General features: G+C 65.8%; 52 protein-coding genes. 25 read left to right on the top strand and 27 right to left on the bottom strand.

Annotation, left to right across the window (positions count from 1 at the left end; genetic code table 11):
- Positions 1-147: 147 nt before the first annotated feature.
- The 7 genes from EV641_RS17710 to EV641_RS17680 all read right to left on the bottom strand — a co-directional run bounded on the left by EV641_RS17710 (position 148) and on the right by EV641_RS17680 (position 9581).
- Positions 148-1326: a CoA transferase gene (locus EV641_RS17710; RefSeq protein ID WP_241997328.1), complete on the bottom strand. Its 1179-nt coding sequence runs from the start codon at positions 1324-1326 to the stop codon at positions 148-150.
- A gap of 105 nt (positions 1327-1431) precedes the next feature.
- Positions 1432-2916 (bottom strand): aldehyde dehydrogenase family protein, encoded by a 1485-nt coding sequence (locus EV641_RS17705; protein WP_132473408.1) that lies wholly within the window; start codon positions 2914-2916, stop codon positions 1432-1434.
- A gap of 9 nt (positions 2917-2925) precedes the next feature.
- Positions 2926-4227, bottom strand: a complete 1302-nt coding sequence (gene hmgA / locus EV641_RS17700; protein WP_132473406.1) for a homogentisate 1,2-dioxygenase — start codon at positions 4225-4227, stop codon at positions 2926-2928.
- The gene (locus EV641_RS17695) at positions 4224-5279 is read right to left on the bottom strand and encodes a lipocalin-like domain-containing protein (RefSeq protein ID WP_054719020.1); all 1056 of its coding nucleotides are present in this window, start codon (positions 5277-5279) and stop codon (positions 4224-4226) included. The genes hmgA and EV641_RS17695 overlap by 4 nt, the downstream gene beginning before the upstream one ends.
- A 44-nt stretch (positions 5280-5323) precedes the next feature.
- Entirely contained in the window at positions 5324-6598 is a 1275-nt protein-coding gene (locus tag EV641_RS17690; RefSeq protein ID WP_132473404.1) for an oxygenase MpaB family protein, read from the bottom strand.
- Entirely contained in the window at positions 6595-7770 is a 1176-nt protein-coding gene (locus tag EV641_RS17685; protein ID WP_132473403.1) for an alpha/beta hydrolase, read from the bottom strand. The genes EV641_RS17690 and EV641_RS17685 overlap by 4 nt, the downstream gene beginning before the upstream one ends.
- Positions 7767-9581: a multicopper oxidase domain-containing protein gene (locus EV641_RS17680; protein WP_132473401.1), complete on the bottom strand. Its 1815-nt coding sequence runs from the start codon at positions 9579-9581 to the stop codon at positions 7767-7769. Before EV641_RS17680 ends, EV641_RS17685 begins: the two co-directional genes overlap by 4 nt.
- Positions 9582-9688: 107 nt before the next feature.
- On the opposite strand from EV641_RS17680, the gene EV641_RS17675 reads away from it, so the two are divergent.
- Positions 9689-10522 (top strand): lipase, encoded by an 834-nt coding sequence (locus tag EV641_RS17675; RefSeq protein ID WP_132473399.1) that lies wholly within the window; start codon positions 9689-9691, stop codon positions 10520-10522.
- A gap of 33 nt (positions 10523-10555) precedes the next feature.
- Complete coding sequence (locus EV641_RS17670) at positions 10556-11137, top strand: TetR/AcrR family transcriptional regulator (RefSeq protein ID WP_132473397.1); 582 nt, start codon at positions 10556-10558, stop codon at positions 11135-11137.
- On the opposite strand, the gene EV641_RS17665 is transcribed toward EV641_RS17670, so the two are convergent.
- The gene (locus EV641_RS17665; RefSeq protein WP_054718391.1) at positions 11124-11909 is read right to left on the bottom strand and encodes a DUF2249 domain-containing protein; all 786 of its coding nucleotides are present in this window, start codon (positions 11907-11909) and stop codon (positions 11124-11126) included. The two genes, EV641_RS17670 and EV641_RS17665, sit on opposite strands and share 14 nt — an antisense overlap.
- Positions 11910-11988: 79 nt before the next feature.
- Between EV641_RS17665 and EV641_RS17660 the strand changes: the two genes are divergently transcribed.
- Together EV641_RS17660 and EV641_RS17655 are read left to right on the top strand one after the other, a co-directional pair.
- Entirely contained in the window at positions 11989-12711 is a 723-nt protein-coding gene (locus EV641_RS17660) for a helix-turn-helix domain-containing protein (protein ID WP_241997325.1), read from the top strand.
- A 32-nt stretch (positions 12712-12743) separates the two neighbouring features.
- Entirely contained in the window at positions 12744-15281 is a 2538-nt protein-coding gene (locus tag EV641_RS17655) for a multicopper oxidase domain-containing protein (protein WP_132473432.1), read from the top strand.
- A 13-nt stretch (positions 15282-15294) separates the two neighbouring features.
- Here EV641_RS17655 and EV641_RS17650 read toward each other — a convergent pair whose 3' ends face one another.
- Together EV641_RS17650 and EV641_RS17645 are read right to left on the bottom strand one after the other, a co-directional pair.
- The gene (locus EV641_RS17650) at positions 15295-16407 is read right to left on the bottom strand and encodes a nitronate monooxygenase family protein (RefSeq protein WP_132473393.1); all 1113 of its coding nucleotides are present in this window, start codon (positions 16405-16407) and stop codon (positions 15295-15297) included.
- Positions 16408-16418: 11 nt separating this feature from the next.
- The gene (locus tag EV641_RS17645) at positions 16419-18083 is read right to left on the bottom strand and encodes an acyl-CoA synthetase (protein WP_132473391.1); all 1665 of its coding nucleotides are present in this window, start codon (positions 18081-18083) and stop codon (positions 16419-16421) included.
- 78 nt (positions 18084-18161) lie between these two features.
- Between EV641_RS17645 and EV641_RS17640 the strand changes: the two genes are divergently transcribed.
- Positions 18162-18998 carry a crotonase/enoyl-CoA hydratase family protein gene (locus EV641_RS17640; protein ID WP_132473389.1) on the top strand — a complete coding sequence of 279 codons (837 nt, stop codon included), beginning with the start codon at positions 18162-18164 and terminating at the stop codon, positions 18996-18998.
- A gap of 140 nt (positions 18999-19138) precedes the next feature.
- Here the strand turns inward: EV641_RS17640 and EV641_RS17635 are convergent, their stop codons facing one another.
- Positions 19139-20095: a hypothetical protein gene (locus EV641_RS17635; RefSeq protein WP_132473387.1), complete on the bottom strand. Its 957-nt coding sequence runs from the start codon at positions 20093-20095 to the stop codon at positions 19139-19141.
- Between the two features lie 265 nt (positions 20096-20360).
- Here EV641_RS17635 and EV641_RS17630 point away from each other — a divergent pair, with 265 nt between their 5' ends.
- Positions 20361-20843, top strand: coding sequence for a GNAT family N-acetyltransferase (locus tag EV641_RS17630; RefSeq protein WP_054720494.1), 483 nt, complete (start codon positions 20361-20363; stop codon positions 20841-20843).
- Between the two features lie 14 nt (positions 20844-20857).
- On the opposite strand, the gene EV641_RS17625 is transcribed toward EV641_RS17630, so the two are convergent.
- Positions 20858-22051, bottom strand: a complete 1194-nt coding sequence (locus tag EV641_RS17625; RefSeq protein ID WP_132473385.1) for an IS110 family transposase — start codon at positions 22049-22051, stop codon at positions 20858-20860.
- Between the two features lie 263 nt (positions 22052-22314).
- Positions 22315-23352 carry an LLM class F420-dependent oxidoreductase gene (locus EV641_RS17620; RefSeq protein WP_054719293.1) on the bottom strand — a complete coding sequence of 346 codons (1038 nt, stop codon included), beginning with the start codon at positions 23350-23352 and terminating at the stop codon, positions 22315-22317.
- Positions 23353-23442: 90 nt separating this feature from the next.
- On the opposite strand from EV641_RS17620, the gene EV641_RS17615 reads away from it, so the two are divergent.
- From EV641_RS17615 to EV641_RS17580, 8 genes are all read left to right on the top strand, one after another.
- The gene (locus EV641_RS17615) at positions 23443-24417 is read left to right on the top strand and encodes an OB-fold nucleic acid binding domain-containing protein (RefSeq protein WP_132473383.1); all 975 of its coding nucleotides are present in this window, start codon (positions 23443-23445) and stop codon (positions 24415-24417) included.
- A 13-nt stretch (positions 24418-24430) separates the two neighbouring features.
- Positions 24431-25492 carry a thiolase domain-containing protein gene (locus EV641_RS17610; protein ID WP_132473381.1) on the top strand — a complete coding sequence of 354 codons (1062 nt, stop codon included), beginning with the start codon at positions 24431-24433 and terminating at the stop codon, positions 25490-25492.
- The gene (locus EV641_RS17605; RefSeq protein WP_132473379.1) at positions 25492-26667 is read left to right on the top strand and encodes a thiolase domain-containing protein; all 1176 of its coding nucleotides are present in this window, start codon (positions 25492-25494) and stop codon (positions 26665-26667) included. Before EV641_RS17610 ends, EV641_RS17605 begins: the two co-directional genes overlap by 1 nt.
- A gap of 13 nt (positions 26668-26680) precedes the next feature.
- Complete coding sequence (locus EV641_RS17600) at positions 26681-27559, top strand: TIGR03619 family F420-dependent LLM class oxidoreductase (RefSeq protein ID WP_054718103.1); 879 nt, start codon at positions 26681-26683, stop codon at positions 27557-27559.
- Positions 27556-27969, top strand: a complete 414-nt coding sequence (locus EV641_RS17595) for a nuclear transport factor 2 family protein (RefSeq protein ID WP_132473377.1) — start codon at positions 27556-27558, stop codon at positions 27967-27969. Before EV641_RS17600 ends, EV641_RS17595 begins: the two co-directional genes overlap by 4 nt.
- Before the next feature lie 9 nt (positions 27970-27978).
- Positions 27979-28551 (top strand): nucleotidyltransferase family protein, encoded by a 573-nt coding sequence (locus EV641_RS17590; protein WP_132473375.1) that lies wholly within the window; start codon positions 27979-27981, stop codon positions 28549-28551.
- Between the two features lie 72 nt (positions 28552-28623).
- Positions 28624-29235 (top strand): TetR/AcrR family transcriptional regulator, encoded by a 612-nt coding sequence (locus tag EV641_RS17585; RefSeq protein WP_054718097.1) that lies wholly within the window; start codon positions 28624-28626, stop codon positions 29233-29235.
- Positions 29219-29908: a hypothetical protein gene (locus EV641_RS17580; RefSeq protein WP_132473373.1), complete on the top strand. Its 690-nt coding sequence runs from the start codon at positions 29219-29221 to the stop codon at positions 29906-29908. Before EV641_RS17585 ends, EV641_RS17580 begins: the two co-directional genes overlap by 17 nt.
- A 15-nt stretch (positions 29909-29923) precedes the next feature.
- Here EV641_RS17580 and EV641_RS17575 read toward each other — a convergent pair whose 3' ends face one another.
- Entirely contained in the window at positions 29924-31177 is a 1254-nt protein-coding gene (locus tag EV641_RS17575; protein ID WP_132473371.1) for a cytochrome P450, read from the bottom strand.
- A 201-nt stretch (positions 31178-31378) separates the two neighbouring features.
- Here EV641_RS17575 and EV641_RS17570 point away from each other — a divergent pair, with 201 nt between their 5' ends.
- The 3 genes from EV641_RS17570 to EV641_RS17560 all read left to right on the top strand — a co-directional run bounded on the left by EV641_RS17570 (position 31379) and on the right by EV641_RS17560 (position 33756).
- On the top strand, positions 31379-32542 hold the full coding sequence (locus EV641_RS17570) for a steroid 3-ketoacyl-CoA thiolase (RefSeq protein WP_132473369.1): 1164 nt from the start codon (positions 31379-31381) through the stop codon (positions 32540-32542).
- Positions 32543-32544: 2 nt separating this feature from the next.
- A complete protein-coding gene (locus EV641_RS17565) occupies positions 32545-33018 on the top strand; it encodes a nitroreductase family deazaflavin-dependent oxidoreductase (RefSeq protein WP_054719679.1) in 474 nt (157 codons plus the stop codon).
- 78 nt (positions 33019-33096) lie between these two features.
- Complete coding sequence (locus EV641_RS17560) at positions 33097-33756, top strand: GNAT family N-acetyltransferase (RefSeq protein WP_132473367.1); 660 nt, start codon at positions 33097-33099, stop codon at positions 33754-33756.
- A 105-nt stretch (positions 33757-33861) separates the two neighbouring features.
- Here EV641_RS17560 and EV641_RS17555 read toward each other — a convergent pair whose 3' ends face one another.
- The 3 genes from EV641_RS17555 to EV641_RS17545 form a co-directional block, all read right to left on the bottom strand.
- Positions 33862-34776 (bottom strand): SDR family oxidoreductase, encoded by a 915-nt coding sequence (locus EV641_RS17555; RefSeq protein WP_054719676.1) that lies wholly within the window; start codon positions 34774-34776, stop codon positions 33862-33864.
- Positions 34773-35549, bottom strand: a complete 777-nt coding sequence (locus EV641_RS17550) for an SDR family oxidoreductase (RefSeq protein WP_132473365.1) — start codon at positions 35547-35549, stop codon at positions 34773-34775. The genes EV641_RS17555 and EV641_RS17550 overlap by 4 nt, the downstream gene beginning before the upstream one ends.
- Positions 35550-35636: 87 nt before the next feature.
- Entirely contained in the window at positions 35637-36323 is a 687-nt protein-coding gene (locus EV641_RS17545; protein WP_054719559.1) for a TetR/AcrR family transcriptional regulator, read from the bottom strand.
- Positions 36324-36415: 92 nt separating this feature from the next.
- Between EV641_RS17545 and EV641_RS17540 the strand changes: the two genes are divergently transcribed.
- Entirely contained in the window at positions 36416-37255 is an 840-nt protein-coding gene (locus tag EV641_RS17540; RefSeq protein ID WP_132473363.1) for a TauD/TfdA family dioxygenase, read from the top strand.
- 61 nt (positions 37256-37316) lie between these two features.
- On the opposite strand, the gene EV641_RS17535 is transcribed toward EV641_RS17540, so the two are convergent.
- Positions 37317-37931: a TetR family transcriptional regulator gene (locus EV641_RS17535; RefSeq protein ID WP_132473361.1), complete on the bottom strand. Its 615-nt coding sequence runs from the start codon at positions 37929-37931 to the stop codon at positions 37317-37319.
- A 256-nt stretch (positions 37932-38187) separates the two neighbouring features.
- Between EV641_RS17535 and EV641_RS17530 the strand changes: the two genes are divergently transcribed.
- Positions 38188-38703, top strand: a complete 516-nt coding sequence (locus EV641_RS17530; RefSeq protein ID WP_054719564.1) for a flavin reductase family protein — start codon at positions 38188-38190, stop codon at positions 38701-38703.
- A gap of 49 nt (positions 38704-38752) precedes the next feature.
- Here EV641_RS17530 and EV641_RS17525 read toward each other — a convergent pair whose 3' ends face one another.
- The 6 genes from EV641_RS17525 to EV641_RS17500 form a co-directional block, all read right to left on the bottom strand.
- Entirely contained in the window at positions 38753-40219 is a 1467-nt protein-coding gene (locus tag EV641_RS17525) for an FAD-dependent oxidoreductase (protein ID WP_132473359.1), read from the bottom strand.
- Between the two features lie 38 nt (positions 40220-40257).
- Positions 40258-41424 carry a 3-hydroxy-9,10-secoandrosta-1,3,5(10)-triene-9,17-dione monooxygenase oxygenase subunit gene (hsaA, locus tag EV641_RS17520; protein ID WP_132473357.1) on the bottom strand — a complete coding sequence of 389 codons (1167 nt, stop codon included), beginning with the start codon at positions 41422-41424 and terminating at the stop codon, positions 40258-40260.
- Between the two features lie 85 nt (positions 41425-41509).
- Positions 41510-42436, bottom strand: coding sequence for a biphenyl-2,3-diol 1,2-dioxygenase (bphC, locus tag EV641_RS17515; RefSeq protein WP_132473355.1), 927 nt, complete (start codon positions 42434-42436; stop codon positions 41510-41512).
- Between the two features lie 36 nt (positions 42437-42472).
- Positions 42473-43651 (bottom strand): acyl-CoA dehydrogenase family protein, encoded by a 1179-nt coding sequence (locus EV641_RS17510; RefSeq protein ID WP_132473353.1) that lies wholly within the window; start codon positions 43649-43651, stop codon positions 42473-42475.
- A gap of 194 nt (positions 43652-43845) precedes the next feature.
- Entirely contained in the window at positions 43846-44712 is an 867-nt protein-coding gene (locus tag EV641_RS17505) for an alpha/beta fold hydrolase (RefSeq protein WP_054713748.1), read from the bottom strand.
- Between the two features lie 67 nt (positions 44713-44779).
- Positions 44780-45679: an IclR family transcriptional regulator gene (locus EV641_RS17500; RefSeq protein WP_054713750.1), complete on the bottom strand. Its 900-nt coding sequence runs from the start codon at positions 45677-45679 to the stop codon at positions 44780-44782.
- 309 nt (positions 45680-45988) lie between these two features.
- On the opposite strand from EV641_RS17500, the gene EV641_RS17495 reads away from it, so the two are divergent.
- The 3 genes from EV641_RS17495 (at position 45989) to EV641_RS17485 (ending at position 49225) form a co-directional block, all read left to right on the top strand.
- Positions 45989-46900: an LLM class F420-dependent oxidoreductase gene (locus EV641_RS17495; protein ID WP_132473351.1), complete on the top strand. Its 912-nt coding sequence runs from the start codon at positions 45989-45991 to the stop codon at positions 46898-46900.
- Positions 46897-48042, top strand: coding sequence for an NADH:flavin oxidoreductase (locus tag EV641_RS17490; RefSeq protein ID WP_054713732.1), 1146 nt, complete (start codon positions 46897-46899; stop codon positions 48040-48042). The genes EV641_RS17495 and EV641_RS17490 overlap by 4 nt, the downstream gene beginning before the upstream one ends.
- A gap of 133 nt (positions 48043-48175) precedes the next feature.
- The gene (locus EV641_RS17485) at positions 48176-49225 is read left to right on the top strand and encodes a ferredoxin--NADP reductase (RefSeq protein ID WP_054713734.1); all 1050 of its coding nucleotides are present in this window, start codon (positions 48176-48178) and stop codon (positions 49223-49225) included.
- Between the two features lie 81 nt (positions 49226-49306).
- Here the strand turns inward: EV641_RS17485 and EV641_RS17480 are convergent, their stop codons facing one another.
- Complete coding sequence (locus EV641_RS17480; RefSeq protein WP_132473349.1) at positions 49307-50179, bottom strand: oxidoreductase; 873 nt, start codon at positions 50177-50179, stop codon at positions 49307-49309.
- A 378-nt stretch (positions 50180-50557) separates the two neighbouring features.
- Positions 50558-50698, bottom strand: coding sequence for a hypothetical protein (locus EV641_RS29515; RefSeq protein ID WP_199233291.1), 141 nt, complete (start codon positions 50696-50698; stop codon positions 50558-50560).
- 391 nt (positions 50699-51089) lie between these two features.
- On the opposite strand from EV641_RS29515, the gene EV641_RS29870 reads away from it, so the two are divergent.
- Together EV641_RS29870 and EV641_RS17470 are read left to right on the top strand one after the other, a co-directional pair.
- Positions 51090-51740 (top strand): site-specific integrase, encoded by a 651-nt coding sequence (locus EV641_RS29870; protein WP_347238240.1) that lies wholly within the window; start codon positions 51090-51092, stop codon positions 51738-51740.
- Positions 51631-52197 (top strand): site-specific integrase, encoded by a 567-nt coding sequence (locus tag EV641_RS17470; protein ID WP_241997322.1) that lies wholly within the window; start codon positions 51631-51633, stop codon positions 52195-52197. The genes EV641_RS29870 and EV641_RS17470 overlap by 110 nt, the downstream gene beginning before the upstream one ends.
- Before the next feature lie 3 nt (positions 52198-52200).
- Here EV641_RS17470 and EV641_RS29275 read toward each other — a convergent pair whose 3' ends face one another.
- Positions 52201-52371, bottom strand: a complete 171-nt coding sequence (locus tag EV641_RS29275) for a hypothetical protein (RefSeq protein WP_158289185.1) — start codon at positions 52369-52371, stop codon at positions 52201-52203.
- Between the two features lie 55 nt (positions 52372-52426).
- On the opposite strand from EV641_RS29275, the gene EV641_RS17465 reads away from it, so the two are divergent.
- Positions 52427-53686 carry an ISL3 family transposase gene (locus tag EV641_RS17465; protein ID WP_054713742.1) on the top strand — a complete coding sequence of 420 codons (1260 nt, stop codon included), beginning with the start codon at positions 52427-52429 and terminating at the stop codon, positions 53684-53686.
- Positions 53687-53960: the final 274 nt, after the last annotated feature.

The following is a 53960-nucleotide window of genomic DNA, read 5'->3' as shown; positions in this document are numbered from 1 at the left end:
CAATATCCGGCCGCGGAAGACACTCGGCTGGAGGAAGCCATGTAACGTGCTCGCGGAGTTGATCGCGGGTGTTGCGTTAGCGTCCTGAATCCGCCCGGCGTATCGCGACGAAAACTGCACACTCGAACTGGCCGACGACACCGCTGCTCAGATGATGCCCCGCTCCCGTAGCTCGGCCCGCTCGCCGTCGGTCACGCCCAACAGTTCGCCGTACACGGCGGCGTTGTCGTAACCGGCGATCGGCGGGCCGGCGCGACGCACCGATCCCGGGGTGCCCGTCAGGCGCGGCACGACACCAGGTCCGAGAACATCGTCGCCGGTGCGTTCGTCGCGGTGGGGCACCAGCATCTCCCGCGACTGGAACTGCTCGTCGGCAACCACCTCGGCGACGGTGTTGACGGGCCCCGCAACGACACCGGAAGCCGAGAGGTGTTCGAGCAACTCGGTGAGCGGCCACTTCGCCGCCCACGCGCCGATGAGATCGTCCAGCTCGTCCTGATTGACTCCCCGCGCGAGATGGTCGGCGAACCGTACGTCGTCGGCCAGTTCGGGACGGTCCATCGCCGTGCACAGGCGCCGGAAGACGGTGTCCTGGTTGGCGGCGATGACGATCCACATGTCGTCGGAGGTGCGATACAGATTCGAGGGCGCGATGCCTTCGAGGCGGGTGCCTGACGGGCCGCGCACCACACCGGCGGCATCGTAGTCGGGAATGACCGACTCCTGGACGGCCAGGCACGCTTCGGTCAACGCGACGTCGACGATCTGCCCACGCCCCGTCCGTTCGCGGCTCAGCAGCGCCGCGAGCACACCCTGGACGGCGAACATGCCGCCGAGGGTGTCGCCGAGAGACAACGCGAGGCGCGGCGGAGCCTGCCCCGGATAACCGTTCAGATGCCGCAGACCGCTTTCCGCCTCCGCGACCGAGGCGTATCCGGCGTGTGTTGCCTTGGGGCCGGTCTGTCCGTACCCGGAGACACGTGCGAGCACGATCCCCGGATTGACTTCGGAGAGCACGTCGTACCCGAGGCCCCACCTCTCGAGGGTGCCGGGACGGAAGTTCTCGACGATGACGTCGGATTCGGCGACCAGTCGACGGAACAGGTCCTGCCCGTCGGACGACCGCAGGTCGAGGGTGATGCACCGCTTGTTGCGGGCATGCACGGTCCAGAAGAACCGGTGACCGTCCCGCTCCCCCTGCCCCCACGTGCGCAGCGGGTCGGGGCGCTTCGGGTCCTCGATCTTGATGACGTCGGCGCCCATGTCGCCGAGCAGCCGCCCGGCGAAAGGCCCGGCGATCAGAGTGCCCAGTTCGAGCACCCTGATCTCCCCGAGCGCACCCCCGGAAGTCGTCTGCGCTGCGGTGGCCTGTGTTGGCGACTCGTTCCGTGTATCCGCGTCCGTCACTCGGTGTTGTCCATTTCTGTCCGGTCAGTAACCGAGGTGAACCGTCTTCTCCTCGGTGAATGCCTCGAGGCCGCTGCGCCCGAGCTCACGCCCGATACCGCTCGCGTCGCGACCACCCCAGGGTAGTGCCGGATCCGGCACACCCCAGCCATTGACCCACACCGTGCCGACACGCAGCTGAGGAATCACGCTGTGCACGGTCGAGAGATTCTGACTGAAGATGAAGGCATTGAGACCGTACTGCGTCGCATTCGCGAGCCGGACGGCTTCCTCCGTGGTCTTGAAGGTGATGACGGTGGCGACGGGTCCGAAGATCTCCTCGCGTGCGATCGTCAGATCGTTGGTGCCGCGGAAGACCGTGGGCTGGACGAAGAAGCCCTTCTCCCCTACGCGTGCGCCGCCGGTGAGCAGTTCGGCGCCCTCGTTGCGGCCCTTCTCGATGTACCCGAGGATGCGGTCGAGTTGCTTGCGGTTGACGATCGTGCCCTGGGTGGTGCCGGCGTCGAACGGGTCGCCGATCACCGCGGCCCGGGCGAATTCGACAAGCCCCTCGATGACCTGGTCGGCGATGGATTCGTGCACGATCACGCGCGTGCCCGCGGCGCACACCTGTCCCTGGTGGTAGAAGTTGCCCATCGCGATCCACGGCAGCGAGGCGTCGAGATCGGCGTCGGGGAAGATCAGCTGCGGGGCCTTGCCACCCAGCTCCAAGGTGACCTTGCGGAACTTCTCACCCGCGAGCGACGTGATGGTCTTGCCGACTGCGGGGCTGCCGGTGAAGGTGATCTTGTCGATGCCCTGATGTGAGGCAAGCGCGGCTCCGGCCTCCGGTCCCAGTCCCGGGACGACGTTGAACGCGCCGTCCGGCACGCCGGCCTCCTCGAGCAGATCGGCGAGTTTCAGCACCGCGAGCGACGCATCCTCGGCAGGCTTGACGACGACGGAACAACCCGCCGCGAGGGCCGGCGCGATCTTCCACGCCGCAACCACGGTCGGGTTGTTCCACGGCGTGATCGCACCGACCACACCGAGCGGCTGACGAAGAGTGAAGCCGAAACGATGCTGCGGCCCGACATCCGGGAGGATCATCGCTTCACCGGCGATCTTGTCGGCCCAGCCCGCGTAGTGCCGGAACGACGCGGCCGCGGCGGGAATGTCGCCCGCAACGGTGTCGGCGTACAGCTTTCCCATCTCCGCGGTCTCGAGTGCCGACAGTTCGGGGGCGTGCTGTTCGATGAGATCGGCAGCACGGGAGAGGATGCGTCCACGTTCGGCACCGGCCATCCGCGACCACACACCCGAGTCGAACGTGTCGCGGGCGGCGTCGACGGCGGCGTCGATGTCGTCGGCCCCGCCGCATGCGATCTCGGCGACGATCTCCTCGTTTGCCGGATTGATCGACGCGAACTTCTCGCCGGACCGCGCGGGAACCGCCCTGCCCCCGATGCGCAGAAGTGTGTCCGGCACAACGACCGGGGCGGGAGTAACGGGAGCTGCAGTGTCGGTCATGAAAGGCTCCTACTTCGAAGGTGGGGTGAAGCGACGTTCCAGTCCGGACCACGATGAGTCGTAGTCGCGTTGGCGATGGGATGCGTTGAAGGCGGTCTCGGTGACAGCGAGGGCAAGTCGGGTTTCGAACATGAAGGACATCGTGTTCTCGAGCTTCACCGGCGAAAGTTCAGCGGCGGACGCGAGGTCGAAGGTCTCCCGATCGGGTCCGTGTGCACCCCACTGGTTGTGCAGCGACGCCCCACCGGGCACGAACCCTTCGGCTTTCGAATCGTGTCGACCGCGGATCAGACCCATGAACTCGGTCATCACATTGCGATGGAAATGCGGTGGCCGGAATGTGTGTTCACCGACCACCCACCGATCGGGAAAAACACAGAAGTCGACGTTGGCCTGCCCCGCGACAGGAGTCGGCGAGGTGAGGACAGTGAAGATCGACGGGTCCGGATGATCCCAGCCCGCTGTCGTCATCGCGTTGAATCGGGCGAGATCGTACTTGTAGGCGCCGTGCGTTCCGTGCCATGCGACGACGTCGAGGGGCGAGTGGTCGAGTTCCGTCGTCCACAGGTGACCGCCGAACTTCTGCACCAACTCGACCGGTCCGACACGATCCTCGTACCACGCTGCGGGATAGAGGAAGTCGCGCGCATGGGCGAGTCCGTTGGCACCGATCGGTCCGAGTTCCGGGAGCCGGTAGGCAGCCCCGTAGTTCTCGCACACGTACCCGACTGCCGTGTCGTCGAGGAGTTCGATCCGGAACCGCACGCCACGTCCGACGACCGCAATCTCCCCCTGCGAGATCGCGAGCCTCCCGAACTCCGTGCACAGCAGGAGCGCGCCCTCTTGCGGGACGAACAACAGTTCTCCGTCCGCGTCGACGAAATACCGGTCGGCCATGGATTTCGACACCGCATACAGGTGTATGGCGATACCCGTCCGGGCATGCACGTCGCCGTTGACGGCGTAGGTCGTGATGCCGTCGACGAAATCCACCCCGGCCGCCGGCGCCGGTTGCGGATCCCACCGCAACCGGTTCGGTGTCAGCACCGTCGCGGCCGATGGCGCAGACACCCATCCGCGATCGTCGATCCGCTCGAACGGCCGGTGTGCGGCCGACGGCATGATCCGGTAGGTCCAACTCCTCGTGTTGATCTCGCGCGGCTCGGTGAACGCGGTCGCAGAATGCTGCTCGGCGTACAATCCGTGCGGGGCCCGCTGCGGCGAGTTCTGCCCCCACGGCAAGGCACCCTCGATCGCCTCACTGTGGTGTTCGTTGCCGAACCCGTGCAGGTACTCGAGGTCGACCGTCATGTCAGGGCGACCATCTCGTGCAGCGTCGACCCCGAACGATCGTATTGTTCACCGTCGATGGTGACGGTCATGGTGAAGTCGGAACGGAACCGGAAGTAGCCCGGTCGGCCGACGAGCCAGTTCACGATCGGCTTGACGAGCTTGCTCGACGCGATCGGAATGTCTTCGAGAAGATTGTGGGCGTGGACGATCTCGCGGACCGTCAGCGTCAGTTCGAGGGAATCGCCGACCTCGATCCGTAGCCACGACGGGTAGGTGCGGTCGGCGACCGGGTCGTAGACCGCGGGGCCCTCCGTCATCTCGACCTCGCCGTTGCTGAGCACCACCTCGCGGCCGCGGGCGATCATCACCGGCTGCGACCAGTGCTCCCCGTACTTCTTCTGCGTCTGCACCATCGCATAGACCAGTGAGAAATCGTCAGTGTAGAGCCGGCCCCAGTACCACTTGGAGATGATCCGCTTCATGTCGCCCACGCCCCAGTTGTGGTCGTGGTAGCCGCGGCCGGTCACGTCCGTGGTGACCCCGTCGACCGTCACCGTTCCAGCGACACGTGCGCGGGGTGCGCCGACGACCCACGCGAAGAACTCGCGATCGTTGTAGCTGGTCTGTCCGCGGCCCGGCATCCACGGCGGCACCTCGGCGGTGAAGGTGAGGTCGAAGGCGAGGTCGTCCTCGGCCACCGACACGTGGTAGACGGGCAGTCCGTCTTCCTCACCGGTCAGCTTCGCGAAGCTGCGGCCGACCTCGACGTCGCACCGCTCTGCCGACACAGTGAGGTCTGCGTCGGAATACTGCTTGATGGCTTCGCGGCGCTGACCGTCTGCGCTGTAGACGTGGATCTCGACGCCGGGCTTGCGGTGCACCAACTCCCTGGTCTGCAGCATTGCGACGACGATGCGGCCGTCGTCGAGATGCGCATCGAAGTACCAGTGTTCGAATGCGTGTCTGTCGGTCGACGGGTGAGCACCGTTGTCGCTCGGGGCGACCTCGGTGATCTCGCCGTCGCGTCGACCGGGACCGTTCCAGGCCTCGACGATCTGAAGTGCCGCCATAGTTCCTCCGATGTATGTGGGTATTCGGCGCCGTATGTGGGTAATCAGCGCCGCAGTGCGCCACTTGCGTCGAATTGCGCTTCTCGCCCGCTCATTTGGGCTCGGTACCAGTTCTCGCGATGAGCAACCATGATCTTCTCGTGCACTCCGGAGATCCCCGGAATGCGCCGCACGAGTTCCATCGCGGTGATGAGCGGGAACCGCACGATCGGGATGACGAGCCACGGAATGACCGTCGGCATCGAGTATTTGCGACGTGTACCCGGGCCCATGAACATCGCCGAGTAGACGGAGTTGATCCGGAAGTTGTATGCCGCCCGGAGCCGATCGAGCCCTCGCTGGCCGTCGCGGGGAGCGAACGCCTTCGGGTACGACTCGATCAGTTCCTTGCCGTGTTCGCCCGAGTCGTAGGACCGGGACACCACGGTGGTGAGCAGCGTGCGGATGCTGTCGCCGATCGACTCCGGATACCAGTCGATGCGCACACCGAGCAGGTACCCCATGTACTTCTGGAAGTGGATGAGCGCGCGTATCTCTCGCGGTGTGGTCTGGTAGCCCAGGGTCCACAAAGCGAGCCCCGGGGTGAGGCTGCCTGCGATGAGAGTGAGCAACATGTAGGTCTGGCTGATCGGCAGCCCCCACTTCTCCTCGTCCCACTCGGCGTGTTTCGCGACCCGCTCGCGTACCGACACGTGCATCACCCGAACCTTGAGCGCGGTCGCGCGCCCCACCGACCCTGGGGTGAGCAGCGCGCCGGGTTCGGAGACGTCGCACCAGAATCGGCAGGTTTCGAGATAGCGACGCAGCGCGTTGTCGCCCGCGTACCCACCGGCAAGCGACAACGGTGTCGCCACAGCGGATTCCGTGTAGATCTCGAGGGTCTCGGCGCCTGCGAAGCTGAACAGCATGGTGCCCCAGCGCCGCCAGATCTTCGCGCCTTCTTCGACGAGTTCGGGCCGCACCCAGTCGGGGACGGTCTCGAACTCGTCGAACAGTGCCTTCATCGCCTCGGGTGCATCCGGCACGGCGTCGATTCCGTCGGTCAGCGCGGTGTCGAGCAGCTCCCGGGTCTTCTTCGGACCGAGGTCCCCGTGGTAGACCTCGCTGACGAACCGTTCCGCGGTGGGATCGCCGCTGAAGAGATCGTTGCACAGGGCGCGCGCAGTCGCGTCGTCGTGCAGGATGTCGAAACCCGTGACCTTGCGGATGAGATTCCGGACACGGACCACCCCCGGCCTTTCGACGGCCTGCCAGTAGGGGAATCGGTTCGGGCATCGGTCCTGCGCAGGAGCAGTCTTCGTATCGAGTGCCTCGGTCATTGCTGTGCCTCCTCGAGGACGGTACGGCGGATCCAACCGGTGATGCGGCCGACGACGTCGTGGAGACCACCCGGCTGGTCCACCAGGTAATGATTGAGTCCGCGCATTTCGATCAGCTCGGTGTCGCCGCCCAATGCCTGGTGCATCAGTCTCGAATCCTCTGCGAACGCGGCCTGATCACCGAGCAGGCTCATCACCATCGCGGGCGCGTCGACGTGCTCGAGATCAGCGAGAGCGTCGGCGTTGGTGCGATCGGAACTCCACGTGCTGAGCCAACTGCGTACCGTCACGAACCGGGCGAGCCCACCCGCCGCGGTGTTCGCGGCAGCGGGGTCGCCGTACATGCTGCCCAGCTCGCGGTCGCTGGGGTCGAGGGTGGTGTCCACGAAGCGCGGATCAGCCACCGTGCGGTGCACGACGAAGCCCCGGTCGGATGCGCCGGTGCGATTCATCTCGTCGAGCTGGCCGAGCGCCCACGCATCGATGCGGCGCATCCGCGCGAGCTGAGCGTCGCGGTAGCGGGTGACCCAGTCGCGGTCGAGCGGCGCCGTGCGGCCCGGCACATACAGGTCGAGTTCGGGATCGACACTGTACGGGTCGGTTTCGTCGAGAACCGCGCCGTCGATCCAATGCCGCAGCACCCTCGCACGTCCGGGGTGTGCGCCGACGAGCATCACCGCATCTGCGGGGCGGAGCTTCGCGTCGGGGAACGATGCCGGGTCGCCGGCGGGGGTCTCGGTGACGGTGGGGTTCTCGGCCTGCGACTGATAGAAGGACGCGAGCGAACCGCCGCCGCTGAAACCCAGCAGCACCACCTTCTCGAAGCCGAGCTCCTCGGCCATCCACCGGACGCCGGCGCCGAGGTCGAATGCCGCGCGTTCCATGATCAGAGCCGGCTCGTTCGATGCATACCGGGTGTTGAGCCCCATTGCCGGGATGCCCGCCCTCGCGATCGCGCGGAGCAGGAAATGACTCAGGAAGTTCGACGCGGGGTGGCACATGATCACCCCTACCTTCCGTGAATATCCCGGCGCGGCGACGAGATTTCCGTGAAGCGTCGGATAGTGCCGACTCAGGCCCGAGTGCATCTCGACGCGGCCGTCCGATGCTGGTTCGTAGGGAATGCGCTGGAAGTGGTCGATCGGCTCATCTACTACTGCTTTGTAAGTCATTGCACCGTCCGATATTCGAGCATCATGTCGTGGTCTTCGTGGTCGAGGATGTGGCAATGCCACACGTAGCCTTGGAGTTCACCGCCCGGCAGGTCGTGGTCACCATGTTGCGACCTTCCGTGCGCATGATCGCCGGATGCATGCTCGTCGAATGTGTCGACGGCGGCCGGGAATGTCGCGTCGGGGTCGAAGCCGAGCTCGTCGGCAGTCGGAAAGTACACCACGATGCGCGTGACGGAGTTCGGGTCGCAGATCACCGTGTCCTTGAAGCCGGTCTCCCACGGCTCGGGTCCCCGGAGCGGTTCGACGACGAACGGATCGGCATCGGGGGTCCATTTCATTCCGAGCGGCCCCTGCGGCTGCCGCGCACACATCGCGAGAGTGTCGATCGCCTGACGCCCGAGAACTCGGAAGTGCACGAGGTGCAGGTGGACGGGGTGCGGGTCAGGGGTCGCGTTGACGATGTTCCACTGCTCGATCGTGCCCTGCCTGGGCATCTCGATGTCGTCGCTGTCGAACGTGAGATTGTTGAGCGACATGATCGACGGGGGCAGCCGAACTTCCGACGGCTGGCTCAGCGACACATTGCGCACCGTCTGCGGCACCGGGATCGGACCCACCACCGGGGGTTGTCCGGTTCCGCCTCGCAACGTCTCCGGAACGGGGCCGGTGAAGCCGCGTTCGTTCCCGACACGGAAGCGCATGAACACCGGCATCCGGACCGCGCCGATCTGCGCGGCCTGCGGCGCAGCGGGCTCGGTGTTGCGCAGTTCGACGGTCGAATCGGCTTCGAGGGCACTGAAGTCGACGAGGATGTCGACGCGCTCGCCCGGTGAAAGCCGCACGCGGTCGGTACGGACGGGAGCGTCCATCAGACCGCCTTCCATCCCGATCACCAAGAACTGCATGCCGTCGGAGAAGTGCAGGTCCCAGATACTGAACGAGGCCGCGTTGAGTAGCCTCATCCGGTAGAGGCCACGGTCGACGTGGGCTTCGGGCCAGATCTTGCCGTTGACGACGCCCACGTCGCCGACAGCTCCGCCTTCCCATCGCCCCTGCGGAACGATGGGAGTCGAGCGGATGCTCTGCGTGCCGTCGCTGTTCACGATCTTTTCCTGCAGGACGAGATCGAGTTCGTGTGCGCCCGTGGGCAGGCCGAGTGGGTTGCCGGGCTCACCGGTGTCGTATTCGTCGCGCAGCAGATACAGCCCCGCGAGACCCGCGTAGACGTTGAGCCGGGTGACGGCCATCGCGTGGTCGTGGTACCACATCGTCGTGGCTTCCTGCTGGTTCGGGAACCGATATGTGTAGCCCTCACCGGGACGTGAGATCTGTTGCGGATGGCCGTCGAACGCCGGTGGTGTGACACCACCATGGAGGTGCATCGACGTAGGAACCGCGGTGCGGTCGTGTTCACCGAGTCCGTGCAGTGAGGTGTCGAAGTCGGCCGCAAACGGATGGGTCGTGATCCGGTTACGGTATTCGATCGCGGTTTCGCGTCCGCGCTTGGCCACGATGACGGGACCGAGGTAGCTGCGGTCGCCGTACGCGAGGGCGGGGCCCGGGGCGAGATCGCGGTGGAAGCTGTGCATCGTGGACGTTGCGTCGATCGACACCGTTGCGCTGTCGACACGCGGAAGAATGGGCAGCTCGTCGACGAACGGTTCGAGCCGCGGAGAGTGGAACAGCAGCGGAGCCGAGAGGTCCGGCCCGTCGGCGGCGGCACGTCCGCCACCGAACAACAGCGTTGCTCCCCCGCCGGTCCCCAGCGCAATTCCCGCGAGAAGTGCTCTGCGACTGAGTATTTGCATCACGCACTTCCGTGTCGATCTCACCCCGATTGACAAGAGCACGACGAATCGTGATGGCACTCACAGTACCATACGGTATGGTTTGGTCAAGACCACGAGAGGTGCCCATGAGCTCGAGCAATCGTCCGCGCGCAGTTGCACTGGCTACCGGTGCAGTGCTGGCATTTTCGGCTGTAGCCGGCACGGCACTCGCGGTATCCGGCACGGCCGTCGCCGCTCCCATCGACGATCTCTGCGCCGACAGTGGCACGGTCCTGTTGGTCCACGACGTCGCATCCGGACCGGAATCCCTGTTCGGCCTCGCCGACGACCTACGGCAGCACGGTCGTTGTGTCGTCACCGTCACGTGGGGCGCGCCGGGGCGCGACGACGTTCAACTTCCCGTCGCCGGGGTCCGTGGCATCGACGCGGGCGCGCACGACCTCGCGGCTGCCATGGCCGACGTGGATGCACCCGGTCGGATCGACGTCGTCGCGCACGGCGTGGGATCCTTGGTGGTGCAACGTCATCTGCAGAACAACGGCGCCGGATCGATCCGCTCACTGACGACCCTGGGGCCGATCTGGAACGGCACCGAGGTCGCAGGGCTCGCCGCCATGGAGCAATTCAGCCGCGACCTCGGCACCTACGATCTGATCCTCGGACTCGAGAAGCCGCTGCTCGATCCCGTGTGCGCAGGCTGCCGGGAATTGATTCGTGGTTCCGATCTGTTGCGCGACCTGCATGACCGGGGACTCCCGACCCGCGGAGTCCACTACACCGACATCGTCTCCGCATGCGACGGTCTCGTCGTGCCTGCGGAGGCGAACAGCCTCCCCGGCGCGACCGTCCATCGCCTGCAGGACCACGGCACCCTCGACTGCACTCTGCACCACGAGCTTCCGAATTCACCCCTCGCCCGACAACTCGTTGCGTCGGCCACCTCGTCCCCCGACGTGTAATCTCGCAGCAGCGCACAACAAGGAGAAGTGGTCGTGACTCGGCAATCGGAGAAGAAGGAACCCGCCTCCACCCGCCGGCCGCGGCTCTCGCTCGACGACTGGACCGACGCAGGTCTGCAACTGCTTGTCACCGAGGGTCGGGGCGCGGTGAAGATCGCGCGGTTGTGCAACGAACTCGGCGTCACCAAGGGCAGCTTCTACTGGCATTTCGCCGATATCGACGAGTTGATGCATGCCATCGCCACCCGCTACTGCTCGCACGACAACGACACGCTGCGCGGACTGACCAGTATCGAAGAGATGCCCGTCCGCGACCGTCTCGCACACATGGGGGCGACGCTCGTCGAGGATCGGGCCTGGGCCACCGAGGCGGCGATACGAGATTGGGCGAGCACCGACCCGCAGGTCGCGGAATCCGTGCGCGCCCTCGACCAACGCATCATGTCGGTGGTCGAGAACGCCTTCCGTGAACTCGGTTTCGACGAGCGCGGAGCACGCATCCGCGCAGGCACTCTGGTGTATGCGGGCATCGGCTTCGTCTACGGGCGCGACAACATCGCCACACCGACGGTCGACGAGATCCAGGACCTCGTCGCGATCCTTACGCGGATGTAGCCACCGGAATTCGTGTCAGGCGCAATCGCCACGCATCAGGTCCGCGCTCTTCGTAGTCGACGCCGAGTTGCCCATCGGCCCGGTCGGTGAGTTGACGAAGCAGCGGGATCGGGTCGTGGGGCGCGACCAGCACGAGTGTTCCACCGTCGGGTACCGCATCGAAGGCGCCGAACACCGTGGCGTGGCGGATCGCATGCGGAATCTCCCGCACGTCGAGAACCGGATCGGGATGGTCGTGCTCCCCGCATGCGCACACGTGGCCGCCGTCATTCTCGGGCTCCGCGTGCCCGCCCAACAGCTCGTGCATGCCGTCCAGGATGCCGGCCAGCGAAACGCCGGGGTCGGCGGCGACGAGCGGAAGGATCCTGTCGTTCTCGTCGGCCAGGTGCGCCTCGAACACCACCGTCAACGCGTATGCCGATGCAGCTGCGCGCACCGGATCGGATTCCTTCGCGATCCGGTCGACGAGTTCACCGAGGATACGGTGCACGGCGATCATGGATTCCACGAGCAGCCTCGCCTCGCCGCGACCGGCTGCCGCGGGGTAGAGCGCGCGTTCCTCTGCGATCGCGTGCGGTAGCAGGGTGCCGGTGAGGTAATCGACGAGTGCACGCCGGTGTGCGTCGGCCTCCCTTCCTGCGGCAACGGCGTCGAGCAGGGCCTCACTGAGGATCGCGATCCGTCCCGAAAGCTCGCTGTGGTGGCTCTTGACGGCATCGACGGCTCGCGCATCCTCCGCGGTGGCGGCAACGACGACCTGGTCGGTACTCATGGACGACTCCTCTCGGTGGCGCCGCAGTGGGTGTGCGGCAGGGTGGCCTTTCACCGCTCAATTTACTACAGTTATTTCCGTGGAAAATAGGGAACTTCGACCCGGGCCCCGCGCGACACCGACACCGGCGTCGCACCTCGCGCTGTCACCCCAGCGGATCACCGTCCTCGACGATGTCCGCGCCCACGCCCCTGCGCGCATCAACGACATCGCCGAGCGGCTCGGCCTGCACGCCAACACCGTGCGCGAACACCTCGACGCACTCGTCGGCCACGGTCTCGTCGAATGCACCACCGAACCGGCCCGCGGACGCGGACGTCCTGCCAAGGCGTACAGGCCTATGCCCGCCGCCGACCCCGGCCTGGCAGGCCGCGACTACGCGGGACTCGCGACCGCGCTCGCCGGACACATCACCCGTACCAGCAGCGATCCGGCGGCCGACGCACGCGCGGCAGGACGGGAGTGGGGGCATGAGCTCGCCCGCGAATCCGTCTGTGACACCGCAGATCCGCATGCATTCGTTCTCGACCTGCTCATGCGTCTCGGGTTCGCTCCCCACGATCGCGGCCCCGCGCTCGGTGTCACACTGCCGATGTGCCCGTTACTCGACGCCGCGCGGCGCTACCCGACCGTCGTCTGCCAGGTCCATCTCGGCATCGTCGAAGGCGCGCTCGAAGAGGTCGGTGCACCGACCGGCCCCGGACTCGACCTCCTGCCCTTCACCGAACCCGGTGCGTGCAGGCTCTTCCTCCCCGATCCCACGATCCCCGCGGCGTGCTGCAGCCCGCGGAGCAGAACGTGAACGAGCGTGGCAGCTGGCATCTTCGCGCCGGCATGGTGGTCGCCGCCTGGTTCGCGGCGCTGGTCGTGGCGTCTGTCGCACACAGGTGGATTCCGCAATCCGGTTGGCTCCTCGTGCATCTACTCGGCCTCGGAGCCGCAAGCAACGCGATCCTGATCTGGAGCGGGCATTTCACCGATGCCCTGCTCCGGCGGCCCGCCGGCGGTGCCCGTCGCGCCGAGACCGCGCGACTGATCACGTTCAACACCGGCGCAGTCGCGGTGGTTGCCGGCATGGTGACCGGATGGTGGCCCGCGGTACTGGTCGGTGGGTGTGTCGTTGCCGGCGTAGCCGGATGGCACGGCACCACGTTGCTGCGGCGTCTGCGAACGGCGCTGCCCTCCCGGTTCGGGCATACCGTGCGCTACTACATCGCTGCGGCCGCCATGCTGCCGATAGGTGCGGGGATCGGTGTCGCCATGGCGAATTCCGGATTGCCCAGCGAACTACACGAACGGCTCGTGCTCGGTCATGCGGCCGTCAATCTCCTGGGCTGGGTGGGGTTGACGGTGCTGGGCACCCTCGTGACCCTGTGGCCGACGATGCTGCGGACCCGAATGGCGCAGCGCGTCGAACCCGCGGCCCGACGTGGGCTCCCGGCGTTACTGGTCGCTCTCGTGGTGGGGGTCGCCGGGGCGATCGGCGGCATGCCTCTCGTCACGGCAGCGGGAACCTTCGGGTATCTCGCAGCCGCGGTCTACGTCCTCGAACCACACCTCGACGAGATCCGCCGCAAGCATCCCGCCGATTTCGCGACGCTGTCGGTGCTCGCGGGCGTCGTGTGGCTGTTCGGCTCGCTTGCCTACCTCGCGGTGGGACTGGCAATGTCGTCGACCACTCTGGAGGCAGCCGAGGCAGCGGGGGCGGTGACCGCGGCGCTGCTGGCCGGGTTCCTCGTCCAGGTGTTGCTCGGCGCCCTCACCTATCTCGTTCCTGTCGTCATCGGCGGTCGCGCCGCGGTGCAGGGCGCGATGGCCGAACTCGAGCGCGGCGCACCGTGGCGTCTGTCGGTCGCCAATACGGGCCTACTGCTGTGTGTCCTGCCGGTGCCGAGCCTCGTGCGGGTGGCGAGTTCGGTGCTGGTCCTGGTCGCGTTCGCGTCCTTCCTCCCATTGGCTGTCCGCGCGGTCCTGGTCGCTCGGCGGATGCGTGGGATGCCGTCGAAACCGGGTCGTCCCGAACCCGTTGCGGTCCGCAGACGCCTCGGGGTCGCTGCGGCAGGCCTGGGCGTCGTCGTCCTCGCCGCAGCAGCCGGCGTCGTGGCCGATCCGGCCGCCGCGGGATTTTCCACCACCGATGCCGGAGACGTGACGGCGAGTGGGCACACCACAGAAATCGAAGTGCGCATCGAGGGCATGCGGTTCGTACCCGATGTACTCGACGTGCCTGTGGGAGATCGTCTGGTGGTCACCCTGGTGAACACCGGCACCGATCGCCACGACCTCGTCGTCGCCAACGGGGCCCGCACCGGTCGCATCGATCCGGGTGAGACCACAACGCTCGACGTCGGACTCGTCGGAGGACAACTCGACGGGTGGTGCTCCGTAGCCGGACACCGCCAGATGGGGATGACGCTCACCGTGCAGCCTGCGGGTGTCGTCGACGACCTGGCCCACGCCGAACACGAGTCCGGCGCGGAAACAATGTCTCTCACCTCATCCGACGTGTCGCGGAGCCTCAGCGCGCACCCCGGTGCCGGCTTCGTCGTGCACGATCCGGTCGCGCCGGAAGCATCGGCAGATCATCGGATCACTCTGACCGCAACAGACGAGCAACGTGAGGTCGCACCCGGAATCACGCAGCGTCTGTGGACCTTCGGTGGCACCGCTCCCGGTCCCACACTGCGCGGGAAGGTCGGTGACGTCTTCGAGGTCACCCTCGTCAACGACGGGACCATCGGTCACTCCATCGACTTCCACGCAGGTTCGCTGGCCCCGAACGAGCCGATGCGCACCATCGAGCCGGGTGAGTCGCTCGTCTACCGGTTCACCGCGACCCGCGCGGGAATCTGGATGTATCACTGCTCGACGATGCCGATGTCGCTGCACATTGCGAACGGGATGTTCGGTGCGGTCATCATCGACCCACCCGAACTGCCACCCGTCGACCGCGAGTACGTCTTGGTGCAGTCGGAGCTGTATCTGGGCCCCGAGGGTGGTGAGGCCGACGCCGACAAGGTCGTCGCAGACGAGCCGGATCTCGTGGTGTTCAACGGACATGCGAACCAATACGACCACGATCCATTGAGCGCGAGGGTCGGTGAACGCGTCCGTATCTGGTTGCTCGCCGCGGGACCGAACCACGGTTCGGCGTTCCACATCGTCGGCGGGCAGTTCGACACCGTCTGGTCGGAGGGCGACTACCGACTGCGCCCCGGCACCGGCGGAAGCCAGACGCTCGGATTGTTCCCGGCCCAGGGAGGGTTCGTCGAACTGGAATTCCCCGAGCCGGGACGCTATCCGTTCGTCTCGCACTCGATGATCGATGCCGAGCGCGGTGCACACGGTGTCGTCGAGGTACGAGAGGAATGACGGGCCGTTCGTCCTATCTCGCCCGATTCAGCTTCTCGACCGCCTTGTCGTAACCGTCGACGAGTTCGGCCATGATCTCCGCGACGGGGCGTATTTCGTTCATCCGCCCGACGATCTGCCCGACCGGCATCGCCACGACCTCCGGATCGTTCCCCGCAGAGATACGTTGGTGCGCTTCACTGACGAGGATGTTCTGCAACGGCATGGGCAATGGCGACGGCGCGTCGGGCTTCGACCACGCCTCGGTCCACTTCGTCTTGAGCAGCCGAGCCGGTTTGCCGGAGTAGATACGCGAGCGGACGGTGTCGGACGAGCTCGCACCGAGCAGAGCCCGCTGGATCGATGACGGCCCGCCCGCTGCAGAGCCGAGCTTGTACTCGGCGGTGGTGAGCCAGTACGACCCCATCCACACGCCGGAGGCACCGAGTGCGAGCGCTGCCGCGACCTGCCGACCCGACCCGACGCCGCCCGCAGCGAGAACCGCAGCGGAATCGCCTATGGCATCGACGATCTCCGGCCACAACACCATCGACGCAACCTCACCGGTGTGGCCACCTGCCTCGTAGCCCTGGGCGATGACGATGTCGACGCCGTTCTCCACGTGTCGTCTCGCATGCTCGACAGCGCCGGCCAGGGCGGCGACCGGCACACCTTTCTCGTGCGCCAGATCGATGACGTCCTTCGGCGGCGACCCGAGAGCATTGGCTATGAGCGCAGGGCGATGCGCGAGCGCCACGTCGACGTGGGAACGCGCGACCGAATGCAGCCAACCCAGCACGCCGGTGGCGTGTTCCGCGTCGTCACCGAGGGGCGGAACTCCCAGCTCCGTGAGGGTGCGGTCGACGAACGCGCGGTGCTCCGCCGGAATGAGGCTGTCCAGGTCGACGGCGGTGCCCTCGGTGGGCACCTTGGCGGGCATCACGATGTCGACGCCATACGGCTTGCCGTCGGTGTTCTCGTCCATCCATGTGAGGACCGCGTCGAGTTCTTCGGGATCGTTGAACCGGACACAGCCCAGCACTCCGAGGCCACCGGCCCTGCTGATCGCCGCCGCGACGTGCTCTGACGGTGTGAACCCGAAGATCGGGTATTCGATACCGAACTTCTTGCTGAGATCGGTCTGCATGTGGGTTCCTACTATCCTGTCGCGGCGGTGGCGGCAGTGCCGTTGCTGTAGATGTCGTCGGCCGGCCGAGATTCGGATTGTTCCTTGGCCCAGCGGTAGTCGGGCTTGCCCGCCGGTGAACGCTTGACCTCGTCGACGAACCAGATGCTCCGCGGCACCTTGTATCCGGCAATCGACGCGCGGGCGTTCTCGACGAGTTCGGCGAGGGCGGGACGACTGCCCGGTCGCGCGGCGACGACCGCCGCGACGCGCTGGCCGAATCGCTCGTCGGGGACGCCGACGACGAGAACGTCGAACACGTCGGGGTGCCCCTTGAGTGCGGCCTCGACCTCTTCGGGGTAGATCTTCTCGCCACCGCTGTTGATCGACGCCGAACCGCGGCCGAGCATCGTCACGGTGCCGTCGGCCTCGATCTGCGCATAGTCGCCGGGGATGGAGTACCGCACGCCGTTGTATTCGCGGAACGTCGCCTTCGTCTTGGCTTCGTCGTTGTAGTACCCGATCGGGATATGCCCCTTGCGGGCGAGCAACCCCACCTTGCCGTCACCCGGCTGCAGTGGGGTGCCGTCCTCGTCGATCACGTCGGTGGACGCGTCGATCTTGACGGTGGGGGCACCGACGTGCGCCTGCCCCTTTTCGACGACTCCGATTCCGGAGAAGCCGGTCTCCGACGAGCCGATGGAGTCGGTGATCATGCAGTTCGGAAGCAGCTCGAGGAACCGTTCCTTGAGCGCCGGGGAAAAGAGCGCGGCACTGGATCCCATGAAATACATCGACGAGAGGTCGTAAGGCTTGCCGGTTTTCGGGTTTCCCTGTTCGAGGGCATCGATCATGGGACGGCCCATCGCATCGCCGGTGATGAAGATGACGTTGACCTTGTGTTCCTCGATGACACGGAGCGTGTCGTGGCCGTCGAACTCGGGGTGCATGATCAGCTTGCCGCCGCCGAACAGCGCCTGCAACAGCGCCCACTGTGCGCCGCCGTGGATCATCGGCGGGATCGGGAAACGCACCATGACCGGATTCTCGGCGCCGGTCCGGGCGAGTTCCCATTCGTCGGCCACGTACTCACCGGTGAGGAAGTTGATGCCGCCGCCGAGGACGCGCCACACGTCTTCCTGCCGCCACATCACGCCCTTGGGCTTTCCGGTGGTGCCGCCCGTGTAGAGCATGTACAGGTCGTCCGGGCTGCGTTCTTCGAAGTCGCGCTCCGGTGAGCTCTGTGCGAGCGCCTGCTCGTAGTCGACCCCGCCGTAGCCGGAGTAGTCCAGCCCGCTCTCGTCATCGACGACGAGCGTCGTCTTCACGAGCGGTGTCGTCGGCAGCACGTTTGCGACCTTGTCGGCGTATCTGCGCTCGTGAACCAGCGCCACCATGTCCGAGTCCTCGAAGATGTGCTGCAACTCGTTCTCGACGTACCGGAAGTTGATGTTGACCACCACCGCCCGGATCTTGAACACCGCGATCATCGCCTCGACGGCCTCGATCGTGTTGCGCGAGTAGATGCCCACCTTGTCGCCGGGTTTGACTCCCTGTTTCTGCAGGTAGTGACCGAGACGGTTGGTTCGGTCCTCCAGCTGCGCATAGGTGAGTTCGCGACCGTCCGACGCGAGTGCGACGCGGTCGGGGACGAGGTCGATGGCGTGCTCTACGAGGTCTGCGATATTTAGGGCCACGCCATCAAAATAGAACGTGTTATCGTTTCTGACAAGACCCGGATTGAGATCCAGTTCACAACACTTCAGGAGTTTTCAGTGTCCACTACCGCCTCCACCGGCGCTACCGGAACCTCGGACATTTCGGAGCGCGCTCCGCACTGCCTCGTCGAGCAACGCGGGCACACCCTGATCGTCACGATGAATCGTCCGGAAGCACGAAACGCCCTGTCGGGCGAGATGATGGCGATCATGACCGAGGCGTGGGACCGCGTCGACAACGATCCCGATATCCGTGTCGCGATCCTCACCGGAGCGGGCGGAGCATTCTGCGCGGGTGCCGATCTCAAGGACATGAACAAGTCCGCACCCGGCGACAAGTTCGAAGGTGGGAGCTGGGACCTGTCGCGGCTGCCCGCGCTGCTCAAGGGGCGCCGACTGAAGAAGCCCCTCATCGCGGCAGTCGAGGGGCCCGCCATCGCAGGCGGTACCGAGATCCTCCAGGCCACCGACATTCGTGTCGCCGGCGAGAGCGCAAAATTCGGTGTGTCCGAGGCGAAGTGGGGGCTCTTCCCGCTCGGCGGCTCGGCAGTACGCCTCGTCCGTCAGATCCCGTACACGATCGCCGCCGACATCCTGCTCACCGGTCGTCACCTGAAAGCACCCGAAGCCAAGGAGATCGGGCTCATCGGACACGTCGTCGAGGACGGCCGAGCCCTCGACAAGGCCCTCGAGATCGCCGAGGCGATTTCCGCCAACGGGCCGGTCGCGGTGCAGGCGATCCTCGAGACCATCCGCCGCTCCGAGGGACTCCACGAAGTGGAGGCGTTCCGCATCGACGCCGAACTCGGTGCAGCCGTATTCAAGAGCGCCGACGCGAAGGAAGGCCCCCGCGCCTTCGTCGAGAAGCGGTCCCCGAAGTTCACCGGCTCCTGACCTCCGTCACGCCTTCTCGGTTCCCCACGCCACTCCACCCCCCTGCCCCTCCTCCCCTGTCCCCCTCCTTCCCCCTCCGAGCGAATGAATCCTTCGTCTCGATCAAGAGACGCAGTGCGCCATTCGTTCGGAGTGGGCCCTCAATTCGCCGGAGGAAGGAGCCGAACATCGGGTCGCGGACGCGACGCCGCGAGCTCGTAGTGCCGCCGGAGTTCCTCCAATACCCTGCTGGGAGCGTCGCGGAGGGCGCTCGGCACAGTCGACAAGACGATTATCCCGGCGCTTTGCATCCGAGCACGCCGTTCGACAGTGCGCTTGTAGTCGACCGGCGACAAATGCCATGCGAGCGAATCGATTTCCCAGGCCAGCGCGACGTCGTCGATCCAGCCGTCCGGTCGCCCGATGAAGTTGCCGGCAGCGTCCACCAGGTCGGAATTGAAGTGCATCTCGGGCAGGCCGCTGCGCAACCACAGTTCACGCGCCTTCACCTCCGGGACGGAATGAACATTCGCCGCAACTTCGCGAAGCACCTTCCGAGGCAGGGCTGAGCCTCGGTCACTGCCGTCCTCCAATTCCTCGAGTAGCGCCGGCACCGTCACTTTCCCGCTCTGCACGACCTCCGCTATCAATGCGCGTGACGAATCCAGAGTGGTGCACCGACGTGCAGCATCGAGAGCCGCACGGACGAGTGGCGCACACCGGAGCCGCTGGCGAACAACCGGCTCCGGAAGGCGATGGGTGCGCTCGACGACGACGAAACCTTTCGATTGTTTGCGCCGCTCGGCGGGGAGGAGCAGGTGCGTTTCCTGAGTCGCATGGTCGAATCCGTACTCACGCAGGGCCGCGCGGCCCGTCAGCATCGCATCGCGTCCGCCGTATTCCAGCGCTGCCGTCGCACGCTGCCGAGGTGACAGGGACCCGTTGCGTAGGTAGAGGATCCCTGGCAACACGCGCTGCCAGGGGCCTCCCGGCTTGCACCGCAGATGTATTGCCGACCCGGACACTCCGATCCGGCGCAGCGCGGCATCGGCGACTATTCCGCGGTCCGCGATCTTCAGTAGTGCCTCCGGGTCTTCCGCCCACTCTCCTCGTCTCATGGACAGCCACGGTGCAGCATTCACACCCGGTCTGCTCCCCGGATTTGTTCGTATCGCCGAATCTGTGGATGGATCCCGGACCTGTGGATAATCGAATCTCAGCTCGGACCCACGCCGTCCCGCCGAACGAATGGCACACTGCGTCTCTTGATCGAGACGAAGGATTCATTCGCTCAGAATGTGGGGGGTGTCCCTATGTCGGTGTCAACCACGCGGAGGACGCCACTGAAGTGCGATCCGGCTGGGCCTGGAATAGTCGACACGCATGGAAACGGTTGTGACGCTGTCGAGTGGTGACGCGGGTGAGCTGCTGACGTTGCAGCGGGCTGCGTATGTGACTGAGGCGCAGGCTCACAACGACTTGAGTCTTCCTCCGTTGACGCAGTCCTTCGACGAGTTGGTGATCGAGTTGGCGCGGCCCGACGTGACCGCGTTCGGATTGCGCGATGAAGCCCGGCGTCTCGTCGCTGCCGTGCGCGTGTATCGAATCTCGGCGGATCCCCGGACCGCGGAGTTGGGGCGGCTGGTCGTGGCTCCGGACATGCAGGGTCAGGGCCGGGGTAGTCGACTGCTCGAGCTGGTGGAAGAGCGACTACCTGAGCAGGTCGCCGATCTGCAACTGTTCACGGGTGAGCACAGCCTCGGCAACCTGCGGCTGTACTCCCGATTCGGGTATCAGGAGACGCACCGCACTCCGACTCCACGTGGCTATGCGCTGGTCCACCTGGCCAAACGAGTGCGCCAGTAACGCGTGGTCTGCGCTCACGCCGCTTCTGCGGTTGGTGACCGGTAGAAGGTTTTGTTCTTGAGCATCGCGTAGAGCACGTCGCAACGTCGCCGTGCGAGGCAGATCAGGGCGGCGTTGTGTTTCTTACCTTCGGCCCGTTTGCGGTCGTAGTAGGCACGGCTGGTCGGGTCGTGCAACGCGGCGAACGCGGACAGGAACAACGCCCGTTTGAGTTTGCGGTTCCCCGACCGAGCGGGATGCTCACCGCGGATCGACGAGCCGGAGCGGTGGGTCACCGGTGCGATACCAGCGTAGGCGGCCAGGTGCGCCGCAGACGCGAACGCCGAACCGTCGCCGACCTCTAGCAGGATGCGAGCTGCGGTCCTGACGCCGATGCCGGGCATCGACATCAGGACCGGGGAAAGAGGGTGGTCGTCGAGCATCCTCTCGACGTCGTCGGCGATGCTCCTGCGCTGGTGCACAACTTCTTTCAACGAGTCGGCCAGTTTCGGCAGGACGATCTCGGCGGCGTTGCTGCCCGGAACCGTCACGGTTTGTGCATCCAGGGCAGTGAGGATCTCCTCTGCCAGTCGGGTGCCTATCCGTGGGGCGTGCTTGGTCGCGAGGGAGGTGAGCCGGCGCTTGCCGGCCTTGCGGATGCCGACCGGTCCACCGTACTTCGACATGATTTCGAGCACGGCCGGATGCGCGATCCTGGGGCCGAGGACGCGTTCGAGGGCGGGGTGGATGCCGGTGAGCAATCCGCGGATGCGGTTGCTGATTCGGGTGGCCTCGCCGGCGAGGTCGTCGTCGAATCCGACGAGGACCCCGAGCTCGGCCAGGGCCTCGTCGCCGACATCGACCCGGCGCAGCGTGTGCGGCATCGTGCGGGCGGTGTCGGCGATGATGAACGCATCTCGGGCATCGGTTTTGGCCTGGCCGGGGTAGAGGTCGGCGACGCGGCGCATCGTGAGCCCCGGCAGGTACGCCACGGCATGGCCACAGTCGCGGGCGACGGTGACCGGCAGCGCGCCGATCGTGTTCGGCTGATCGACGATCACCAGCACCGGACCATGCTCGGCCAGGCGGTCGAACACGGCGCGGAGTTTGGTCTCGTCGTTGGGCAGGGCTTTGTCGAACAGGCGGGTGCCGGCGGGGTCGAGTCCGACGGCGTGGTGTTCGCCTTTGCCCACGTCGATGCCGCAGAACACGGCGTAGGTCGGGTCCATGAAGCGTGCCTTTCGTTCCGCTCCGGACGGTCACCGATCCGACGTCGATACCCGGCACCCACGTTACGAAGAGACCTTCCTGGTGCTCGAGGCGCCCAGTCGGCCGTGTCCCTATCAGCGGTCCATCGACGCCACCAGGTTCGGCGACACCACCCCCCGGATCATTCGAGAGACAGGGGCAAGAAGTCATACCGAACTTGGCGACCGTGGCCCCGCGGTGCGGGACTACGAAGAAGGTAACGGGCAGGTCAGGTGAAGTCGGATCAAGTCAGGACGACATCGGCCAAAGACTGCACATGCTCGGCGTCGCGGCACGACACCAGGAGCATCGTCACTCCCGCGTCTTCCCAACGCTTCACTCCCTCGCGCACCTCGTCGTGGTTGCCGACGATCATCGTCTCGGTGACCATGTCGTCGGGGATCGCTGCAGCCGCCTCGTCTTTACGGCCGGCACGGAACAATTCGGTGACCTCGTCGACCACGTCGCCGTAGCCCATACGACGGTAGACCTGTGCGTGGAAGTTCAACTCGGGCGCACCCATCCCGCCGACGTAGAGCGCCGTGACCGGCTTCATCCCGGCGATCGTGGCGCCACGGTCGTCGGTCACCACCACCTGGCAGGTCGCCGCGACCTCGAAGTCTTCCCGAGTGCGACGCGCTCCGGGGCGGGCGAATCCTTCGTCGAGCCATTCGTTGTACATCGGTGCGAGACGCGGGGAGTAATAGATCGCGAGCCACCCGTCCGCGATCTCGGCGGTGAGCGCGACATTCTTCGGCCCCTCGGCGCCGAGCCAGATCGGAATATCGGACCGGAGCGGATGCGTGATGGGTTTGAGTGGCTTACCGAGTCCGGTCGCACCCTCCCCGGAGTACGGCAGTGGATAATGAGGACCCGCACTGGTGACGGGTTCCTTCCGCGCGAGAACGTCGCGGATGATCGACACGTATTCACGGGTTCGGGCGAGCGGCTTCGCGAACGGCTGCCCGTACCAGCCTTCGACGACCTGCGGGCCGGACACACCCAGGCCGAGGATGTGCCGTCCACCGGAGAGATGGTCGAGGGTGAGTGCGTGCATGGCGCAACTCGTCGGGGTTCGGCCGGAGATCTGGACGACGGAGGTACCGAGCCGCACTCGCGCGGTTGCCGATCCCCACCACGACAGCGGGGTGAAGGCATCCGATCCCCACGACTCGGCCGCAAAGACCGCGTCGAAGCCCGCGGCTTCGGCTGCGGTAACAAGTTCTGGTCCGTTGATGGGTGGCTGCGCTCCCCAGTACCCCAGTTGCAGTCCCAGTTTCATTGCACGCCTTTCAGGTCGGACGACTGGCCATACCACGCTGTTCACACGCTACTCTTGCCAGCAACATTAGAACCTGTTCTACTCGAAGATGTGAGCCTGGGAAAGAGCGCGGTCGTCGAGCCGCCACTGAGAGCCCCGTTGAATCTCCAGTTCGACTACACCCGATCCACCGGGCCGACCGTCGGCGCATTCGTCACCGGATTGCGCGACGGTCGGATCGTCGGTGTACGTGGTTCGGACGGCCGAGTTCTCGTCCCTCCCCCGGAATTCGACGCGACCACACACGAGCCGCTCGTCGATTTCGTCGAGGTCGGGCAGACCGGCACCGTGGTGAGCTGGGCATGGAATCCCGAGCCGCTACCCGGACAGCCGTTCGACCGCCCGTTCGCGTGGGCTCTGATCCGGCTCGACGGCGCGGACTCGTCGTTGCTGCACGCCGTCGACGTCTCCTCCTCCGACGACATCAGCACCGGTATGCGGGTGCGGGTCCGATGGGCCGACGAGCGAGTGGGCGACATCCACGACATCGTTGCGTTCGAGCCCGGCGAGGCCGAGGAAACACGCGCTTCGAGTACCGACACCGACCCGGTCGCCATGATCACCACTCCGCTCGATCTGCACTACACGCACACGGCGTCTCCCGAGGAATCGTGGTACCTGCGCGGATTGAAGGAAGGCAAGCTTGTCGGCGGGCGGACAGGGCCCGGCGGCAAGGTGTACGTCCCGCCCCGCGGTGCGAGCCCCACCGACGGCGTTCCGACGAAGGAACACGTCGAGTTGCCCGACAGGGGCATCGTCACCACGTTCTGCATCGTCAACGTGCCGTTCATGGGCCAACAGATCAAACCACCGTACGTTGCGGCATACGTGTTGCTCGACGGCGCCGATATCCCGTTCCTGCACTTGATTCTCGAGTGCGATGCCGCGGACGTCCGCATGGGCATGCGCGTCGAAGCGAAGTGGCGACCGCAGGAGGAATGGGACTACACCCTCAAGAACATCGAGTACTTCCGTCCCACCGGCGAACCCGACGCCGACTTCGACACCTTCAAACACCACCTCTAGGAGCCGCGGAATCATGACAGACATTGCAGTCGTCGGCTTCGCGCACGCTCCACACGTCCGCGAAACGTACGGCACCACGAACGGTGTCGAAATGCTCGTGCCCTGCTTCCAGGCACTCTACGAGAAGCTGAGAATCACCAAGTCCGACATCGGTTTCTGGTGCTCCGGATCGTCCGACTACCTCGCCGGTCGCTCGTTCTCGTTCATCTCGGCCATCGACGCGATCGGTGCGGTTCCTCCGATCAACGAGTCGCACGTCGAGATGGACGCAGCGTGGGCCCTCTACGAAGCGTGGGTCAAGCTCATCACCGGCGAGGTCGACACCGCACTCGTGTACGGGTTCGGAAAATCGTCCGCAGGCACGCTGCGTCGCACCCTGTCGCTGCAGCTCGATCCGTATCTCGTCGCACCGCTCGGTCTCGACTCCGTGTCGCTCGCCGGCCTGCAGGCGCGGATCGGGCTCGACTCCGGCAAGTGGACCGCGGAGCAGATGGCCGAGGTCGCCGTGCAGGCCCGCGCCGCCGCGAAGAACCGCCCTGACGCCCAGATCAGTGGCGATGTCACCATCGAAGAATTGCTCGCGCAGCCGTACATCGCCGACCCGCTGCGCACCCACGACTGTGCGCCGGTCACCGACGGCGCGGCCGCGATCGTCCTCGCGTCCGGCGACCGCGCACGAGAACTGTGCGAGAACCCCGCGTGGATCACCGGGATCGAGCATCGCATCGACTCCCCGAACTTCGGCGCCGCCGACCTGACGTCCGCACCATCCGCGCGTGCCGTCGCTCATGCTGTCACCGGTGGAGACACCTCCTTCGACATCGCCGAGCTGCACGCACCTTTCACCCACCAGGAGTTGATCCTGCGCGAGGAGATCGGATTGAACGGCAACACTGCCATCAATCCGTCGGGTGGCCCGCTGACCGGCAACCCGATGTTCTCCGGTGGGCTCGAACGTATCGGCTTCGCCGCCCAGGCGATCATGGACGGGACGGCCGGCAGGGCACTCGCCCACGCGACGGGTGGCGCTGTGCTGCAACAGAATCTGGTAGCCGTTCTGGAGGGACGAAACTGATGGCGAAGCAACCTGCGGCTGTCCTCGGAACAGGACAGACCCACTACGTCGCGAAGCGGCACGATGTCTCGATGGCGGGGCTCGTCCGCGAAGCTGTCGACCGAGCCATGGCCGACGCACACGTGGGCTGGGACGACATCGACGCGGTCGTGATCGGGAAGGCCCCCGACCTGTTCGAGGGCGCGATGATGCCGGAACTGGCGATGGCCGACGCGATCGGCGCCACCGGCAAACCTCTGCTTCGCGTGCACACCGCCGGATCCGTCGGCGGTTCGACCGCCAACGTTGCCACGAGCCTCGTCCAGGCCGGTGTCCACCGTCGCGTGCTCGCCGTCGCGTGGGAGAAACAATCCGAATCCAACGCGATGTGGGCGCTGTCCACACCGGTGCCGTTCACGATGCCGGTCGGCGCGGGAGCGGGTGGCTACTTCGCGCCGCACGTCCGCTCGTACATCCGCCGCTCCGGAGCACCGGAGCACATCGGCTCGATGGTCGCCGTCAAGGACCGCCTCAACGGCGCGAAGAACCCGTACGCCCACCTCAAGCAGCCCGACATCACCCTCGAGAAGGTGCAGGCCTCGCAGATGCTGTGGGATCCCATCCGCTACGACGAAACGTGCCCGTCGTCCGACGGGGCGTGCGCCGTGGTGCTCGGCGACGCCGACAGCGCTGCCGCGGCCGAGGCGGACGGGCGCACCGTCGCGTGGATCCACGCGACCGCGATGCGCACCGAGCCCACCACCTATGCCGGCCGCGACCAGGTGAACCCCGAAGCAGGCCGGATCGCTGCCGCAGCGCTGTGGAAGCAAGCCGGGATCACCGATCCGCTCACCGAAATCGACTGCGCCGAGATCTACGTCCCGTTCTCCTGGTTCGAGCCGATGTGGCTCGAGAACCTCGGATTTGCCCCGGAGGGTGGTGGGTGGAAGCTCACGGAGGCAGGGGAAACCGCGATCGGCGGGCAGCTTCCCGTCAACATGTCCGGCGGCGTACTGTCGTCGAACCCGATCGGCGCGTCGGGCATGATCCGCTTCGCGGAAGCCGCGATCCAGGTCATGGGCAAGGCCGGCGACCACCAGGTCGAGGGCGCACGCAAGGCACTCGGTCACGCGTACGGCGGTGGCTCGCAGTATTTCTCGATGTGGGTAGTCGGATCGGACAAGCCTTCCAACTAGGAGAATCGTCGTGGTGAAATTCACCGTCGGTGTCGCGATGACGCCACTCGATCAGCTCGCAGGGATCGCGAAGACCGCCGAGGAGTGCGGATTCTCGTCGATCGCGCTGCCCGATTCGCTGTTCTACATGGAGGAGCAGACCGTCGACTATCCGTACACCCCGGACGGGTCACGGATGTGGACGCCCGAGACGCCCTGGGTGGACCCGCTCATCGCCGCAGCTGCGATGGGGGCAGCTACGTCGACGATCGAGTTCTACACCCAGGTACTCAAACTCGGTTCCCGTAACCCGGTGTTGCTCGCCCGCCAGGTGGGTTCGGTCGCGAACCTCACGAACAACCGGTTCGGGCTCGGCGTCGGGATCGGCTGGGCACCGGAAGAATTCGAGTGGTGCGGTGTTCCCTACGCACGGCGCGGCAAGCGGGTCGACGAGATGATCGACGTGCTGAAACTGATCCTCGGCGGCGGGATGGTCGAGCACCACGGTGAGTTCTACGATTTCGACCGTCTGCAGATGAGCCCCGCGCCCAGCAAACCGGTGCCGTTCTACGTCGGTGGCCACACCGACGTGGCGTTGCGCCGGGCCGCGCGGGCCGGCGACGGCTGGACCTCCGCAATGATCAAGTTCGACGATCTCGTCCCGGTGATCGACCGCCTGCGCACCCTGCGCGACGAGTACGGTCGCAGCGACACTCCCTTCGAGATCCAGACGGTGTGCATCGACAGGTTCGGCTCGTCCGGCTATGGCGAACTCGCGGATGCGGGGGTCACCGACATCATCGTCGTGCCCTGGATATTCGACGGTCACGGATTCGATTCCCCCCTCGAAGCGAAACAGGAATCGTTACGAAAGTTCGCCGACAAGTTCATCCACGGGAAAGGCACAGCATGAGCGAGGAACACCCCGCACGCATCGCGGCGCGCGCATCGCAGACGGCCGCAAGTGCGAGACGCAAGGACGAGTGGCTCGCGCTGTTCGCCGAGGACGGATGCGTGGAGGATCCGGTGGGCCCCTCGGGGTTCGATCCTGAGGGCAAGGGGCATCACGGACGCGAGGCGATCGCGGCGTTCTACGACATGACGATCGCGAACACCGAGAAGCTCGAGTTCCTCGTCGACGATGTCCTGGTGTGCGGCGACGAGTGCGTCAACATCGGCACCATTCGCACCACGCTGGCCGGCAACATCATCGACGCCGAGGGTGTGTTCGTGTATCGGGTGAACGACGAAGGCAAGATCGCGTCGCTGCGCGCCTTCTGGGAAGTCGATCGAGCGATGAAGACGGTGCGCCCGGTCCAGTAGAGTCGGCGCATGACTGTCACCGGGATCGTTCTTGCTGCTGGGGACGGCTCACGGTTGGGTGGACGGGCGAAAGCCCTGCTCCCCCATCGGGGCCGTCCCCTGCTGCATTCCGTCGTCGACGCTCTCGAACAAGGTGGGTGCGACGAGACGATCGTGGTCGTCGGTGCCTACGCCGACGAGGTGGCCGCGGTGTGCCCGCCCGGCACAACCCTGGTGCACAATCCCCGGTGGGAGGACGGCATGTCGACGTCGCTGCAGCGCGGGGTCGATGCCGCGGCCGGCGCAGACGTGATCGCACTGACGGTCGTGGACTTCCCCGGCATCAACGCCGACCTCGTGCGCGCAGTCCTGACAGCGCACGAGTCCGGAACCGTGACGCTGCCGAGTTTCGGCGACCGCCCCGGCCATCCTGTCGTCTTCGACCTCGTCGACGCGGTTGCGGCGGCGCAGCAGGCCGCGGGCGACGAAGGTGCCCGGTCATTCCTCTCCCGCAATCGCGACCGAGTCCGGCAGCTGGACTGCGCGGGTCTCGCGGACCCCGGCGACATCGACACCGTCGACGACCTGCACCGGCTGAACTGAGTTCGCCCACGCCTGCGGGCACACAGAAATAATTGATTGACTTACTAGTCAATCAATTATTATCCTGTTCTCATGGCCCGCACCGTAGACCCCGAACTTCAAGCACAACGCCGCAACGCCATCACCGACGCTGCCGCCACGCTCTTCGCCGAACACGGCTATGACGCAACACCGGTGACCGCGATCGCGAAGGCCGCAGGGGTCAGCTCGGGCACAGTGTTCCACTACTTCGGCGACAAGCGCGGAGTCTTCCGCGCCATCTTCGAGCGCGATCTCCCGGAATCCAAGGAAATGATCGCGCGTTATCGCGATGCCGAAAATCCTCTCGCGGCAATACTCGACATCGTCGCCGAGCTGGTCGAACCCGCTTCCGACCCGCTCGCCGCAGGCCTCGTGATCGAGGTGATTCGACAGGTCACTCACGACCCACAACTCGCCGTGATCCTCGAAGAAACGGATGCCGTTGTGAGCCGAGGGCTCAGCGACCTCCTCCGTCGCGCACACGACCGGATCGACCCCTCGCTCGACCCGGACGCAACCTCCACCTGGATCCGCGCAATCACGGATTCAGCATTTCTCTATGCAGACAACCCGGCCGCCGTAGCACCCGTAGCCACCATGCAGACGGTCATCCACCGCTATCTCACCGGACACCGAGGAGCTGATCATGACGACCATGCGTGACGATGCGACAAAGATTTCGATCTCCTGGGCCATCCCCTCCGTGGTTGCGGTGGCGGGCGCCCTGGTCGGCGTCGGACTCGGCTTCGCCGCTCCCCCGATATGCCGCTGGGCCGTCGACACTCTGCCGACTGTTCCCGGACCGATCGAACTCCTCTCGGAGCTCACCACCGCGTGGTCGCTGCCGATCCTGACCGTACTCGGGATCGTCGCAGGTACCGTTCTCGCGATGATGACCGTCGGGGAATCTCTTACTGTCACCGTCGATTCCGATGGCGTGCTGCTCGATCAGGACGACGACGAACTGTACGTGCCGCGTACCAAGGTCGCCGGGGTCCATCTCGACGACAAAGATCTGGTTCTCACCGATGGCACCGGTCGCGAACTCGCCCGCCGCAGCGTCGGCGACCTCGACAAGGCCGCGGTCGCCCACGCATTCACCGAGCACGGCTACCCGTGGACAGACAAGGTCCTCCACGGAGACGAATTCTCACGGTGGGTCGACGGTGACCCCGCCCTCGACGACGAGACGCACACATTGCTTCGCGACCGACGTGCTGCGCTCTCCCGCAAAGAATCCGACACCGCCGGACAGATCCACGACACGCTGCAGGCGCGCGGCATCGTCGTCCGCGACCGCAAGGATCGTCAGGAATTCCGTCGACTCACCCCGTGACCTCGACGACGAAGGTCAGTGCTTGACCGGGCACCCGCCCTGCGTCTTGTAGTCGACCTGGAATTCCTTGATCCCGTTGAGCCACCCCGACCGCAGCCGATGCGGATCGGAAATCTTGGTGATATCCGGAATGTGGTCTGCAATCGCGTTGAAGATCAGATCGATCTCCATGCGGGCGAGGTTCGCGCCGAGGCAGTAGTGCGCACCTGTTCCACCGAATGCGAGGTGCGGGTTAGGATCTCGGAGAATATCGAACTCGCGTGGATTCTCGAAGACCTCTTCGTCGTTGTTGGCCGACGCGTACAGCATCACGACGCGGTCGCCCTTCTTGATCGACTGACCACCGAGTTCGGTGTCCTCGAGCGCGGTGCGCTGGAACGAGATGACCGGGGTGGCCCAGCGGATGATCTCGTCGGCAGCGGTCTTCGGGCGATCGCGCTTGAAGGTCTCCCACTGCTCGGGATTGTCGAGGAACGCCGCCATGCCGTGCGAAATGGCATTGCGGGTGGTCTCGTTACCTGCGACCGCAAGCACGATGAAGAAGAAGCCGAATTCCTCGGGCGCGAGTTCGTCGCCGTCGATGTCGGCCTCGATGAGGGTGGTGACGATGTCGTCGGCCGGATTCGCCTTGCGCTCGGCGGCCATCTGATACGCGTAGCCGAGGACCTCCATCGACGCCGCTGCCGGATCGGCGGTGTTGTCAGGATCGTCGTACCCGGTCATCTGGTTGGACCACTCGAAGATCTTCGCGCGATCGTCCTGTGGGACGCCGATCAGATCGGCGATGGCCTGCAGCGGCAGCTCGGCGGCGATCTGGGTGACGAAATCACCCTCGCCCTCCTTGCATGCCTCGGCAACGATCTTCTTTGCACGCGAATTCAATTCGTCGCGCAGACCGTTGATTGCGCGGGGCGTGAAACCACGCGCGACCAGCTTGCGCAGCTTCGTGTGCTCGGGCGCGTCCTTGTTGAGCAGGACGTGGCGCTGAAGCTCGATGGCCTCGCGCGGCATGTCGTCGTTGAACCGCGGGATGGCGGTGTTCTCCCAGTTGGAGAACACATCGCTCCGGCGGGAGACTTCGCGGACCTCTTCGTGGCGGGACACGACCCAGAAGCCCTCGTCGTGGAAGCCGCTGACATCCGGCGACTTCTTGTTCCACCAGACCGGTGCCGTCTTACGCAGTTCGGCGAATTCTTCGAACGGCATGCGCTCCGCAAAAAGATCGGGATCTGTGAAGTCGATGCCTTCGGGGATGCTGGGCTGTGCCACCACTGAACCTCTCCTGCCCTTGCGCGGGACCCGCGCTGTAATGTGGAACACGTTCTAGAATCATTGAAGCACAGCACACGCGACTCGCCAAGGAAACCGTGCTTCCAAACATCGAGACCACCTCTTGCACCACTCGATAACCTGTTCTATTTTCCGAGGTAGGAACGTTGCCCCGAGAGGGCACACAGAAAGGAGCCCGCAGTGGGCACACCCGTCATCGTCGAGGCCGCACGCACCCCGATCGGCAAGCGAGGTGGATGGCTCTCCGGTCTCCACGCCGCCGAGATCCTCGGTGCAGCGCAGAGCGGACTGATCGAACGGGCCGGGATCGACCCGGCACTCGTCGAACAGGTCATCGGTGGCTGCGTCACTCAGGCCGGCGCCCAGTCCAACAACATCACCCGCACGGCCTGGCTGCACGCCGGGCTCCCGTGGCAGGTCGGCGCCACCACGATCGACTGCCAGTGCGGCTCCGCGCAGCAGGCAAATCATCTGATCGCGGGCCTCATCGCAACCGGCACCATCGACGCCGGGATCGCATGCGGCGTCGAAGCGATGACGCAGGTTCCGCTGGGCTCGAACGTCGGCGACCAGGCCGGACCCCGCCGGCCCGAGTCGTGGAACATCGACATGCCGAACCAGTTCGAGGCCGCCGAACGCATCGCCCGCCGCCGCGGCATCACCCGCGACGACGTCGACGCCCTCGGTGTTCGCTCCCAGCAGCTCGCGAAGCAGGCGTGGGACGAAGCCCGCTTCGAACGTGAGGTCCTGCAGGTCGTCGCCCCCGTGGTCGACAAGGAAGGTAATCACACCGGAGAGAAGCAGACCGTCACCCGCGACCAGGGTCTGCGCGACACCTCGCCCGAGTCCCTCGGCAAGCTGAAGCCCGTGCTCGACGGCGGCATCCACACCGCGGGCACCTCGTCGCAGATCTCCGACGGCGCAGCCGCCGTGCTCCTGATGGACGAGGACAAGGCGAAAGCGCTGGGCCTGAAGCCGCGCGCCCGCATCGTCTCGCAGGCACTGGTCGGCGCCGAACCCGAGTTCCATCTCGACGGCCCTGTGCAGGCGACGGCGAAGGTGCTCGAGAAGTCCGGCATGAGCATCGGCGACCTCGATCTGTTCGAGGTCAACGAAGCTTTCGCGTCAGTGCTGCTGTCGTGGGCTCAGGTCCACGGACCCGACATGGACAAGGTCAACGTCAACGGCGGCGCGATCGCGCTGGGTCACCCGGTCGGGTCGACCGGGTCGCGGCTGATCACGACGGCGCTGCACGAACTCGAGCGGCGCGACGCATCGACGGCGCTGATCACGATGTGTGCGGGTGGCGCGCTCGCCACGGGCACCATCATCGAACGCATCTGATCATGGGCACCGAGGCGGCCCCCAAGGGGCTCGATTCGAAGGCGACGACCTCGATCATCAAGTGGATGTCGCGCGTGAACGTTGCCCTGTATCGGGCCACCGGTGGCCGCCTCGGTGGAAAGTGGCGGGTGGGCAGCGCATTTCCGTGGGGAATCCCGGTGTGCCTGCTCACTACCACCGGCCGGAAGACCGGGCAGCCACGGACCGCTCCCCTGTTGTTCCTCGAGGCCGACGGCAAGGTGCTCCTCGTCGCGTCCCAGGGCGGGCTGCCGAAGCACCCGCTGTGGTTCCGCAACATCCAGGCGAATCCCGAGGTGACCGTCCAGATCCGGTCGGACATCCGTAGGCTGAAGGCGCGCGTCGCCACGGATACGGAACGCGCACGGTACTGGCCGGAACTCACGGCGATGTATCCGGATTTCGACAATTACCAGTCGTGGACCGATCGCGTCATCCCCGTGGTCGTCTGCGAGTGAGGTCGGCTGACGCACAGCGCCTCGAACGGCAATACTGGTAAGCGCATTGTTCATGCTCTCGAGAGGGGATGTCACGCGATGGCAACCACGAATCACGACCAGGTCCTCGATCGCCGCGAAGTCGCGGCCGCACTGTTGCGCGCGCTCGAACGCCGGCACGAGGTGCTCGACGCGATCGTCGAGAGCAACGATCGGGCTGCCGCCATCGCCGCCATCGGGTCGCTGCTCGATACCACCGATTTCTGCGCGGAGGCCGTCCTCGCACTTCCGCTGGGCCGTCTGACGAAGGCGGAACGCAAGAAGATCCGCGCCGAGCTGGACGATCTCGACGCGGTCGTGAAGTGGACGACGGATTCACGCCCGTACGCGACCGGCGAGCACTTCCGCTTGCGCCCGATCAGCGAGGATCCCTCCGATACCGAACTGCTCAAGGCACGGTGCGCCGAACAGCTCGGCGACGGCAGCGACGAGGCCGTGGAGACCGAGCGGCGGAAGGGCGCGGCATTGATGGACGACGAGTCGGGCATGTGGCTCGTCGCGGAAGATCTGTCCGGTGACGAGCCGAGGAAGATCGGTTTTGCTTTCGGTGAGCTGAGCGGCAACGAGGTCGAAGTGCGGATCTGGGTTCGTCCCGAGGCACGCAAGCAGGGCTACGGCACCGCCACGCTCAAGCAGGCCCGTACCGAACTCGCGGCCTACTTCCCGGGCTCGACGCTGATCATCCGCACACCTGCATAACTGCAGCCATTCGGCCCGTACGCGGGTGACGGGCACAGCCGATCAGTGGTGATGAACCCGCTCCCGGCCCGGTGTTCTCCGGCACGGACCGGGAGCGGGAGCTTCTCAGGCGCCGTAGACGGGGGTCGGCGGCTCGGTCGAGGCGATGAGCTTCTCGACCACCGGTCCGAGCTCCTTCGGGTCCCAGCGGTCGCCCTTGTCGACTGCCTCGCCGTGTCGCCAGCCATCGGCCAGCGACACCTTGCCGCCTTCGGCCTCGAACACGCGGCCGGTGACGTCCTTCGATTCGCTGCTGCCCAGCCACACGACGAGCGGCGAGACGTTCTCGGGTGCCATCGCGTCGAATCCTTCTTCGGGCGCGGCCATCATCTCGGCCATAGCGCCGCCCGCACCGACGGTCATGCGGGTGCGTGCGGAGGGTGCGATCGCGTTGACGGTGACCCCGTAGCGACCGAACTCGGCGGCGGCCTGGATCGTCAGCGTCGCGATGCCCGCCTTGGCGGCGGCGTAGTTGCCCTGGCCGATGCTGCCCATCAAGCCGGCACCGGAACTGGTGTTGATGATGCGGGCGTCGACCGGGTTGCCGGCCTTCGACTCTGCGCGCCAGTACGTCATCGCGTGCCGCATCGGCGCGAAATGACCCTTGAGGTGCACGCGGGTCACCGCGTCCCACTCTTGTTCGCTCATGTTCGCGAGCATGCGGTCGCGCAGGAAGCCGGCGTTGTTGACGAGCACGTCGAGGCGACCGAAGTTGTCGAGCGCGGTCTTGATGAGGTTCTCTGCGCCCGCCCAGTCCGCGACGTCGTCGCCGTTGACGACAGCCTCGCCACCGGCCGCCCGGATTTCCTCGACGACCTGTTCCGCCGGGCTCTCTCCCGTTGCGGAACCATCGGCGCCGGCACCGATGTCGTTGACGACGACCTTGGCGCCCTCTGCGGCGAAGGCCAGCGCGTGGGCACGTCCGAGCCCACGCCCGGCACCCGTCACGATGACGACGCGTCCGTCCAGCAGTCCACTCACTTTGTCTCCTTCGTTTGTGCCGCTGCCATGTAGGCAGGGCGTTCGCCGCCGCCGTGGACGGTCAATGTCGATCCGCTGACGTATGCCGACAGCGGTGAGGCCAGAAATGCCGCGCAGTTCCCGATGTCGTCGGGGCCGGCCAGACGTCCCAGCGGGACGGTCGCGCCGACCGCGGCGATACCGGCGTCGTCGCCGTAGAACAGGTGCGACTGCTCGGTGTTCACCATGCCCACCACCACGGAGTTGACGCGCACCTTCGGCGCCCACTCGACCGCGAGAGAAGCTCCGAGACTGTCGATTCCGGCCTTCGCCGCACCGTACGCGGCGGTGCCGGGCGACGGGCGCGACCCGCTGACGCTCGAGATGTTGACGATCGAGCCGCCGCCGTCCTGGGTCTGCATGACCGCGTTCGCGGCCTGCGCGACGAGCAGCGGCGCGAGCAGGTTGAGCTCGACGATCTTCGCGTGGAACTTCGGGCTCGCATCGGCCGCGAGGGCGTACGGGGAGCCGCCGGCATTGTTGACGAGCGCATCGAGGCGGCCGTGCCGCTCGACGATGGTTGCCACCATGGCGTGGACCTGGTCGGCGTCGCGGACGTCGCACGCGAGGAACTCCGCAGTGCGGCCGTCGACCTCGATCGGGTTCTCCGGCTCGTTGCGCGCGCACGTCACCACGGTCGCGCCTGCGCGGAGGAACACCCTGGTGATGCCCGCGCCGACTCCTCGCACACCGCCGGTGACGACTACTACTGCGCCGTCGAGTCCGAGATCCATCCTGCCTCCGGGTCGTTTCCGTGGCCCCAACTGTGAGCCGACCCCAACTTACCAAGCAATCGCTTGGTTCGGTACCGCGGGCCGGGATCAGGAAGGGCTGTCCGGATGCGACGTCGGCTCTTCGTCCGGCACGGCGGTATGCGGCGCCGACAACAACCCCACCATCGCGTCGAAGAGACCGCTCTCGAACTCCGCTCGGGACAGGCCGTGATTCTCATCGTCATGGACGTTCGCGCGTTGGTGTGCGATGACGTGCACCATCAGTTCGGTGGCCATCGAGAATCGGTACTCGAGCAAACGCGGCGGCAAGTGCGTCAGCGCAGCTTTGAGCCCGCCTGCGGTGATCTTCGCGCTCAACACATGCGAGACGGTGCCCATGTATGCGGACCGAAGTTCCTCGCGATGGGCCATCAAGCGCGAGAGGAACTCGACGTAGTGAGTCTTCGCCGGATCGAGATCGAGTAGCGGCCGGGCCATCGACTCGACAAGGCCACGCAGTTCGCCGTCCCGGCCGTCGCGGCGGAGCCGGTCGAGGATGTCGAGTCGCGCGGCGTTTATCTCCGGTAGCCGGTACTCGAGGATGGCCTGCAGTAACGCCGACTTCGATCCGAAATGGTATTGCACGACAGCGGGGTTGCGATGACCCGCCGCCACGGCTATCTGGCGCAAGGACACACCGTCGATGCCATGCACCGCGAACAATCGCTCCGCGGTTTCGACCAGAGCGACGGAACTGCGCTCTCGAACCGGTCGCGATTCGGAGATTCTTCCCATGTAGCCAGGCCCTTCTGCTGGTGTGCCGTTGACCGTAATTACATCATGTGTTTGTCTTTAAAACACTTGTTGTATTTGTAGAGGAGAAATTCATGAGTACACCGACTGCACAGAGACGATTCGTCGTCCGACCGCTGGCGGGTCGCGTCGGCGCGGAGATCCGCGGCATCGACCTACACGACCCTCTCGATGCGGACACGGTTCACGAAGTGCGAGAGGTACTCGCGGACCGAGGCGTCGTCGTGTTCACCGGACAGACGCTCGGATGCGAGGGGCACCTGACGCTGGCTCGGCAATTGGGCGAGATCCGCTTCCCACCCGATTACCTCCCGACACTGAAGAGCGACGGCTATCCGGAGATCAGCGTCCTGTCGACGGAGAACGGCTTCGGCACGCGAGCCGACAAATGGCACGCCGACGTCAGTTGGGCACCGACCCCGCCGCGGTACTCGATTCTCCACATGCAGGTAGTGCCCGAGGTCGGTGGCGACACGATGTGGGCAAGCCAGTTCGATGCCTACGAACGGCTGTCGGAGCCGATGAAGCGGTTCCTCGAGCCGCTGACCGTCCAGCACGGTCTACCGTCGGGGCCGGCGGGCGCAACACATCCGCTGGTACATCGGCATCCGATCACCGGCCGGCGCGCACTGTTCGTCTCGCCGACATTCACACACCGCATCGTCGAACTCGACGAGGCGGAGAGCGAGGCTGTGCTCACTCATCTCTACCGGACGAGCACCGCCCCCGAGGCAGTGTGCCGTTGGCGCTGGTCCGCGGGCGATATCGCGGTGTGGGACAACCATTTCGTCCTGCACTATGCCATCACCGATTACGGGTCGGCACCACGAACGATTCATCGGATCGAGGTCGAGGGTCAGCCGCTGATCCCGGCGCTCCCCGATCCCGCGCGAGCTGCTGATTCAGGCCGATAGGCCGAGGACACCCTGCCTGCACCACGGCGGCGGGCATCCGGAATACACCCCGAGCGGGCACTCAGTTCGAGCGAGGGCTCAGTTCGACGAGCAGCAGATCGCAGCTGCGCCGGATGTCCGCCTCCGCCTCGGCCGTGGTCGACCTGCCGTTGAGGAACGCGGTGATCACCCCGAACCAGAGCATCGACAGCAACCGCAGCAGGTCCTTGTCCCCCTCGGTCGGATCGGCGATACCGGCGGTCGCGAGCAGAATGTCCTGGAACTTCGCCTCGATCTTGACCGTGTCGGGCACGGCCGAGGGCACGGCGGTGCTGTTGGACTGCAGCATCGCCAACGCGAGCGACGGGTAAGCGACCATTTCACGGGTCATCCCGATCAACGCGTCACAGATCGCGTCCTGCACCGGCACATCGGGGTCGCTGACGGGCGTGTACCCGCTGAACCGTTCGAGCCGGTCGAGCATCACCCCCACGAACAGGTGGGTCTTCGACGGGAAATAGCGGTACAGCGTGCCGATCGCGACACCGGCCCGTTTCGCGACCTCGGTCATCTGCACCCGAGGCAGGTCGAACTCTGTCGCGAGGTGAGCCGCCGCGTCGAGAATGCGTTCGTGCCGGTCGCGTTGTTCGGCCGATGTGGGTTCGGCGCCATCTCGCGCCACCCCGATTCTGGGCATCGACAACTCTCCTTTCCTGATGATCGACAACGGACGATCGACAACGATTGTCCCATCGAGCGGTCCCTCACTTCATCGTGCCCACTACTCCCGCCCATCGAGACGAACCGTCGGATGCGCCGTCGACGCGACGAAAACTGCCGATAAGTCCGCTCAGCGAGAATCCACGATGGCCGGTTACCGGGTCGTCCATACATTCATGGCACGCGAATGTCGCCGGATCGAGGCGACCCGAGATGAATCGGAGTTGAGGCGCATGTACACCCAGACGCGGACGCAGGTCCTCGCAGCAGAATCCGAACTCCCCGGACCGCTCGACATGCGCAATGCGATGGGGCGCTTCGCCACCGGCGTCACCGTCGTCACCGGCCTCGACGAGGACGGGCCGATCGGCTTCGCCTGCCAGTCGTTCGCGTCGGTGTCGCTCGAGCCGCCGCTGATCCTGTTCTGCGCCGACCACCGGGGCCGTGCCTGGCCGCGGATCCGCCCGACGGGACGCTTCGCCATCAATGTCTTGGGTGAGGAACAATCCGACCTGTGCGGGCGCTTCGGATCGTCCCGCGGCGCGAAGTTCGATGGTCTCGACTGGGAGCGGACGCGGTGGGACACCCCGTCGCTTCCGGGTGTCCTCATGCGCGCGCACTGCGAGATCCACGACGTGCACACCGCCGGCGACCACGACGTCGTCATCGGCCGGGTCCTGGAACTCGAATGCTTCGAGGACGAACGCCCCATGGTCTTCTACCGGGGCGCGTTCGGCCTCGACCACTGACGACGGTGCGGGCCGCCCCTCCGGCGGCCCGCACCTACGGCCACGAGGCCTACGAGGTGGCGGCGTGGATGCCGGCGCGACGCCCGAAGAAGCTGCCGTCGCCGAGCGAGATCCCGCTGCAGTACCCGAAGGCGGAGAGCCCCGAGGTGCACCGTCCCGCCGCGTACAGCCCCGGGATCGGAGTGCCGTCGACGTGGAGAACTTCGGAGTCGACCGTCGTCCGCAGCCCGCCGAGCGTGAAGCCTCCCGTGTTTCCCCGGAGGTCGATCGCCGCGACCGGTGAGCCGATCGGCGCGACCCACTCGGGCTTCTTGCCCAGCACCGGATCCGAACCCTCGGCGGCGTGCCGGTTGTACATCTCCACCGTCGATGTGAGAGAACCGGCAGGAAGGCCCATTTCGGCTTCGAGTTCGTCGACCGTCTCGCACACCCACGTCGGTTGACGCCTGAGCTGAGGACTCGAGGTGGGCGCCTCCATCCCTTCCTCGTACGACTTCTGGTCGATGACGAGGAACGCCTGATTGTCGTTCTCGAACAGCGTGAGCTGCCCGATCCGGCCCGGGTAGGTGTCCTCCTGGACGTACCGCTGGCCGCGACCGTTGACGAGGATTCCGCGGGCCATCAACTGCGGGTCGCAGAAGAACGCGACCTCGCACGCATCCATGTGGGCGAGACCGGCGCCGAGCGCCTGTGCAACGAGGATTCCGCGTCCGTCGTGCTCCTCGACCGTCGCGGCAGGGCGCTTGTACAGCCGCGGAGCGTACGCCTGCATCATCTCGTCGTTGTACGCGAACGATCCGGTCGCGAGTACCACGCCCTTGCGGGCACGGACGGCGATCTGCTTGCCGAACCGGGTCGTCACAAGCCCGACGACCCTGCCGTCGGCGTCGGTGACGAGGCGTTGCATCCGCACATCGGTTTCGACACGGACGCCGAGCGCTCCGGCCTTCGCGATGAGCGTCGTCATCAGGACGTGGCCTGCGCCCTGCTCACCTGTGCGGGGCATCGGCACCTGCGCGAGGTGCCCGCGCGGTGCCGGCGGGGCGAGCGTCGAGAACGGCGCTGCGTTCTCTCCGCCGCTGTACATCAGCGAATCGTCGTTCGGGATCTCCCAGCCCGGCTGGTTCCAGAACCCGTCCTTGTACGGCACGCCACAGGCTTCGAGCCACTCGAAATGCGCGACACTTCCGTCGCAGTAGACGTCGAGTTTCTTCTCGTCGACCCCCGGTCCGAGGGCCGCGGCGAGGAACGTCTTCATGTTCTCGGGGGTGTCGTCGATGCCGCACGCCTGCTGCAGACGGGTGCCGCCGCCGAGGTAGACGATGCCGCCGGACAGTGCCGCCGCGCCTCCCCCGCCGCCGGTGCGTTCGAGGACGAGGACGTCGGCCCCGCTCTCGGCCGCCCCGATCGCCGCGGCGACACCGGCGATGCCGAATCCGGCGATGACGACGTCGGCTTCGTGATCCCAGGATTCGATACCGTCGGCCGAGACCGGCCGGGCATCCGGATTACTCAAGGGGACACTCTCTTTCGTTCGAATACGGTTCGGTGAAGTCAGAGCAGGTTGTCTTCGACCGGAAGTCCGAACGCGGCCCGACCGTACTGCGCCAGTGTGCGTTCCGGTTCGTTGGCGACGTGCACGCTTCCGGCATGTGCGTCCCGCCAGGCACGTTGGACGATGTTTCCCAGAAACAGCGACGAGCCGCCGGCCGTCTTGAACAACAGGTCGATCGCCTCGACGGCGCGCTCGGTCGCCCGTACCTGGTCGCGGCGGGCACGCGCGCGCAACATCATCGGGATCTCCCGGCCGTCGACCGCATGCTCCCACAGTTCGCGCAGGTTGCGGGTGGTCTGCAGGATCGCGGCATCGATCTCCGACGCAGCGCGTCCCACCGAGGTCTGCGCGAACGGGTCGTCGACGAATCGTCCACCGCCCAAGCTCAATCGGACGCGTTCGCGCATCGAAGCGAGATAGTGCTCGTAGCAGCCCTCGACCACTCCGACGACGGGCATGCTCACCGTCGTGCCGAACAATGCGCCGAACGGAAGCCGGTACAGCGGGCCGGTGTTGACCTTCTGACCGGGACCGCGCAAGTTCGCGGTCTCGAAGTTGCTCTTGACTCGGTGATCGGGCACGAATGCCCGGTCGACGGTGATCTCGTTGCTGCAGGTACCGCGCATCCCGACCACGTTCCACACGTCGCGGATTCCGTAGTCGGTGCGCGGCACGAGCACCGTCATGAAGTCGACGGGCCGGCCCTCCGGTCCGGTGACGACGGCACCGAGCAGTACCCACGAGGCGTATTCGCAGCCGGAGGAGAACATCCAGGTGCCGGAGAGTTCGTAGCCACCGTCCACCGGGGTCAGCTGCCCGACCGGCGCGTAGGCCGAACTCACGAGCGTCGACGGGTCGTCACCCCATACGTCGTGCTGGGCACGGTCGTCGAACAACGCGAGGTGCCACGGGTGGACGCCGAGCACCGAGGTGATCCACCCCGTCGAGCCGCACGCCGCGGATACTTCCCGCACCACCTCGTAGAACCGGACCGGTTCGGTCTCGGCGCCGCCGTAGCGGCGCGGCTGCAGCATCCGGAACACTCCGGTCGACGCAAGTGCGTCGACCACGGTGTCCGGGACCCGCCTGGTCTCGTCGATCGTGGCGGCCCGCTCGGCGATGTCCGGGAGCAACGCGCGCACGGCCGTCGGTACGTCGTTGCTCATCTCGAACTCCTGTCGGTGAAAGTGGACGATGCCACGCCGCGCAGCGGTCGTGACATCGTCGGGTGCAGCGTCGGTCCTTGCTGGATCAGTCCTTCTTCGGTGGCGCGAACGCCGCGAGCGGTTCCGAATCGGACCAGTCGTGGCCCCAGTAGCTGTCGGCCGTGATTTCCTCTGCGGTGTAGAAGGTTTCGTCGACGAGCATGCCCTCGGTGCCGAACTCGAGGTCCCAGCCTCCCGGAGCACGCACGTAGAACGAGACCATCTTGTCGTTCGTGTGCCTGCCCAGGGTCGACGAGATCGAGAAACCCAGCTTCCGAACGCGATCGAGGGCCTGTCCGACGGCATCGAGGGTGTCGACCTCGAGCATCAGATGCACGAGCCCCGGTTCGCCGCCGGGAGGTGCCGGGCACAGCGCCAGGCTGTGGTGGCGTCGGTTGACGCCGAGGAAACGCACGCGGCGCACCGGAGGCGGCGCCGACAGCCCACCGAGCCGGACGGCACCGCGGGGAAGGAATCCGAGTACTTCGGTGTAGAATGCGTACTCCGCATCGAAGTTCGCGATGGGCAGCACGACGTGCCCGAGGCCTTCCTCACCGGTGTGGAAGCGGCCACCGAACGGGGTCACGATCGGACTGTGGTCGAGGACCGGACCGAAGAACACCTCGACGCGGGTTCCCCCCGGGTCGTCGAACGCGATGACCTGTTCCGCGTCCCGGTAGGTCGCCTCCTCCTCCGAGAGCAGTTGCACCTCGATGCCGGCCTTCTCGACGACCTCGCGCACGCGCTGCAGCGCGAACTGGTCCCGCACCTCCCAGCCGACGGCGAGTGCCTTGTCGGTGTCGCCAGGAAGGACGATCAAGCGTGCCCGGCGCTCGTCGATCCGCAGGTAGAGGCCATCGGCCTCCGGTCCGTTGCCGACCGCCATACCGAGCCCGTCGACGACGAGCTCGCGCCACCGGGCGATGTCTGTGGTCTGGATCCTGAGATAGCCCAGGCCCCGGATATCCGTCATGTCGAAATTCCTTCGTAGTTGTGGGGTCAGGAGGCTCTAGATCATTCCGCGCATGGCGCCCTCGGGCTCACCGCCGAGCTGCGTGAGGGTCGCCGCGTGGAAGATCGACCCGGGCACGTGGATCGCGTGGCTGAGACCTGCGTGCGCGTCGCGCCAGAAACGCTGCAACGGGTTCGACAGCTGGAGGGCTCCACCACCCGCGCGGGAGAAGATCTCGTCGACTGCCCGCACCGCGCGCCAGGCGGCGGCCGTCTGGGACCGGCGGCCGATCGCCCGCTGCTCGAACGTGACTTCCTGGCCCTTCTCGGTCATGTCCCAGAAACGATCCACGGTCTCGAGCAGTGCCGCGCGCGATGCCGCGATCTCTGCCGCCGCATCACCGAGAGCCGAGAGCACATAGGGGTCCTGCTTGATCGCGGTACCGGAGACGGTGACACGCTCACGCTGGGTCTCGATGTAGCAATCGAGCGCACCTTGGGCGATACCCACCAGCGACGACGTGATGCCGAGGGGGAAGATGCACGAGAACGGGAACTTGTAGAGCGTCTCGTCGCGTCCGGCGTCCTTCCATGCGACGCCACCCATGACGCGCGCAGCCGACAGGGTGCGGTACTCGGGTAGGAAGGCGTCCTTGACGATCAGGTCCTTCGAACCCGTACCGCGCAGACCGACGACGTTCCAGCTGTCCTGGTCGATCTCGTAGTCCGACCGCGGAAGCAGTACGTGCAGGGCCTGCGGCGGGTTCAGGCGGTTGCCGTCCTTGTCGCCGATTGCCGCGCCGATCATGACCCACTGGCAGTGGTCGGTACCTGACGAGAACGACCAGCGGCCGTTGAGGATGTATCCGCCGTCGACTGGCGTGGCAACACCCATCGGGGCGTAGGGCGATGCGATCCAGGTGTCGGGATCCTCGCCCCAGACCTCCTGCTGCGCCTTGGGGTCGAAGAACGCCATCTCCCACGGGTGCACACCGACGATGCCGCTGACCCAGCCGGTCGCGCCGTCCATCGCGCCGAGCGCCATGGCGGTTTCGGCGAATTCACGCGGGTGTGCTTCGAGGCCGCCGAACTCCTTGGGCTGCAGCATCCGGATGACACCTGCGTCCTTCAGACGCTTGGCACTGCGGTCGGTCAGGCGCATGAGCTGGTCGCCTTCTGCACCGTCGGCACGGATCTCGTCGGCGAACGGCGAGATGGAGTCGAGAACCTGTCCCATTTTCTCTCCAGCTTTCTGATCTGATGCCCGGAGGCTGACCGGGCGAGGTGGTGTCAGGCCGCTTACCGTCTCGACCTGGCTACGGGCGAGCGGAGCGACGGGAAATGATGATCCCTACGGTGGAGGATCGGCGACCACTGTGTGCGAATTTTCCGCTCAGCGGGAATTCGGTGAGCCGCTGAGAGTTCGGCGGGTCAGGTGTCGTTCCGCTTCAGGAAGGCGAGGACTGTTGCCAGCCACGCCTCGCGGGCTTCGATCATGGTCCAGTGTCCGCAGTTCGGGAACACGTGCAGTTCACCGCGCGGCAGTTCCCGCATCGGCAGCATTGCCATGTCGACGGGGCTCACGCGGTCGTCGCGGCCCCAGGTGAGCAGTGTGGGGATCTTGATCTTTCCGAGCTGCGCCCAGTACGGCGTGTCATTCGACGCTGCGGCGGCACGCGCGCCCGCCGCGAACGCCTCGGTGCCGTACATGCGACGGGCGATCTCGAGAGTCTTCGGCTCGGTGGCCAGCGCCCAGCGCTCCTCGATGAGTTCCTCGGTGACGATCGCGGGGTCGAAGACCATCGAGCGCAGCCAGCGAACCAGCTTCTCGCGGGTGGGGTCGTCGGTGAATTCCATGAGCAACCGGATGCCCTCGCCCGGCGAGGGCGCGAACACCGAACGACCTGCACCGCCGATCGTGACGAGCTTGTTCACGCGCTCGGGTTCGGCGATGGCGAACTGGGTTGCGACGATGCCGCCCATCGAGTTGCCGACGATCGCGACATCGGACAGGCCGAGGCCGTCGAGGAAATCCTTGACCGCGAACTTGGCCATCGCCATGGGGTGGCCGTCGCACGGGTCGCTGACGCCGAAGCCGGGGAACTCGAGGACGAGACAGCGGTAGTGTTCCGCGAAGTCCGCGAGGACGCCGCGGTAGTTCCGCCATCCCGTCACACCCGGGCCCGAGCCGTGCAGCAGCAGGAGCGGGGGGCCATCTCCAGCCTCGTGGTAGCGAAGAACTCCACGATCGGTCGCGAGTTCGCGTGCGGTGCCTTCTTGCGTCAGTTCCGTCGTCATACCCTCGACATTCCCAGTGATGCCGTTCACAGTGCGCCGAGGCTCCCGTTCATTGAGACGATTTCACTTACATCCACTGCCCGGATTGGGTCGCGACCAACCGTTCCATCGCCTGCGGTGACCACGACTGTGTGGGCTCGGCCGTGACACGGCGGGCGCGTCGCGGGGTACCGAGTTCGGGATGCAGGATGCGGGAGATGTCGCGGGCGGCGTCGGCGACCAGCGGCGCGACACGCTCGAGATGGCCCGGGCGTGCAGGCCCGCACAGGGAGATTCCCGCGACCGGGCCGACCGGGCTACGCACTGCTGCCCCGACGCATGCCATGCCGTTCTGAGCTTCGCCGGTTTCGAAGGCCAGGCCATGGCGCTGCCGGATACGGCCGAGTTCCTGGTGGAGGGTGGCGAGGTCGGGGATCGTTCGTTCGGTTCGTCGCACGAGGTGGGTGCCGTAGAACGCATCGACGTGCTCGGGCTCGAGGCCGGCGAGGATCGCCTTGCCGCACGCGGTGATGTACGCGGGGACGCGGCCGCCGACACGCGAGGTGAGGGTGGTGGCGAGCTGGCCACCGATCTTGTCGAGGTAGATGCAGTCGCCGCGATCGAGGATCGCGAGGTGCGCGACCATGCCGGTCTGCAGGTGGAGTTCATGGAGGAGCGGTGCCGAGGCCTCCCGGATGCGACTGTGACCGTTGTCGCTTGCGCCGAGCGACTTCGCGCGGCGCCCGAGGCAGTAGCCGAAGGAGGCGTGGTCGACCCATTCGAGACGGACCATCTGGTCGAGGATGCGGTGGACGGTCGAGCGGGGCAGACCGGTGCGGCACGCCACCTCTTCGAGTGTCAGACGCGAACCGGCACCGTCGAATGCGTCGAGGATCAGCGTCATGCGCTCGACCATCGACGCCGGAAGCTCACGCTTGGACTCCGAGGTGTTCTGCACGGTCGCGCTCTGCACTGCAACGGCCTGCATCTCTGCGGACTGCACCATCGTTTCTTCCTCTCCGAAACTTGCCTCTACCTGGGTGAACAAGCAAAACTGAAATTCATTCTTGTGCCGACGTGACTAGTATCACCCAGCGGGCACCGATAACACAAGTACCGCCACCGTGCGCTGCGTCGCCCACTCACCGAATCCACCCGGCCACGATTGCCTCGACACGTCCCACTGAGCAGGAGATCGCGTGGCCCGCCCTGGCTCGCCGGGTAGAAAAGTCGAATAGGACGAGCACGTGTCCACCCCGCGCTGCCGCGCCCAAGTCGGTTCGAGGTGATCGATCGGATGTACATAGGGATCACGTCACCTGTGGTGATAGGCCACCCGGCCACACTCGCCGAGTGGGAACGCGATGCCGGCATCGTCGAACTCGCACGTGTCGCGGAGACAGCCGACAGCCTCGGATTCCACCACCTCACCTGCAGCGAACACGTCGCCGTACCGACAGACGTCGCAGCCGAACGCGGCGGCGTCTACTGGGATCCCTTGGCGACCTTCGGCTACCTCGCCGCGCGCACCTCACGGATCCGGCTCAACACCCGCGTCCTCGTCCTCGGCTATCACCATCCCCTCGAGATCGCGAAGCGGTACGGCACCCTCGACACCGTCAGCGGCGGCCGGCTCGTCCTCGGGTTGGGAGTCGGAAGCCTCGAAGAAGAATTCGACCTCCTCGGCGCGCCCTTCGCCGACCGCGGCGCACGCGCCGACGAAGCCCTCACCGCTCTGCGCGCCTGCATGTCGACACCGACACCCGAGTTTCACGGCACCTACTACGATTTCGCCGACGTCTACGTCAGGCCGCATGCGATCCAGCCGCGTGTTCCGTTCTGGATCGGCGGGCGAACAGCAAGGTCCTTGCGACGCGCGACAACGCTCGGCGACGGCTGGTTGCCGTTCGGCCTCACGTTGGAACAGACCGAGACGATGCTGCAGAAAACCGAGCTCCCCCCAGGATTCGAGGTCGTACTCTCCCCGAGCAGATCCCTCGACCCACTCGGGTCGCGCGACCGGACCCTGCGCGCACTCGACCGCCGCAGGCAGGCCGGAGCGACGATCGTGAGCACGGCCATCTCCGCCACCGGCATCGAGCACTACTGCGATCAGTTGCATGCGCTGCGCGATCTCGCACCCGAGATCGGCGCTGCGTTCGACTCCCCTCCCCTGTCCGATATCGACGAAAGCACCACTCGCACATGACTCGAACGCTGTCCCCTCTCTTCCGCCCTCTGTCGGTCCGATCGCTGGAACTGCCCAACCGCATCGTGATGTCGCCGATGACGCGCTCACACTCCCCCAGCGGCGTACCCGGAGCCGACGTCGCCGAGTACTACCGGCGACGCGCCGCCGGCGGCACCGGACTGATCATCACCGAGGGCACCGCGATCGAGCATCCGACGGCCATGGACAACACGCGCGTCCCCCGCATGTACGGCGACGACGCACTCGAGGGCTGGCGGCGGGTGATCGACGCAGTCCATTCGGAGGGCGGCAAGATCGTCCCGCAGCTGTGGCACGTCGGACCGCTCTGGGGCGCAATGGCCGGCGACGTCGATCCCGATCTCACCCCGATGCGTCCTTCCGGCCTGTGGGGTGAGCCGGGTGTGACCTCCTATTCCGACGAGTACGTGGCTCGGGCCACGCCCCCGTGCCGCGCCATGACCGGCGAGGACATCGCCGACGTGATCGCTGCCTACACCCAGGCGGCTCGCAACGCCCGAGAGGTCGGGTTCGACGGCATCGCTCTGCACGGTGGTCACGGCTACCTGCTCGATTCGTTCCTGTGGGACTCCACCAACCAACGTGACGACGAGTGGGGCGGCGATCTCGAGCGCCGTACCCGTTTCCCCAGCACCGTGGTGGCATCGATCCGAAAGGCGATCGGCGACGACGCACCGATCTTCTTCCGCTTCTCCCAGCACAAGCAGCAAGACTTCACCGCACGGATCGCTCAGACCCCCGACGAGCTGAAGACGATCCTCACTGCGCTGGCCGACGCCGGCGTCGACGTGTTCGACGCGAGTATCCGCCGATTCGACGTCGCAGCCTTCGAAGGCAGCGACCTGTCGCTCGCCGGGTGGGCCAAGAAGCTGACCGGCGCGATGTCCATGGCGGTCGGCAGCGTCGGCATCGGCGCCAGCCTTCGGGAGAGCCGTCTCGCCGGCGTCGCTCCCACCGACGACAACATTCCCGAGCTCGAACGCCGGCTCTCCGACGACGAATTCGACCTCATCGCCATCGGCCGCCTCCATCTCGCCGATCCCGCGCTGGCAACCAAGCTCCGCGACGGAGCTGCACTGCCAGAGTTCGACCGGTCGGTGCACGAGAGCACCCTCACCTGAGCGCACCGGATCGCGTTCACTCGACTTCGGCTCTCCTGCTTGGTGTCCCAACCATCGGGAGAGCCGTTCGTCGTTGTCGATGTTCCCATTACCGTGATCCATACACCTTTTTCCCGCATCGAAGGAAGCCACGATGACATCCGTTCAGACGGCAGTGAGCACGCACGCGGTGGCGGTTACCGTGGCCGCTGTCGTACAGGAGACCGCCGACGCGTGCTCGCTGGTCTTCGACATCCCCGCAGACCAGAGAGAACGGTTCACCTACAAGCCCGGCCAGTTCCTGACCCTCCGCATCCCGAGCGATCGAACGGGCTCGGTGGCACGGTGCTACTCGCTCGCGAGTTCACCGCACAGCGACGAGCAACTCAAGGTCACCGTCAAGCGCACCGCCAACGGGTACGGATCGAACTGGCTGTGCGACAACGTCTCTGCTGGTGACGAGGTCGTGGTGCTGCCACCGGCCGGCGTATTCACGCCGCGCAGCCTGGACGACAAGCTGCTGCTGTGCGCGGCGGGCAGCGGAATCACGCCGGTGATGTCGATCCTCAAGTCGGCGCTCGCGGCGGGCAACCGCAACATCGTCGTGTTCTACGCGAACCGCGACGAGAAATCCGTCATCTTCGCGCAGGAACTGCGCGACCTGGCGGTCCGCTACCCCGGCGCCTTCACCGCGCTGCACTGGCTCGAGACCGTGCAGGGCCTGCCCGTCACGGGTCAGCTCACGGCGCTGCTCTCGCCGTACACCGAGCATCACGCGTACATGTGCGGTCCGCAGCCGTTCATGGATGCGGTGCGCGAGGGGCTCGGCGCGGCCGGGATGCCGTCGGGCCGAATCCAGGCCGAGGTGTTCACCTCGCTGTCGGGCGATCCGTTCGCCGAGATCACCCCAGTGGAGGTGTCCGACGACGAGGACACCTCATCCGTGCAGGTGAGCCTCGACGGCGACGACCACGAACTGACCTGGCCGCGGTCTGCGACCCTCGTCGACGTCATGCTGTCCAAGGGCCTCGACGTGCCGTACTCGTGCCGGGAAGGCGAATGCGGTTCGTGTGCGTGCACGGTCGTGTCCGGCAAGGTCGACATGCCCGACTCCGCGATCCTGGACGACGAGGACATCGCGAGCGGATACGTGCTCGCGTGCCAGGCGCGTCCGATCAGCGAGCGCATCGAGATCGAGTTCTGATCGGAATCGTCCACCGGCAACAGAAAGGGGCCGGCGAGGTGAAAACCTCGCCGACTCCTTTCCGGATCTCGTACCCGGGCGTCAGCGGCCGATCCGGTCGAGCTCGGCCACAGCGTCTTCGGGGAGCGCAAGGGCTGCGCCGTCGATGTTCTCGTGTAGGTGCGCCCTCGCTGATGTGCCGGGGATGAGCAGGATGTTCGGGGAGCGCTGCAGTAACCACGCGAGTGCCACCGACGTCGGTGTCGACCCGAGCCGCTCGGCGACCCCGGAGAGCGTCTCGGACTGCAGCGGCGCGAAACCTCCCAGTGGGAAGAACGGGACGTAGGCGATACCCTGCGCAGAGAGTCGGTCGATGAGGTTGTCGTCGTAGCGGTGCGCGAGGTTGTACATGTTCTGTACGCACACGATCGGGGCGATGCCCTCGGCTTCGTCGACCTGCTCAGGACCGACATTGCTGAGCCCCAAGCGCCGGATCAGGCCCTCCTGCTGAAGTTCGACGAGAGTTCCGAACGCTTCGGCGAGAGAACCGGGTCGGAGACCGTTGGCATCGCCCATGCGCAAGTTGACGAGATCGAGGACCTCGACGCCGAGTGATCGGAGGTTTTCCTGGACCTGATCGCGGAGTTCCTCGGGTCGCCGGGCGGTGGGCCAGCCGCCCAGCGCGTCGCGGTTCGCCCCGACCTTGGTGGCGATGACCAACGAATCGGGATACGGGTGCAGGGCTTCGCGGATCAACTCGTTGGTGAATCGGGGGCCGTACGCATCGCTGGTGTCGACGTGGGTGATACCGGCGTCGACGGCCTCGCGGAGCACGGCAAGCGCGGCATCACGGTCGGCGGGTGGCCCCATTGCCCATGGGCCTGCGAGCTGCATCGCACCGTAGCCGAACCTGGTGATGGGAGAGTCGCCGAAAGTCCAAGTGCCACCGGGAAGTGCGGTGCTGAGTGGTTCCATCTCGTTCGCCTTGTCCTTGGTCACGGGTGGCGCTTGTCGCTACCCACGACCATGATCGTGGCGTAACTCACTCTCAGGAAGTAGGCACCTGAAAGTGTGTAACCAACCCGAGAGAGAGTGGCCGAGGACGAGGAGTGCACTGGCGCGCGACGGCATGTTCACCCGCACCGCAGCTTTTCGCACACACTTTCGATACGCTCGATGTGCGGTAGCTGTGGCAGCTATCGCTATTTCTGCTCGATCGTCGAACGGGCTCCAGTTCCGGTGACCAGACCGTCAAGAATCGGCGAACCCCGCTCGCTTGTGAAGTTGGGTGGACGCGTCCGCGTCCGGCCGGACGGTACGTCGGTATTCACGATTGTCGACGTCGACGGCGTGTCAGCTTGCGAGAGCCTCGGGGCCGACGTCGTTCTTTTCGTTGCTCGTCTTCTTCGCCGCGATCGCCACGACACGAGCAGACGATGCACGGCCGAGCTTCTTGTCGACCTGGGCGGAGTGGACACCTACCGAGAACCCCAATTCCACGATCGTGCCTGGCAAGATGCGTTCAGACCGCCAAGAACTACCCGAGGGCTACACCAAGGAAGACGCCGACAAGGCCGAGATCGCCGAGGCGAAAACTCCTCGCAGCGTCACGCTCCCGCACAGCCCGCAGCGCCGGTGCCACCAACGTTCTCGCTGCCGCGGCACCCACGGACTGCATGACCTACTTCCCGGCATGGCAGTACCAAGTCTGCGGCAAGATCCGAGTCAAGTACGACTCCCTCGGCGGACCGAACAGCTTTCTGCTCTTGCCCACAAGCAGCAACATCACCAACGGTGACGGCGTCGGACAGCGCGTCACATTCGAGTTGACTGAACTAGGACACGAGTTTCAGCAGGTAGCAGACGGTTTCTGTGGTTGAGGTCTATGGTCACGACTGTGCCGATCGACGAAGATTCTGCGCGAAACCTCGCTGAGTTGACGGTCCCGTTGCGGGGCTCGCTTCGCACGACCGACGACCGATGGCAGCCCGTGGATCTAATCGATCCGCACGGGGCGCCGGTCGAGGCGGTCGCAATCTACTTTCAGGATTTGCAGGCGCGGGGCTGCTCGGATGCGACGGTTCGCTCGTATGGGATGGATCTGCTGCGCTGGTTCCGTTTCCTGTGGGCGATCGACGTCGCGTGGAGTTCGGCGACGCAGCGCGAAGCGCGCGACTTCTGTCGGTGGATGCTGTTGGCAGGCAAACCGATCCGGCCGCATTGGCGAACCGGATCGTCCGAGCAGTCCGCGGCATCGAGTGGGAAGCCTTACTCGGCGTCGGTCCGGGCGCATTCCGAGACGGTGTTGCTGCTTCTACCAGTTTCATCTCGAATCAGCGCGTGGACCGATCATCAATCCGTTTCCGTCGGGTCGGTCGGCGCACGGTTGGCGAGCACACGCGCACCACAATCCGATGGACCCGTACGTGAACGAGCGCACGGGCGTGTATCGCCCGACGGTGCCGTCTCGGATACCGAGGGCGGTTCCCGACGACGAGTTCAACGAGATCTTCGCCCGGCTGCCGTCGCATCGTGATCGAGCATTGGTGGCGTTCTATGTCTCTACCGGCGCTCGCGCATCGGAATTACTGTCGGTCACACAGGGCAGGGTCGATCCAGGACGGCAACTGATTACGGTGGTGCGCAAGGGGACTCGAGAAATGCAGCAGCTACCTGCATCGAGTGATGCGCTCGTGTGGCTGCGCCTGTATCAACTCGAAGCGGCCGGCCGGGTCCCAAAGGGACCCCGGCAACCACTGTGGTGGACCTTGCGTGCTCCGGCTCGGCCTCTGACCTACCACGCCGTGCACCGGATGTTCGAACACGCCGGAACACGAGCCGGCAGCTCGGCCACCTTGCATGCACTGCGTCATACCGCTGCCTATCGCATGGCCGAGGACCCGAACGTGCCGTTGACCGATGTGCAATTCGTCCTCGGTCATTCTCAGGAGGATGTCCCGAAGTCCGTGGAACTTCGGCAGTGGCCCCTGTGAGAATCAGGCGACGCTCACCCGATCAGTGTGCACGACCATCACCTCCCGGTCGAGCGCGGCACGCAGCGCCGGCAGGTGCAGGTGCCCGTTGACACGACGGAACTTCGGATCTATTGCTCTGAATGTGGATGACCGAGCATGTGCTACGACGAGCAGCAGTGAGGATGGGCGCACGGGCCGCCCGTAAGGTCGAAAGCTCCTACACTCATCCACCCACCGGAGCCGACCCGTGCGCGCCACCACCCTACTGAACCAACTGCTGGCCCTGCCGAGCACCACCGTCCGTGACGTCGAGATCACCGACGGTCGCGTCGTGGTCGAGGTCCACCCGAAACACCGCCGGATGCAGTGCCCACACTGCGCATTCTCGACCCGTCACCGCTACGACACCCGCGACGTGGATTCGTCGTGGCGGCACCTGGACCTGGGCGGACGCATCTGTGTGCTCACCCTACGACGCCGACGACTGCACTGCCCCGAACACGGGGGGCTGGCCGAGGCAGTGGACTTCGCCCGCCCCGGATCGAAGTTCACCCGCGACTTCGAGGACCTGGCGGTATGGCTGGCCACCAAGACCGACAAATCCACCGTGGCCCGTTTCTGCCGCGTCACCTGGCGCACCGTCGGCGCGATGTGCAGCCGGGTCGCCGCCGAGAAACTCGACCCGGACCGGCTGGCGAATCTGGTCGACATCGGCGTCGACGAAATATCGTGGCGTCGGCACCACAAGTATCTGACCCTGGTATCCGACCACGAGTCCGGAACGATCGTGTGGGGTACCGAAGGCAAGAACGCGGCCGCGCTCGACGAGTTCTTCACCGACGCGCTGCCCGACGGTGGGGCCGAGAAGATCGAAGCGGTGTCGATGGATCTGGGGCCGGCGTATCGGAAGTCGGTGCGCGCCCACGCCCCGCAGGCAACGATCTGCTTCGATCCGTTTCACGTCGTCAAACTGGCCACCGCCGCGCGGGGCGACGTGCGCCGTCGACAGTGGCAATTGGCGCGCACCCTGTCGGACACGCAGGTCGCGAAAACCTACAAGGGGGCTCGGTGGGTGTTGCTCAAGAACCCGGAAAAGCTCACCGCCAAACAGGAATCGACCCTCGATTCACTCAAACGCCACGGTGGTGCTCTGGTGCGTGCCTACGAGTTGAAGGAGGCCCTGCGGGCGGTGTTCGCCGGTGACCTCGACGCCGATCAGGTGCACGCCATGCTCGGACGATGGTGTTCGTGGGCGCAGCGGTGCCGCATCCCGCAGTTCGTCAAGGTCGGCCGCACGATCCGGAAGCATCTCGATGGCATCTTCGCGGCCGTCACCCGGGGGTTGGCCAACGGACGCCACGAGGGCCTGAACAACAAGGTCCGGTTGGTCATCCGCCGGGCCTACGGATTCCACACCGCGGAGAATGCGCTTGCGATGGTCATGCTCACGTGTGGACCGGTCGCCCTTGACCTTCCATATCACACGGGGGCTCATCCACATTCATGACAAGAGCGCCCTCAACTACATCCGAAACACGTGTGCTCACCACGCCAGACTGTGGAACAAGAAACATGACTGTGCAGATCGTGAGGATCGTGTCCGGATCCGTCCGGCAGGTGCGTCGGTGTTCAGAATTGTCGACGTAGCTGACGAGGGCCGGTTCGTCCTCGAATCGGTCGACGGAATCCCCGAGGGGTACCGGTTTCCGATGCGGGAAGAAGACCTGATTCCGGAGTAGCGCATCAACTGACGCCTGTGGACGCATGCCGTCTCCGCTGAA

This window comes from Rhodococcus sp. SMB37, from assembly GCF_004345605.1.
In the GTDB taxonomy this organism is placed as follows: Bacteria; Actinomycetota; Actinomycetes; order Mycobacteriales; family Mycobacteriaceae; genus Rhodococcus.
This window is presented reverse-complemented; position numbering and strand designations above follow the sequence as displayed.

Excerpts from the sequence above, each read along its gene's own strand:
- EV641_RS17705 (WP_132473408.1), bottom strand. The coding sequence starts at position 2,916 with ATGACCGACACTGCAGCTCCCGTTACTCCCGCCCCGGTCGTTGTGCCG.
- hmgA (WP_132473406.1), bottom strand. The coding sequence starts at position 4,227 with ATGACGGTCGACCTCGAGTACCTGCACGGGTTCGGCAACGAACACCAC.
- EV641_RS17695 (WP_054719020.1), bottom strand. The coding sequence starts at position 5,279 with ATGGCGGCACTTCAGATCGTCGAGGCCTGGAACGGTCCCGGTCGACGC.
- EV641_RS17690 (WP_132473404.1), bottom strand. The coding sequence starts at position 6,598 with ATGACCGAGGCACTCGATACGAAGACTGCTCCTGCGCAGGACCGATGC.
- EV641_RS17685 (WP_132473403.1), bottom strand. The coding sequence starts at position 7,770 with ATGACTTACAAAGCAGTAGTAGATGAGCCGATCGACCACTTCCAGCGC.
- EV641_RS17680 (WP_132473401.1), bottom strand. The coding sequence starts at position 9,581 with ATGCAAATACTCAGTCGCAGAGCACTTCTCGCGGGAATTGCGCTGGGG.
- EV641_RS17675 (WP_132473399.1), top strand. The coding sequence starts at position 9,689 with ATGAGCTCGAGCAATCGTCCGCGCGCAGTTGCACTGGCTACCGGTGCA.
- EV641_RS17665 (WP_054718391.1), bottom strand. The coding sequence starts at position 11,909 with ATGAGTACCGACCAGGTCGTCGTTGCCGCCACCGCGGAGGATGCGCGA.
- EV641_RS17655 (WP_132473432.1), top strand. The coding sequence starts at position 12,744 with ATGGTGGTCGCCGCCTGGTTCGCGGCGCTGGTCGTGGCGTCTGTCGCA.
- EV641_RS17650 (WP_132473393.1), bottom strand. The coding sequence starts at position 16,407 with ATGCAGACCGATCTCAGCAAGAAGTTCGGTATCGAATACCCGATCTTC.
- EV641_RS17635 (WP_132473387.1), bottom strand. The coding sequence starts at position 20,095 with ATGAGACGAGGAGAGTGGGCGGAAGACCCGGAGGCACTACTGAAGATC.
- EV641_RS17630 (WP_054720494.1), top strand. The coding sequence starts at position 20,361 with ATGGAAACGGTTGTGACGCTGTCGAGTGGTGACGCGGGTGAGCTGCTG.
- EV641_RS17625 (WP_132473385.1), bottom strand. The coding sequence starts at position 22,051 with ATGGACCCGACCTACGCCGTGTTCTGCGGCATCGACGTGGGCAAAGGC.
- EV641_RS17620 (WP_054719293.1), bottom strand. The coding sequence starts at position 23,352 with ATGAAACTGGGACTGCAACTGGGGTACTGGGGAGCGCAGCCACCCATC.
- EV641_RS17610 (WP_132473381.1), top strand. The coding sequence starts at position 24,431 with ATGACAGACATTGCAGTCGTCGGCTTCGCGCACGCTCCACACGTCCGC.
- EV641_RS17605 (WP_132473379.1), top strand. The coding sequence starts at position 25,492 with ATGGCGAAGCAACCTGCGGCTGTCCTCGGAACAGGACAGACCCACTAC.
- EV641_RS17595 (WP_132473377.1), top strand. The coding sequence starts at position 27,556 with ATGAGCGAGGAACACCCCGCACGCATCGCGGCGCGCGCATCGCAGACG.
- EV641_RS17590 (WP_132473375.1), top strand. The coding sequence starts at position 27,979 with ATGACTGTCACCGGGATCGTTCTTGCTGCTGGGGACGGCTCACGGTTG.
- EV641_RS17585 (WP_054718097.1), top strand. The coding sequence starts at position 28,624 with ATGGCCCGCACCGTAGACCCCGAACTTCAAGCACAACGCCGCAACGCC.
- EV641_RS17580 (WP_132473373.1), top strand. The coding sequence starts at position 29,219 with ATGACGACCATGCGTGACGATGCGACAAAGATTTCGATCTCCTGGGCC.
- EV641_RS17565 (WP_054719679.1), top strand. The coding sequence starts at position 32,545 with ATGGGCACCGAGGCGGCCCCCAAGGGGCTCGATTCGAAGGCGACGACC.
- EV641_RS17560 (WP_132473367.1), top strand. The coding sequence starts at position 33,097 with ATGGCAACCACGAATCACGACCAGGTCCTCGATCGCCGCGAAGTCGCG.
- EV641_RS17550 (WP_132473365.1), bottom strand. The coding sequence starts at position 35,549 with ATGGATCTCGGACTCGACGGCGCAGTAGTAGTCGTCACCGGCGGTGTG.
- EV641_RS17545 (WP_054719559.1), bottom strand. The coding sequence starts at position 36,323 with ATGGGAAGAATCTCCGAATCGCGACCGGTTCGAGAGCGCAGTTCCGTC.
- EV641_RS17540 (WP_132473363.1), top strand. The coding sequence starts at position 36,416 with ATGAGTACACCGACTGCACAGAGACGATTCGTCGTCCGACCGCTGGCG.
- EV641_RS17535 (WP_132473361.1), bottom strand. The coding sequence starts at position 37,931 with ATGCCCAGAATCGGGGTGGCGCGAGATGGCGCCGAACCCACATCGGCC.
- EV641_RS17530 (WP_054719564.1), top strand. The coding sequence starts at position 38,188 with ATGTACACCCAGACGCGGACGCAGGTCCTCGCAGCAGAATCCGAACTC.
- hsaA (WP_132473357.1), bottom strand. The coding sequence starts at position 41,424 with ATGAGCAACGACGTACCGACGGCCGTGCGCGCGTTGCTCCCGGACATC.
- bphC (WP_132473355.1), bottom strand. The coding sequence starts at position 42,436 with ATGACGGATATCCGGGGCCTGGGCTATCTCAGGATCCAGACCACAGAC.
- EV641_RS17510 (WP_132473353.1), bottom strand. The coding sequence starts at position 43,651 with ATGGGACAGGTTCTCGACTCCATCTCGCCGTTCGCCGACGAGATCCGT.
- EV641_RS17505 (WP_054713748.1), bottom strand. The coding sequence starts at position 44,712 with ATGACGACGGAACTGACGCAAGAAGGCACCGCACGCGAACTCGCGACC.
- EV641_RS17500 (WP_054713750.1), bottom strand. The coding sequence starts at position 45,679 with ATGCAGGCCGTTGCAGTGCAGAGCGCGACCGTGCAGAACACCTCGGAG.
- EV641_RS17495 (WP_132473351.1), top strand. The coding sequence starts at position 45,989 with ATGTACATAGGGATCACGTCACCTGTGGTGATAGGCCACCCGGCCACA.
- EV641_RS17490 (WP_054713732.1), top strand. The coding sequence starts at position 46,897 with ATGACTCGAACGCTGTCCCCTCTCTTCCGCCCTCTGTCGGTCCGATCG.
- EV641_RS17485 (WP_054713734.1), top strand. The coding sequence starts at position 48,176 with ATGACATCCGTTCAGACGGCAGTGAGCACGCACGCGGTGGCGGTTACC.
- EV641_RS17480 (WP_132473349.1), bottom strand. The coding sequence starts at position 50,179 with ATGGAACCACTCAGCACCGCACTTCCCGGTGGCACTTGGACTTTCGGC.
- EV641_RS29870 (WP_347238240.1), top strand. The coding sequence starts at position 51,090 with ATGGTCACGACTGTGCCGATCGACGAAGATTCTGCGCGAAACCTCGCT.